Genomic DNA, 51,027 nt, shown 5'->3' with positions numbered 1-51,027 from the left:
AGAGATTTTCAGTGAAAACAAGGCGAACTTACGCGTCAATAGCTGGCCTATTGCAAGTAAATTCAACGTAGTTAGCGCTGAAAATAGCTGCTCGAGATAGATTTATTATCCAGAGTTCAGGTTACTTAATCAATTTGAGGGATTAAATCTGACGCTAATTGCGTTAAAATTTCTGATATAGAACAAAATAACGAAATTTTTGCCTTGTCATTGACACGATTTTCTTACCTTAAAAAAGATCACTTAATTAAGCGAATTGGTATCACTAGGTAGAGCAAATCTCAATTTTGAAAAGTCAGCCAGCACTACCAAATCTTTTTTAACTAACTGTACCATCCTCACAGTGTTCAACGCTCCCTCATCGCTAATATGAAAAAAACGCAACCAAAAATGTATAGAATTAGCCAAAGGTATTGCTAAAGTTTACGCTTTTCTAAAATCATTTGGCCCCGAATAGTAGAGAATAACCTGAGATTAAATTAGAATAGCTGTGCCCATTTGGGCTATCCGTTCAAAAATGTTTAACTTAGGTAAATAAAATGACCTCATCTCACGAGTTAGAATACACGAATAGTTGGCAAGAGCGCCAAGATTACGCAGAAAGCATGCAACCAATCATAGGTAAGCTTTATCGTAATCGTGGTATTGAAATTGCTGTATATGGCCGTCCTCTCGTAAATGCCAGTACTATCGATATTATCAAATCTCATAAAACTGTTGCTCAGTTTGAAGGCACTAAATTACGTTTACGCGAAAGCTTCCCGTTCTTAGAAGCTATCAGCAAAATGGACTTGAACTCTGCACGTATAGATATTGGTAAACTTGCTTATAGCTACTTGTACACTGAGTCTGCTAACGGCCGTTCAGTAGAGACGTTTGTAAAAGATGAGCTTGCAGAAATAGCTGACTCACCAGCTAGAGAGCCGCGTGATGTTGTACTTTATGGCTTTGGCCGTATTGGTCGTTTACTTGCGCGCTTGTTGATTGAAAAATCAGGTCCATATTCAGATTTACGTTTGCGCGCGATTGTTGTGCGAGGTGGTAAAGAGGGCGATCTTGAAAAACGTGCAAGCTTATTGCGCCGAGATTCAATCCATGGCCCATTCAACGGTTCAATCACGATTGACAAAGAACGTAACGCTATTAAAGCTAATGGCAGCTACATCCAAGTTATTTATGCTAACTCTCCTAGCGAAATTGATTACACTCAATACGGTATCGACAATGCATTGATTGTTGATAACACGGGTATTTGGAAAGATGAAGCAGGCCTTGGTCAGCATCTAGAGTGTAAAGGCGCCGCAAAAGTATTACTAACAGCGCCTGCAAAAGGTAATATCAAAAATATCGTATATGGTGTTAATAACAAAGATATTTTGCCTGAAGATAAAATTGTATGTGCAGCGAGCTGTACAACCAATGCAATTACACCAACGCTTAAAGCATTAAACGATAAGTTTGGTATTAATAATGGTCATGTTGAAACTGTTCACTCGTACACGAACGATCAAAACCTTATTGATAACTACCACAAAGCAGAACGCCGTGGCCGTGCCGCTGCACTTAATATGGTAATCACTGAAACAGGTGCTGCAAAAGCGGTTTCAAAAGCATTACCAGAGCTTGAAGGCAAGTTGACAGGTAACGCAATCCGCGTACCTACACCGAATGTATCGCTCGCTATTTTGAACCTTAACTTAGCAAAAAGCACAACGGTTGAAGAGTTAAACTCATTCTTACGTCATGCAGCACTTCATTCCGATTTGCGCGATCAAATTGATTACACAGCATCAACGGAAATTGTATCTACCGATTTAGTAGGTAGCCGTTACGCAGGTGTTGTTGATTCACAAGCAACGATCGTTGAAGATAACCGTATTGTATTATATGTATGGTATGACAATGAGTTTGGTTACAGCTGCCAAGTAGTTCGTTGTATGCGCGATATGGCCGAAGTGTCATTCCCAAGCTTACCTCGCTAATATATTGCAGTGATTTAAAAGCCAGCATTTTGCTGGCTTTTTTGGTCATGTGTTATTTTTAAAGCTTATTCCATGTGATAGGCTTTAATTATGTAAGTGTTGGTCGTACTTTGTTTTTCGAAGTTCCCAGTATTTTTCTACACGTATGTGTGTACCTGTAGTGTTAGCTCTGCAAATTAGTAAGCAGATAAATTTATTTAACTTAAAGGTTTTTTCATGAAAATCAGCAGCAATTTCGACAGTGGTAATATTAAAGTAATAGAAGCCACCGATCCTTTAAATATTCAATTAGAAATAAACAAAGATCATCAGTCTGAATTTTATCAGTGGTTCCACTTTCGCCTTGAAACAACGCCTTACCAATTGCATAAGTTAAATATTAATGAGCTTGAAAAATCAGCTTATCCAGATGGTTGGGAAGGTTACCAAGCAGTTGCGTCGTATGACCGTCAAACATGGTTTCGTGTACCATCAAGCTATGAAAATGGGACATTAAGTTTTGAAATCGAACCAGAGTGCGGCAGTGTGTATTTTGCCTACTTTGCACCATACAGCTATGAGCGCCATTTAGATTTACTGTCTTGGGCACAAAGCCAAGGCGCTTGCCAATTAGAAACGCTGGGTGAAACGCTCGATGGCCGCGACATGAGCGTACTTAAAATTGGTGAGCCAAGTGAAGACAAGAAAAACATCTGGATCACAGCACGTCAACACCCTGGTGAAACAATGGCCCAATGGTACGTAGAAGGTCTACTTCACAAATTACTTGATGATGAAGACCCACATGCAGCTGCGCTTCTATCAAAAGCAGTTTTTTACATTGTGCCAAATATGAACCCAGACGGCAGTGCGCGCGGGCATCTTCGTACTAACGCGAAAGGCGTTAACTTAAACCGTGAATGGCAAACACCAAGTATGGAAAATAGCCCTGAGGTTTACCTAGTCCTTAATAAAATGCGCGAAGCTGGGTTAGATATGCACCTTGACATACATGGCGATGAAGCTATCCCATATAACTTTGTGGCAGGCAGTGAAGGTATTCCAAGTTACGATGCACGTCTTAAAGGCTTAGAAGATAGCTTTAAAGCAGCACTTTTAACTATTACACCTGAATTCCAAGATGAGCATGGCTATCCAAAAGACGAGCCAGGCCAAGCTAACCTTACGGTAGGTTCATCAGCCACGGCTGAAGAATTTAAAGCATTAACTTACACCGTTGAGATGCCATTTAAAGATAATAACGATTTACCAGATCCAGATTATGGCTGGTCAGACCGTCGTTCGTATCAATTTGGCCAAGATACGTTAGCGGCTATTGTTAATGTTGTTGATAATTTAAGATAAAACGTTTATCAAAAGGGTATCAATAGTTTTGATACCCTTTTTGCTTTTAACAAAACCCTTTGTATAAAATAATAATAATCATCATATAGCAACTGCATTCTTAAAGCGTTTTCAACGCTTCTTCGCTGCGTATCATCGCCGTATCGGTACAAATCAATCTACTTTCATTTAAATACTTCAGGTGTAGTGCCTTACAACAAATGTGTAATCATATATTTTGAAAATTAAGTGTTAACAAAGTTGGTGTACTTAAGTTAATATTAATTAAATCATCAGTCGGGGCGGGAGAGGTACAACCTTATTTCGTAAAGCTTATGTTGCAAAGTAGCTAAAGCAGAGTCTCGTAATTAAAAATAATAAATATAACTATAGAGGATATCCATGGAAGCTATTGTAAGCGCTGTTAATGATGTTGTTTGGAGTAACGCACTCATCTATTTATGCCTAGGCGCAGGCTTGTTTTATTCAGTATTAACTCGATTTGCTCAAGTTAGACATTTTAAAGAAATGTGCAAGTTATTATTCAGTCCTAATACGTCTGATAAAGGTATCTCATCTTTTCAGGCTCTTGCAGTATCGTTGTCTGGACGAGTAGGCGTTGGTAATATCGCAGGCGTTGCAGCGGCTATTGGTTTTGGTGGACCAGGTGCTATTTTTTGGATGTGGGTTGTTGCTTTTCTAGGCGCAAGTACCGCATTTGCAGAGTCTACTCTAGGGCAAATTTATAAAACAGAAGAGGACGGGCAATATCGTGGTGGCCCAGCCTATTATTTTGACCGTTGTTTAGGGCAAAAATGGCTGGCTATTTTATTTGCTGTTTCGGCAATTATAGCGTGTGGTGTTTTCCTGCCAGGCGTACAAGCAAATGCGGTAGGTAATGCGTTTACCCAAGTATTTGGCGATGGCAATATTGTCTCTACTAGCTTTGGTGACGTAGGCAGCTTTAAGTTGGTCGCTTTGGCAATTATTCTTATTGTTTTGGCATTTATTATTTTTGGCGGTATAAAACGTATTGCGAACTTTACTCAAATTGTGGTGCCATTTATGGCACTTGGTTACATAGTATTGGCATTAATCGTGGTATTTTTAAACTTAGATAAAGTGGGCGATATATTTTATTTAATCATTAGTGATGCGTTTACAGCACAGGCTGGTTTTGGCGCAGCTATTGGTTGGGGCGTTAAACGTGGCATATATTCTAATGAAGCTGGCCAAGGTACTGGGCCTCATGCAGCAGCTGCCGCAGAAGTAGATCACCCTGCTCAACAAGGTTTAGTACAAGCTTTTTCTGTTTATGTTGATACTCTCTTTGTGTGTACTGCAACAGCATTAATGATTTTAATAACGCAGCAATACAATATTGTGGGTGAGTTACCAGCAGGGCAGTTTATTGTACAAAATGTTGATGCAGCTACTGAAGTTGGATCGGCAGCCTTTACGCAAATGGCTTTATTTAGTGTATTTGGTAGCTTTGGACAAGCATTTGTTGGTATCGCGTTGTTTTTCTTTGCCTTTACTACAATACTTGCTTATTACTTCATTGCGGAAACGAATATTGCTTACTTAAATCGTTACTTTAAAGGCAGTATTCCGCTTGTACTGGTGAAATTTGTGATTATGTTCATGGTTGCATACGGTATGGTGAACAATTCAGGTTATATCTGGACTATTGGTGATATTGGCGTTGGCTTAATGGCCTGGATCAACATATTGGGTATCTTAGCCATCTTCTTCGTTGCTAAGCCTGCTTTATTATGTTTGAGCGATTATGAAGAACAAAAGAAAAAAGGCGAAAAAATCATATTTGACCCAGTTAAATTAGGCATTAAAAATGCAACTTTTTGGGAAAAACGTTTAGAAAAGCAGTCAAAAGACGCTGAGTAACTAAACTCAGTGAGTAACGTGGAAAATTATCGTCCTTAAATGATTTATTGGTTTGAATTCAAAAAAGACAACGAGAAATAAAACACGTACAATAAAGGCGCCGAAAGGCGCTTTTTTTATGCGTAGTATGGAGAGAAGTATGGCGATTATTCGTTGCCCAAAATGTGCAAAATCAATTTCAGATAAACATAAGCAATGTCCGCATTGCGAAAGTAACATTGCAGAGCTAAACGACGAGCAAGTTCAACAACTTCAGCGCGAGCAGCGAATTAAAAAAAAGCAGATGTTTATAAATCACTCCTTTTTGGCGCTTATCTTGTTTTTAGGTGGTTTTTTCTGTTTATACTTTTTACAACCACAAGAAGAAACACTGCAGTGGTACGTTTACACCACTGCAATTGGCGTAGGATGTATTTGGTATCTTATAAACCGTATTGTTTTAGTGACACTAAAAAAGAAAAAATGACATGAATATCGATAATCTTGTACAAAATATTACTCCCGAATTATTTGAACGCTTACAATACGGTGCCTCTACTGGTAAATGGCCAGATGGTACCGTTTTATCCGATGAGCAAAAGCAACAAACAGTGCAGTTGGTTATGTTGTACCAAGCAAAAGTGGCTCAATCAAATGAGCAATTTACGATTGGTGCTAATGGTGAAATGATCCAAAAGACAAAAGCTCAACTACAAAAAGAATTTAAATCAGACAACGAAATAGCTAGGTTTAGTGAACATGATCTTTAAGCACCTTTTTACACCAAAATGGAAACACCCTAAGCAACAAGTACGTCTTGATGCTATCGAAAAACTCGACATTGAACGTGATGCAACCATATTAAACACGTTAGCACTTGAAGATAGCTCCGCTGAAATACGCCGTAAAGCGCTTCAAAAAGTAAATGACTTACCACTTTGGTGGAAAGCGTATAAACAAGATCAAGCATTAAAAGATATAGCAGAACTTCAAATATCTAATGCTGTTTTAAATAGTGAAAGTACACTAGCACCACAAATTAAAAACGAATATATAGAGCGTTTTGCGCCCGTTAAAACACTCGAAAAGTTAGCATTTGCAGAAAAAGAACTGTTAGTACGTGTTAAATTACTGAAGCGTTTAGCAAATCCAAAACTAGTCGAAAAAGCCTTCAAAGAAGGTAGCGAAGAGCTACAAACTCAATTAGTTGAGCTTGTTATTACACATCAATTAATTAAGCAATTAGTAAAGCATGCAAAGGGCGGTGCAAAAGCAGCACTTAACACGCATATTGAAAATGAGCGTTTAGCAATTGAAATGCCACTTCAGGTTGAAAGTGCTACCCGTGTTATTTTAGCTAAGCTAAATGCCTTGCGTGAAAAAACAGACTTTGCTCTTGTTAATCCACAAGCGAGCGATTTAATAGCTCAGTGGCAAGCACTTGAGCTTAAATGGTTAAGTGATGAACGTGTTAAGCTTCTAGATGAAAAATATACTTCCATCACCACTAAGTTAGATGCACACATTGAACAGCTCAAAGCGTTACACGACAAAGAGCAGCAGCAATTAGCACTGCAACAGCGACAGCTGCTTGCCCTTGCAACGCTCGAAGCTTTAAGCGACGAAATAGAAAACGCGTTACAGCTTGGGCTCGAAACACCAGAGCAAATTCAACAAGATTGGCTTGATGCAAAAGTAGCGCAAGCTAAGCAAGCTATTAGCGAAACAGAACTAGCTAACAATGCCCAATCAAAATTGGCTGTAAGCAAGTTAGAAAAACTATTTACTCAAGTAACTAAATTACCTGAACTAACAACGGCTATAAAAGAATACAAACTCGCTTTTGCAGCATTATGCGAAATAAAACCTGCTGAAGGTTTAGCGCAATATGATGAAACCTTAACTGCGTTTAATAGAGGCTTTAAAGCAGCGCGTAATCACTTGAATATTTTAGATGGTGCATTGCAAAGTACATTTAAAACTCAGTTAAGTGCGCATAAAAAGCAATTTTTAGCGCCAATGAATGAGTTAATCAAGCCACTTGAGAAAAACCAAAGCCAAGCAAAACGCAAAGCGCGTGATGTTAAACGACTAATTGAAGAAGGCCGATTTAATGTTGCTTTTGGTGTGTTTAAAGGGTTTGAAGAATTATTTAATACCCTAACCGAGCAATATCAACAGCCGCTTGTAAATATAAAAGCAGATCTTGAAGCACAACTTGCAAATGCAAAAGATTGGCAAAAATACGCAGCAGCACCAAAGCGTGAAGCGTTATTAGAAGAAGTAAGTGCCTTAGTGAGCGAAGAGTGCACCGATCCACAACAACGTGCAGAGCAAGTGAAAGTGCTACGTAAACGTTGGAATGAGTTAGGTCGTTTAGATACCGACGAAGAAAAGCAACAAGGCGTACAGTTTGATGAAAAAATTGAGCTGTTATTTGCACCTTGTCGTAGTTACTTTGCAGAGCAAGAAGTACAACGCGAAGCATCAAAAGCACAACGCGAAAATATTATTAGCGATATGCACGCACTGCATTTGCAGGCTACTTCAGAGGATAACTTTGATTGGAAGCAATATGAAAGCCAATACAATCGTTTAAATAAAGCGTGGCGCAGTATAGGTAAAGTTGATCCTAAAACATACCGCACATTAAATGACAGCTACAAAAACGAACAGCAACAAGTACTGGCTTTATTAAACGCATTTCATAAAAGTAATGCCGCATTTAAAAATGAATTAGTAGAAAAAGCGCAGCAATTGTCTCAAAGTGATGATTTGGCTGCGGCTTGTCAAGAGTTGAAGCAGATGCAGCAGCAATGGCAAACTATTGGTTTTGCAGGCTTGAAAGCTGAAAATGCGTTATGGCAAAAATTTCGTCAGTTTAATGACGAAACATTTACTAAGCGTAGTAGTGAGTTTGAGCAGCAAAAACTTGAGCAAAACGAGTCAGATAAACAAGCAGCAGCAGAACTTACTGAGCTTGAAGCAGCATTGAGTGATGTTAACCAAAGAGCGCAGTTGCACGACCTAGAAACGAAAGTAAAAGGGTACGCTCAATTTAGATCATTATCGCCTAAGGTAACTAAATTATTAGCAGCCATTGAAGATAAACTTGCCTTGCTTATCAGTAAATCAGAGCAAGCTAATTTAGATGCGTTAATTACAGCACTTGAAAACAATGAAGCGTTACCAAGTCAGTATCAAGCACCGCTCAAAACAGCATTAAATACAGAACAGCTTATTACGCGCATGGAAATACTAGCGAACGTCAGTTCAACTGATAAATCTCTTAGAATGGCAGAGCAAGTAGCCATGTTAGATGACAAACATCGTGGCGAACATGCTGATTTAAACTATTATTTAAAACAGTTATTAGCGCTCAGTGCCGGTTCAGTTGAACCTGACACACTAACGCGACTTAAAGCGACACTTGCAGCTTAATGCACTAGGGCATGTTGGCCTTTCGTGGTTGAATTTGCAGCAGATTGTTTGGTATTTAGGCAAGGCAGAGTCTATGTAGTGTGGTTATTCCCCATAAATAGGCGATAACGCAGCATAAATGCCAAACATGCGCTGCCCTTTGGGTTCTTTCTAGGGACGATTAACTCTTTGTTGCTCGGTTTTGACTTAGCCCGCTAGGTTACAAACCTCACGCCGCGATTAAATCGAGCCTAGATTGAACAAATTTCAATCCACAAAGGTCAACACGCCCTAGAACCAGCATAATATTTGCTGGTTGCTATTTTACTAAGCCGCTTTAATAGCGGCTTTTTTATGTATCACTAATTCATAAACAAAAGGGTTCTCATGAGAATTTTAGTTATTATTGCAGCGCTATTATTAACTGCCTGTAATACTACGCAAGGCATTTCAGTGTATTCATTTACCAACGCTGAGGTTGAGGCTGTACTGGGTAAGCAATTACCAAAGTTAAGTGAAAAAATAAGCTTGATGGGTTTACCGGTTAAGTTTGATGTAAACGACTTAAGTGTCAATATTGGCCCAGATAACCGCGATGTTGTTGTGATGGGTGCAGATTCAAGCGCTGAAATCAATGCTTTTGCACTTAAATATCCAGTGCGTTTAAAGCTGCAAATTGAAGGGAGCCCGTTTTACGACAGTGAAAAAAAAGCAGTCTTTTTACGTAATATTAAGTTGCTCGATTCGAGCGTTGATGCCGGTGGTTTTAAAGGCAACATAGGCGCACTAGATAGCCAAGCAATGGATGTTATAAATGCCTTTTTAGCGGTTAACCCTGTTTACACATTAAATATGGATGACCCTAAAATGATGCTACTCAGTAAGCTTCCACTCGATATGAAAATAGTTAAAGGTGCAATTAAATTGGTACCCCACCTTTAAGTAGATCTGGGTGGTTAAAATATACGTATCAATTAGCCTGACTCTCAGGCTAATTAGGTTTTAATATTATGGCAGCACCTCGTACAGTGCCCACCTCTCGACTCTCTCGCTTTGCAAAATTAGGCTCACTCGCAACAGGTGTTGCTACCAACATGTTAGTTGATGGCGCTAAGAGCGCATTAACCGGTAAAGGTTGGAATAATAAAAGCTTACTACTACAACCTAAAAACATTGAAAAACTAGCCATGCAGTTATCACATTTACGTGGTGCAGCAATGAAGCTTGGGCAATTGCTCTCAATGGATGCCGGTGATTTACTTAGTCCTGAATTGGCCCAGTTACTTGCTTTACTGCGCTCAGACGCGAATCCAATGCCGCATAAACAACTTGTAGAAGTGCTAAAAACGCAATGGGGGGATGAGTGGCTAGCGCGTTTTTCTCATATTGAGCTAAGGCCTTTTGCAGCGGCTTCTATAGGGCAAGTTCATTTAGCTTATAAAGAAAATGGCGATCAGCTTGCTGTTAAAATCCAATACCCAGGTATTGCAAAAAGTGTAGTGAGCGATGTTGATAACGTAATTTCGTTATTAACACTTTCTCGATTACTTCCTAAGGATCTTAATATTAAGCCGCTTATTAGTGAAGCCAAAGCACAGTTATTAGCAGAGGCCGATTACACGCGAGAAGCGCAATATTTAATACGTTATAAAAGTGCGCTAGCAGAGAACGAACACTTTAAAGTGCCTAACGCATATATTGAGCACAGCACACAACAAGTGCTTACTATGGAATATATAAAGGCAGAGCCTATTGAGAGCATTACAGAGCTACCTGATAGTCAAAAAAGCTTTGTTGCAGAGCAACTGATTGATTTGTTTTTCAAAGAAATGTTTGAATTTAAATTGATTCAAACCGACCCTAACTTTGCCAACTTTCATTACCAGCTTGATACACAAAAAATTGTTTTATTTGATTTTGGCGCAACGCGAGAAATATCACCCAAGCTTAGCGAAGGTTACTTAGCATTGTTTAAAGCCGGTAGCGAAAACAACCGAGAAGGTGTGCTTAAAGCGGCTTCACACATTGGTTACTTTCAAAATGACTTAGTTGATGAGTATAAAAACAACGTCATTGATTTATTTTTAATGGCGTGCGAGCCATTAAGAACAGAAGGGGAGTTTGATTTTAAAAATAGCGAACTCGCGCTCAATATTAAAAATGCAGGGCTCGCCCTCAGTGCGCAATCTCAGCAATGGCATACACCGCCCGTTGATGCGCTATTTATTCACCGAAAACTTGCAGGACTTTATTTAATAGCCGCAAGGCTAGGTGCAAAAATAGACATTAAAACGTTATTTAAGCACTATTTATAGCGTTTTAATGAGCGCTTGAGTGCATTTAAAGTAATGAGTGCACTTAGCGTATGAAATTGTCATAATACTCGCGATATTTCGCGAGGTGTATTTATGATAAAACAATTTTTAAACGACCCTAAATTATTGCTAAACGCAGTAGGTGAGGGCATATATGGTTTTGACCTATCGGGTAATGCGGTATTTGTAAATCCTGCAGCTGAACGTATGACAGGTTGGTGTGCTGATGAACTTTTAGGTAAAAAAATACATCAATATCATCATCATACTCATGCTGATGGGACACCTTATCCCGCTGACGAATGCCAAATATATTGCACCATGTTTGATGGTAAACGCCGTGAAGTAAAAAATGAAGTTTTTTGGCGCAAAGACGGTAGCTCATTTGCAGTTGAATACACCTCAACACCTGTGTATCAAAATAACCAACTGATTGGTGCTGTAGCGGTATTTCGCGACATATCACTGCAACAGCAAACACAAAATGCACTGCAAGAGGCACTTACTCAAGTAAAGCATTTAAGTGAGCAGCTAAAAGATGAAAACAACTACTTAATTGCAGAACTTAACGAAGATTGGCAAGACTCAGGGCTAGTTGGACAAAGTCATATATTTCAAACCATGTTAGATCAAATAAAACTGGTAAGTGAAACCGACAGCACGGTACTAATACTTGGCGAAAATGGCACGGGTAAAGAGTTAGTCGCTCGTAATTTGTATAGGCTAAGCAAACGTAGCGAACAGGCTTTTATAAAAGTAAATTGCGCTGCATTTACACCGAGCTTACTAGAGTCGGAACTGTTTGGTCATGAAAAGGGCGCGTTTACAGGTGCCAATGAGCGTCGTAAAGGGCGTTTTGAACTTGCTGATAAAGGCACCTTATTTTTAGATGAAATAGCAGAGCTTCCGCTTGAGGCGCAAAGTAAATTACTGAGAGTCCTGCAAGAACAAGAGTTTGAACGTGTAGGCGGGAGCAATACGCTAAAAGTAAGTATTAGAGTAATTGCAGCGACTAACCGCAACCTGTGGGAAATGGTACAAAAAGGCACGTTTAGAATTGATTTGTATTATCGGCTTAATGTATTTCCTATAAAAGTCCCGTCCCTTAAAGATCGAAAAGAAGACATTCCTTATTTGTGCGCTAATTTAATTGCGCAGTTAAATAAACGGCTCGGGAAACATTTAAAGGGGTTAAGTAAAAAAGCAATTATGCAGCTGCAAGCCTACGATTGGCCAGGAAATATTAGAGAGTTGCAAAATGTACTTGAGCGCGAAGCTATTTTATCTAATCAGGCTGTCCTACAGCTAAGCCAGCCTTTGCAAGCGGGTGGTGAAGTAGTTATTAATCCATTACTTACGTTAGATGAAGCCCAAAAGCAGCATATAACCTCTGTACTAGCGCTCTCGCACTGGCAAATATCAGGTGATAAAGGGGCGGCTGTTAAATTAGGCTTACCTGAGAGTACACTACGCTCAAAAATGCGAAAGTTAGGGATTATTAAGAATTCGTGATATATCACGTTATTCGTTATATATCGCGAATTTAACTTTTTCTTTGTTTAAGTAATCTCTTTAATATCAATGTATTAATTGAAGTTTCAGCTTGGTCTGAAAGTTGCAAATACTTGCTTAATACCCGTCATAATGAAGCAAGTACTATGAAATTTGATATTAAAGAAGAAGACATGATCATTAAGCCCTATAACACCGAAGGGCCAATTTATATCCGCGAGCAAAAAGGGTTTTTTCAGCGTATACGCCGTAATTTAGGTTGGCTGTTAATGCTGACTTTTATTGCAATACCGTGGATCCAATATAACGGACAACAAGCTGTGCTGCTAGATGTGGCAACGCAAACCTTTACTATTTTTGGTTTAACACTGCTTCCTCAAGATTTTATGATTTTAGCCTTACTGTTTATGGTGGGCGCTTTTGCGTTATTTTTTGTAACTAATTGGCTTGGTCGAGTCTGGTGTGGTTACACCTGCCCACAAACAATATGGATGCTCATGTTTTCGTGGGTGGAGCAGCGCATTGAAGGCACTCGCAATCAACGTATTAAATTAGATAAATCGCAGTGGACGCTGAGCACTTGGCGCAAAAAAATAACTAAGCACAGTGCGTGGATTGTTATTTCCGTTTTAACCGCCACCTCGTTTATGGCGTATTTTATTCCGGCAAAAAGTTTGTACATGGAAATGTTAACCTTCGAATGGTCAGGTATTACGGGGTTCTGGGTGTTTTTATTCGCTTTTTGTACTTATGGTAATGCTGGGTTTCTACGCGAAAAAATGTGCACAATTGCTTGCCCGTATTCACGTTTTCAGGCAGTGATGTTTGATAAAGATACGTTGCTTGTTACCTATGATAGTAAACGAGGTGAAAACCGAGGACCACGTAAACGTAAAGCCGATCCAAAAGAGCTTAACTTAGGTGACTGTGTAGACTGTAACTTGTGTGTAGAGGTATGCCCTGCAGGAATAGACATTCGAAATGGCTTGCAATATGAATGTATAAACTGTGGCTTATGTATTGATGCTTGCGACGACACCATGAATAAGTTTGGTTACGAAAAAGGCTTAATAAAATACGCCAGTGAAAAACAAATGGAGGGTAAAAAAACCAATCCATTTAGATTAAAGCTAGTAGGATATGGCGCATTAACGGCTTTATTAATAATTTCTATGTTTGCATGGATGCTGCAACGTACACCAATAGAAGCCTCCGTATTACGTGATAGAAACGCGCTTTATAGAGTGAACTACGAGGGCCTAGTAGAAAATCCTTACACGCTCACTATTATTAATAAAACGCAGCAAGCACTGCATTACACTATTGCCATAGAGGGTTTACTAGGAGCAACGCTCTCAAGTCCAAGTTCTACACTTATACAGCCAGGAGTGATGAAAAGAGTTCCCGTTACTGTAACAGCCGATGGTTACGATATTGAGCAAAAAGTGAGTAAGTTACAGTTTGTTGTAACGGCGCAAGAAGATGCTAGCATTACTATAACTAAAGATAGTCAGTTTTATAAAAACTGAAAAGATTAATTATTTACACAGGCTCAACCAAACCAACCACAATGCCCAAGCAGGATATCTACTTGGGCATTGTTTTTATTTTGATTGCTTGTTAATGATAAATTTAAGTGCACTATCAATTACAGCTACTTGGGCTAATATACATTCTTCATCTGTGGCTGTTGGGCTATCTGGGTACACTTCGGTCGTGGTTACATAAGGTGCATCAGTAAAGCCCATACACAAACCTAAATCGCGAGCTGCATAGTTAATTACACCAAATTGCTCTTGAGCTACGCCTATTAGCTGGTTGTTTTCATCGCTCGGTGCAATGTGAGTAACCTTTGCAACGCTTTTTATTATAGCTTTTTGAAATTCAGGCTCAGGTTTTTTGCTATCGGCAACTAAATAAAATCCATCAGGTATGTTCCAGTTAGTATTTGTAGTGCCTTCACGGGCTGCAAGTGCGGGCCTAAATTCACTGTTATCACTGTCAGTTGTTTCGTGTAAATCGATATGAGCCATTAAATCTATATCGAGTGATTTCACAAACGCCATAATTGCAGCCGATTCATGAGCAGGACTATTTTCGTAAAAAGAGCGGTTAGGATCAATCGCGTCTGGGTTCCAACGATTTATTGTTTCATACCCCCAAGGGCTAATGCAGGGCGCAACAATAATATTAAACTGCTCTGAGTGTTGTATTGCCGATGTTTTGGCAAATCTAAGTGCGCCATGTACGCCACTGGTTTCGTAGCCATGTACACCACCGGTGATTAAAACTGTTGGTTTGTCAGCATTAAAGTGAGGTGTTTTTAACACATACAGTGGATAAACACCTGCGGCGTAATTAAGCTCACCGTATTGCTCTACATTTAATATGCTTTTTAGGTCGTCAACTAGCGTTACCACTTCATCTTGGTAACTGCGTTTTATGTTTTGACGTGCTAACCACTGAGCTTTATCGCTGTTATTCCATTTCGTCCCAGGTGTGCCTATAGGGTATGTACTGTTAGTCATAATAAGCCTTTATATCAATTGAATTTTGTCTTTACAAAAGTGAAGGTATTAAATGCAATTGCTAAAATTATGTAATAAGGATATAGCTTAACGTTCAGTAAAACAGCGTGCAAATTAAAACGTTAAGTCGTACTTTTGTTGTGTACTTTTTCATTGATATAACTAAGGGGCGGTAGTTGCTGTTATGCATCAATTTATTATAAAAGAGTATGTTAAAATCAGCTTATAGTCTGTTTTTGTATTGAGTATTATGGCGCAGTATATTGCCACACCAAGTTGGTTAGGTCGTTTTTTTACCCGTATTAAGCGAGTAAGTATTGAGCAGAGCATGCTTGTTATCGACTTTAGGGATAACACTAAGCTGCAATTTAGGTTAAGCGAATTTAGTAATTTTTCTGTGCTAAGAAACCGTCTGTTTAGTGCTGAAATTAATTTAAGTGATCGTAATAACACATGCATTAGCTTTTTAAATAAAGGCCAAGCAGACGTGCTTAGCAAAACATTAAATCACTACTTTGCAAACAGCTTGGAGCAAAAAATAAACAAGGCTAAAACGCAGTTAAAGCAATATGCTTTAGATGAGTTTTTACGAGACAGCTCAATTGAAATATTGAATAAAACCGTTTTTTCTTTAAGTAAAAATTACGCGCATAATCAAATTTTATGGCAACAGCATTTATCGCCGGTTAGCATAAAGTTTTTAAGTATTTTAAGTCGCACACCTAAAGTAATCGACGCTGTAGCGCAGTTACGCCATAAGTATGAACAAAAACAGCTTACTCTAAGAGATAATTTTTATAACAATGTGGAGTCTAATCCACTGACAATAGAGCAGCGTTTAGCGGTTATTCGCGATAACGATAAAAACCTAGTATTAGCAGCAGCGGGTACGGGTAAAACATCAGTTATGGTTGCCAAGTCGCTTGATTTAATTGATCGGGACATAGCAACGCCAGATCAGATATTAGTACTCGCTTATAATAAAGCAGCCGCAGAAGAGCTAAAAGAGCGATTTATTAAACGCGCAGGACAGGCAAATTTAAGCATGACACCGCCTGTTATTTTAACGTTTCATGCATTAGGCCTAACACTATTGCGAAATGCTAAAAAGTCGACTGAGCTTTCTGTATTGGCTAGTGATGCATTACAGTTAAAAAGTTGGTTTACGGCGTGGCTAAGTGAGCAAATGCAGGCTAACTCTGCTTTTTTAAAAAGCTTTGTTGATTTACTGTATGAGCCCGTTGATATTTTTAGTTTTAAAAATAGTGCTGAAGATGAACATTACGTGCGGATTAATGAATATAAAAGCTTTGCTGGTTACAAAGTTAAAAGCTATCAAGAGCTACTTATTTCTAATTGGTTGCACTTGAATTCGGTCGAGCACGAATACAAACCAGCTTATAAAATAAAGCAACGCGTGGGACCGGGCGATAAAAGGCTAAACAAGCAATACTCCAGCTTCTACTTACCAAAATACAATATTTACTTAGATCATTATGATATTGATAGGCAAAGTAATACTCCCTCAGGCATAAACAAAGAGCACTATAACGAACACATAGCGCTTAAGCGCGAACTGTATAAAAAAGATAACACTATTTTTCTCGAAACCTTTTATTTCAATTGGCTTGAGGGAAAATTAGAGCAGCGCTTAGGTAAACTTTTAAAGCAGTATAGCGTTGCGCTAACGCCTTTAGCTGATGACAAAATATTTGCTCTTTTAACTAACTCAGGGCAGTTACAACAAGAAGCTGAGAAATACCTAAAGTGCTTACAAGCCATAAGGGTTGAGCAGTTAACCAATACCCAAATAAAACAGCGTATAAAGCAAAGTGGATTTAAAAACCATCAGCGCTATGCGGCCATGCTTATCACTATTCATGATGCTTACACCCACGAGTTAAGCAGACAAAACGCCATCGATTTTGATGATATGATAATTCACGCCACACAAGTTGTGAAAAAAGGTGAATTTAGTGTCCCTTGGAGCCATATTTTAGTTGATGAATTTCAAGATATATCGGGTGCACGTATGGCTTTTTTAAATACGCTTATTAACAAAGGCACAGGGATCCGCTTTACAGCTGTAGGCGATGATTGGCAGGCTATTTATCGCTTTTCGGGTGGCAACCTTGCACTGACGACACGATTTGAAGAGCTTGTGGGGAGTCACTCATTAACGGTGTTACAAAAAACATTTAGATATAACAATAGTATAAGCGATGTAGCTGGGCGTTTTGTAATGCAAAATCCAGAGCAGTACAAAAAGCACATTACAACGCATGTGCAAGTTAGTACGCCGCAAGTTATTTTATTAGACGACCAATATAAAGGTGCTAAGTCACTTGAAGTAAAAGTTCAGCAAATTATTAGCACTATTCAAAAAAACGACGCTACAGCCAGTATTGCGGTACTTAGCCGATACCGCTTTATGCTTAATAAGGTAGAGCAGCATTTAAAAAATAAAAAACAAACTAATACGTTGCACTTTTGGACCTTACACGGTGCCAAAGGACTTGAAGCTGATTACGGTATTATTATTGGTTTTGAGCAAGGTAAATTGGGTTTTCCTAGCAATAACCAAAATAACGTGTTGTTAGAGTCGTTATTACCTGTGCAAGACAGCTTTACCCACTCAGAGGAAAGGCGTTTATTGTATGTGGGTATTACGCGGGCTAAGCATAAAACCTATTTAATTGCTGATCCCCATGCGTGCTCAGTATTTATAAAAGAATTAGTAAATGATGATTACCCTATTGAAGTTGCCTCAACATTATTTAACCTGAGCTCAGGTTAAGAGATTTATTATCCAGAGTTCGGGTTATTTAATAAACTGCAACCGAAGCACAATGTTACTCGCAACGAAAAATTGCGTGTTGGGTAGTTGTTATTACTGGGAAATGGTGCTCCATAGAATGTACAAGTGCTTGTAAGGTTAGTATGTTTAGGCTTAAAAAAGTTTAGTCGCAGCGGCATTACTGATAAAATTATAAAACTTAGCATGGTTTGTTATCAGCTAAATCACTCCTTATATAGCTATTAGAGTCTTATTATGAAAAATCTGCTTTTGTTTGATATAAAATCACAATTATCTCGTTGTACGGTTGTACTATTAGGCATTGCTTGCTCATTAGCCTTTAACGTGCAAGCACAAAACCAAACATTAGTTTTAGCAGGAGGAGTGCTCTCAACCTGTTCAAGCTCTACACCTAAAAATTGCCAAAATAGCGCGCAAATTAAAGGAAAAGCCCACAATCTTTTTAAAGTTACGGATGCTAAAATTAGTAAAATAGCTCAGTATTGGCCCAGTGGTAATGATGATAAAAAATTAGCGACAATAAATGCACTCAATACAATAAAAATACAAAAAACAGTGCCGATGACAAGAAAAAGTTTACTTTGGTTATGGCGGGATATAAATAATACATCACTGAGTAGCTTATCCGTTGATGAATATAACTTTGTATTTGATATGTTAGAAATATTCCAGCCAAACATATCGCAATTAAATAGCGCTGAGCGCCTAAAAGAGCAAGTAAATACTGATCTGAATAACCAAAGCGCAACGAATAATATATTGCAATTTGTATCGGGTAGCTTAAAAGTTAATAACGCAGAGCCTACAATGCTTGTTGTTACAGCATCTAGTCGAGACCCATATGAAGCCGCTGATCTCGCACATGCTTTCTTTCAATCGCATATAAATACGCAATGGTTAGCGCTTACTCCCGCGCTTGTACACGCAATAACAAACAACTCATGCGATAAATTAGCTATCCTCAGAAATACACAAATGAAAATATATAATCGTGAGGCAATATACCCAGACCGTATTCAAGCAGAGCTTAGTTTATGTGAAAAAGGTATTGATGCTCTCGTTTCACTGATTAAACACAGTACAGGTGTAATGTTTAATGATGGTGATGCAGCGTTAGCAAGCCGAGTTTTATTTGATCAAAACGATAGACCATACCCATGGACTGAAGCATTGCAATCACGCCCTGTAATCGTGGGGGCTGGAGCGGGTACTGTGGTTCAAAATAAAATAGTAAGTGAATTTACTACAACAAGCCTTTCTGCACTTCGTGAGAGTACAAATAATAGTTATGCTGGTGGACTAGGTAGTTTTAATTTGGGCGTACTCGATACCCAATTTGGTGAACAAAACCGTACATTCAGACTTGCGATGGCTATTGATAAAAGCCAAGCTAAAAATATTAAAGCAGAAGTGCAACACGGTTTTGGTATTGATGAAAACACCGCTTTGGTTGTTATTAAATCGCCAGAGGGTAATCTAATGACAGTAATAGGAAAAAGCGGTGTAGTGCACTTGGCGAATCAAATTAACAATCAACCAAAAGGCAAACATTATAGCTACTCGTACTGGCCTACAGGCAGCGTGATTGATATTACCAACAATGCCTTTACTCTAAGCGAACGCACTATAAGCCAAGCATTGCCTGCTATAAAGATCCCATCACTGCCAGTACAGCGCTTTGGCGCAATTTTAACAAATTCAAAGCTCCGTTCACTTACTCAAGCTATGTGCTTAAGCCAAGAGCAAAGTGCGGTAGCGCAACAAGACGAGTTTATAATTAGTTTTACGGCGACAAAAAGTACCAGCTACTATCGTATAAGTGCAAAGGAGCTTGGTTGCGCGGTGATCAATTTAGATTTAGCCGTAAGTACTTTTTAGGGTTTAAGTTTTCAGCGGTACTCTATAAAATAGTGCACAGCTTATTAGGAGCTTCGTCAAAACGAAGCGCGATTAAAGAGTATTAAAATGAATAATGAACAAGATATAATTGATAACCTTAGTGATCTTGAAAGCTTTTTATTAAAAGTTGAAAGTGGTGGTTTAGGTTTAAAAGGTGTTGCGGGTGTCGGTATGGCAACAAACAACAATGATGGTAGCCGCTTTGTTGCGGTATTCGATGACCAACAAAAACTACTTTTGGCACGCACCATTACAGAAGATGTGTTTCAAGCGGGTCATGACTTGGTAAGAAATGGTGTGGCACGTAAACATTAATAAGAGTTAAACTCTATAAGAAGTTAAGAGAACGTTCAAAATTCCCCTCTAAATTATCGCCCCATGAAAAAGTATTTAGCTTTTGAAATATAAGGTTTTTAGTTTTTTCTAGCATGTCTTTAAGTGCTTTTTTAATAACAGATCCAAAAGCGTATACATAAGAGCCTGCGGATGTTGATTTAAGCGACAATGTTTAAAAGTAGTGTAAAGCGAATCAAGTAGTGTCTTTTTTATTTTAGGTGTGGTTTATCCTGAGTAAGTTCTCAAGTTTTGAACTTGATTTATGTGTTTTCTCAGCTAATCTTTTTCTAAATACTGTTAACTTTAAGGTGTTTAACTGTAAAAAACTCTACGTATCGGCAGTAGCTCAGATAACTTTACCGTTATTTGATCGATTATGTACTTTATATGAATAAATCTTATGAAAACTTAAATAAGACCAAATAAAGCTAAAATAAGTTCAATTTTTATTACAAATAAAATAAAAATGGATTATAATTTAGTTGAACAATCAAACAAAAGGGTTGGTTTGGTGCTGGAGTAATTGCCCAAACATAGCTCGATTAAACCAAGGGTCAATATGAAATATATTTATATCTGTTTAACTTTAATATTATTACCTAGTGTTGCTCAAGCATCAGACGATTTTAAAATCTCTGGTTTTGCAACGTTAAGTGCGGTAAAAACGAATAAGCAAGACATCGAGTTTATTCAAAATAACACACTACCAAGTGGTTCTGATGATCATTGGAGATTTGACAACGACACAGTACTAGGCATACAAGGTCAATACAAGATATCAGATAAGTTATCAGGCGTAGTGCAATTGCTTTCACGTCGTAACTACAAAAATAACTATCAGCCATCATTAGACTGGGCTTACATCAGTTATAAATATAATTCAAACCTTCGTTTAAGAGCTGGACGCTTCGTATCACCTGTATTTTTGGGTTCAGACACGCGTAACGTTAACTACTCTAACGTTTGGGTTAGACCTGTTATTGATTTATATAGCCAAGCTACGATTAATAATATCGATGGTGTAGATGCTATATACAGTAACTTTATTGGTGATGGTGATATCTCGTACCAAATACAAGCTTATGCAGGTAAGTTTGATAAATTATACTTCCCAGGTAAAAGTTACATTAAGTTCCACCACATGGCTGGTCTAGTTGGAACAGTACAGTACGACTCTTGGACTTTTAGAGCGGGATACATGAATGCTCAACATTCAACTCTTAGTGCCGAAGGCGATTACGTACCAGGTGACATGAGAATGTTGGTAAGTACAGATTATCAATTAGGGCTAACTATAGATCCTCAAAATGATAACTGTGTATTTGGTACTTGTACAGAAATTGTGCCAAATGCAGGTGATGTATTTAGTATCATTCAGCGTAAACGTAGACCATTCAACCTTACAAGCCTTGCTGTAGTTTATGACAACGGCAGCTACTTTGGTCAATTTGAGTGGGCTCACAGAGAAGCAAGATCTTCTTTATCTAACGGTATAGCAGCTTACGGTATGGTTGGATACAGATTAGATTCATTTACTCCTTATGTTGGTTACTCATACGCTAAATCTTTAACTGAAAACTTTGCACTTGATGTTGATGCAGATATAAAGGCGAGTCTTGATTCTCAAGTTGTGGGTTTAGGTAGTGAGCCGCTTGATCAATATGTTGTTAGAAACTCAAGTTCACGTTCAAATACAATTACAGCGGGTCTTCGTTGGGATTTTTATAAGAAAATGGCATTGAAAATGCAGTTTGATAGCTTCCGTCCTTTAAATCATGACGGTCTTGCGACTGGTGGTTCAGGTTTTCTAAACCGTACTAACGAAACACTTTCAGCTACTGGCAAAAGTATTATTGTATCAACTGTATCGTTAGATATTATTTTCTAAAGGAAGAATCCATGAAAATCTTTAAAGCAATTTTCTTCTTAACAATTTTATCGGCTATTGTAACGACTTCAAGCAGTGCAGCATTATCTGTTGTTGTAAATAAAAGTAACACATCTGAGCTTTCTGAAGCGCAAGTGAAAAATATTTTTATGGGTAAGTTGGGACAATTTACTGACGGAACTGAAGCTGTACCTGTGTTATTTGAAGCAGGAAAAGGTGCTAGAACAGCATTTGACGACACTGTTTTACAAAGAAACACGTCCCAAGTAGATGCGGTATGGTCAAAGCTTATTTTTACAGGACGTAGAAGCCCTCCTTTACAAGCTAAAGATGCTAGTGAAGTTTTAAAAGAGATTAGTTCTAACCCTAAAGCTATTGGTTACCTAGAAAGCGGTGACGTTACAGATAGCGTAAGAGTACTAGCTACTTTCTAATTTATTAAGTGCATAGACATATATAAAAGCTCTCGTGATACCAATCACGAGAGCTTTTTTATTTTAAAAGTGTTAGGGCGCGTTGACCTTTGTGGATTGAAATTTGTTCAATCTAGGGGCGATTTAATCGCGGCGCGAGGTTTGTAATCGAGTGGGCTCGATAACTGCTCCTGCGTTACTCTAATGGCTTACATCCCTGTAAGAATAAGTAAAAACCGAGCAACAAAGAGTTAATCGCCCCTAGAAAGAACCCAAAGGACAGCGCATGTTTGGCATTTATGCTGCGTTATCGCCTATTTATGGGGAACAACCACACCACATAGGCGCTGCCTTGCCTAAAAACCAAACATACAGCTGCAAAATCAATCACAAAAGGTCAGCACGCCCTAGTCAGGTATTTCTAAACCGATGCTCAAACAATACATACAGCGAAGATCACAGTATCGAGTGTTTAAATTCTATTAGACCCAAATTTAAGTGATTATAATAGTTTGCTTAACCATGAGAGCTATTTATATAGGTTAGATACTTATACCAATTTTATTAAAAACATGATCACTTTATTGCATTAAATAACTCACTAACTGCGCTAAAAACTGTTCATATAGAACAAGCATATATCATAATTTCACCGTGTTATTTAATGCAATTAGTGTTATTAATTTTTTGGGGGGATTACCAGAGCAGCGTAATTTATAGGGGGAAAATTATGTGTAAATTAATAAAACAGAGTTGTCTCTATTATGAAAGGAATTATAGAAGATTTACAAATAAGCTAAACTGTAGCAATTCTTTAGATAGTTATTGATTTGAAAGTAATTAATTGGTCGGTATGGAGAGATTCGAACTCTCGACCCCTGCCACCCCATAAAAATTACCTGTGTTCTTTAGTGTACAAAAGTGGCTTAACGTGTCCTATCGTGAAGTATTCAAAGTTATTGTAACTCATTGCTATTGAAAGGATTGTGCTTTTAAATTATACCTAGTGAATCAACGTGAAGTTTAGTGAACTAAAATCAGCTCGTGCGATAAATGTGCGACAAAAATTTAGGGTTAACTCTAGGTGTGCGAAAAATGGCGTCAATTAAAGTAAAATTAACTGAATCTATACTCAAAAATATTCCTTTGGAAATTACCAAAATTAATGACACTGAGATCTCCGGTTTTTATCTCAATGTTGGAAGACCAAATAAGGAGGGTAAACGCTCACAAGTATATTATCTGTATTACCGTCTTGGAGGCCGAGGTTCAAGAGAAAGAAGACTAGCCTTAGGCAGCTCATCGGTAATAACAGTGAGTGAGGCCAGGCAGCTTGCTAAGCAATATATTGGTGATGTGTCGCGTGGTATTGATGTTTTTTTACAAAATAAGAAAGCAGCGCAGATTGAAAAGCAAGAAAGCGCCTCACCGACAATTGCTGTGCTTGCAAATGAGTTTATTGAAAGAGATATTAAAGCTAACCGTAAAGATGTAGATCCAGTTATTAGAATGTTTGAAAAAGACATTTTGCCCTTTATTGGTAATTACAAACTTAAAGAAATAACCCGCCGTGAAATTTTTGAAAAGGTGCTTGATCCAATAACTGATAGAGGTGCTAAAACGCAGGCGAATAAAACACTATCCATTCTAAAGCAAATGTTTAATTTTGGTGTTGAGCGCGATTTAATACAAGGTAACCCGATAAGCACAGTTAAAAAGAAGAGCGTGGGAGGCCTAGAAAAGTCGCGAACCAGAGCGCTCGAATTTGAAGAAGTGATTCAAGTATTTGACCGCCTTCCAAAGCTAGGTATAAGCCAGCAAGTTATTTACGCACTAAAGTGCATAACGTTAACCGGTTGTCGGCCAATAGAGGTTACAGGCGCACAGTGGCAAGAGTTTGATTTTGATAAAATGATATGGACAGTCCCTGCCGAGCGCGTCAAGCAAAATAAAAATGGCGAAAGAACTCATAAAGTACCGATTACTCAAAATATGATTATCTTGCTTGATGAGTTACGGGCAGCATTTGGCTACCTCAACTCTAAATATGTATTCCCGAGTACAACAACCAATAAATCAGGCCCAGGTGAACAGCCTATTGATAGGCATTCACTATCACGATCTATAAGTCGGAAGCTTGAGCAACTTGGAGTGCCAAAGTTTGTACCTCACGATTTAAGAAGAACAGTCGCTACTCGTTTAGGTGATACTGATATTGGAACAGATCCAATAGTGATTGAAAAAATACTGAATCACCAATTACAAGGAGTGCAGGGCGTTTATAATATGCAGGAATATATGGAAAAGCGTTGCAAAGCATTGGAAGATTGGGGAAATAAGTTATGGTAAGCCCATTAGAATATGCAAAGTAAGTAACATATTTCTGTTTATTGAAATCTTCAAGCTGTGTACAATACGAGAGTTGTGTAACAACATAATTTAATTATATATCTCGGTGGTCAGATAAGGATGTCATGTTAAAAAAATCAAAGATTGAAAAAAAAAGATTTAATACCGCCTTAGGCTTTAGGAGATACCGTAAAAGTATTAAGCGAAAGCCTTATAAATACGACAGATACAAAAATCTCGTTAAAATTAATGGTAGTTCATATCATGATTTGAAAGCTCCAAGAGTATTAACTATTTACTCGATTAGCGAAGATTTTCTTCCTGATGAAGCTAGCGAGTATAAGATGACGCTTGATTTCATAAATAACCTTAGTTCTAGCTTAGTTAAGGGGAGGGTTATTGTTAATTTTGAAGATACAGAATCAATTAATGCAGCAGCTCTTTTACTCCTGTACGCAACTATTCACAGTATACAACAAAGCTCCAAATTTGATTCTAGAGTGAGATTGTCCAAATCTCCAATTGTGAATAAATTGATAAAGGCTTCCAATCTAAAGAGGCTTATAGAAAGGCGAGAATTGATTACCCCTTGTAGCCAAATAAAAAGGCTGCCAGTAGTTACGAGTAATGATGCTAAATATATAGATGATATTATAGATTACATCAAAGTGAGGATCTATGATAATGGTCTAGATGCGAATGATGAGTCTGTCTTATCAGATGCTATACAAGAGTCTATCGAAAATGTTTTGCTCCATGCTTACCCTGAGGGGGAGAGTAAACTACATAAACAGTGGTGGCTTTTATGTGATGTAATAGGTGACCAATTATTTTTGGCAATCCATGATCGCGGGGTAAGTATACCCAATACCGTAAAACATAGAGAATGGTTTGAGAGAGCGTTTCAAGAAGAATACCCAGAATTATATGATGAAATTAAAGATTCATTGACTCCCTCACAAAGGTTCCTTGAATATTTAAATATTAAGCCCAATATCACAGATAAGCATCTTATAAATGTATCAATGACAGGCGATTACTCTAGTATTCAGACGGAAGGACGGGGGCAGGGTAGTAAAAGTATCAAGTACCTAGTAAATGAGAATGAGTCTGGTAAGTTATGGATCTTTAGCCGTTTAGGTTTATTCGTATATAATTCGGAAGAGGACAGTCGTTTAGTTGACTTACCAATCGAGATACCTGGAACATTAATTCAGTGGAATATTAAAATTAAATGACTAAAAAGATAATAAAAGTAGTAGGTTGGCACGCTACGCCAAAATTTAGGTTTAAGTCTGAATATGAATTCTCGGGAGAAGTATTTCGTGATGATGTTCTTGTGCCTGCATTAAGAGAAAATGAGCATGTCCATGTAGATTTAACTGGCTATAACCGCTATGGACCAAGCTTTATAGATGAGGCTTTCGCAAACATTATTAGAAAAGGTATTTTTAGTCCTGAATATTTAGAAGAGCATCTGTCGTATTCACATGAACACCTCCCCAGAGTTGTTGAGCAAATTGACCAGAAGATAGATAAAGCTCGTAAAGAGAAATCTAAGGGTTGACCGAATGGATTTGGGTATTTCTCGCGATATTAGTGTTTCAGTTGTAAGTTATGTTGGTTGGGGGATGTCCGTCCTAGGCTGGGTGATAATTTATATTCTTAACATTAGAACTTTAAATAGAGGAGAAATCTCTCGACATCGTGATGGGGTTTTGAATCAAATAACTGAACTAGTTAGTTGGTTCAATGATGTAGGATATGGCACAGCAAAATATAAAAATAATGAATTTGAAGAACTACTTTCTGCAAAAGTTAGTCAAGTTGAGTTCAAAATAAATAATTTAAACTCATTTATTGGACTGAAGCTTATTGATCCATCCAACTTAGCCAAACTAGAGTTTGATAGTAGTGCTGCTGAAAAAAGCTGTGAGGCTTCAAAAAAGCTTATTTTTGAAGCTTATAATCTTCTAGAAGAAATTGAGATAAATTTAAATAATTATTTAGAAAATAAAACTTCATTTATTCGCTTCTATATTCGTTATAAAGTCGAAGTCCAGTCTGTAAGCTTTTCAATAACTTTACTCGCCTTATGGTACTTCCTTTTTTTCACTTGTTAAATTCTATAACTCTACGGCTAACCACTTACTTAGTGAGTCATAGCATTTCATACTTTACAAGTTAAAGAACGATTTTTTATACTTATAGCTTTAATTATAAATCAACAAGCCTATTCGGGTTTCATGGTGCAGGTGGTGAAATTAGATAAATGATTAGTCAATGTTAACGACAGCCCCACTGGTCTGCGTGAAAACTAATATTTATTAGGTATAGAAAATAAATCTTTGATAAAAGCTATACTGAAATGTGAGGGATTTCCTCTCAATTACAAGGATAAATATTATGGCTTTAAAACCTGGTCCAAAACCAATAGCTGATTCAACAGGCAAACCTGATAAACGTAGACGTGATAACAAGAATACTCCAGGGAACACCCCAGGGTTAAAACCTAGTAAATCTTCAAAGAAATAGGTAATGATTGAGATTAAAGCTATCTTCACGGTAGCTTTTACATTTAACGCAAATAAACTTCAGTAATTTCCGGCCTAAAATGCCCCATCTCTTGTGAAACGGTCTCTAAGGCTATTTTATATTTAAAACCTAGTGCATGAAGCTCAGCCATTCTTTCTTGAGCATAGCTGTGCCTCAGGCCGTGTGCGCCAGTTGAAAAGAGTAGGGTGCGATTAGAGGCTTTAGAAAAAGAATCAGACCATTTTTTGCCACCACCAATATCATAACGCTGCAAATAGTTAATTTCTCTATCGGTGACTGTGATAGGTTGCTTGAGCTTTTTAGCTTCTAATTCATAAACAAGATGGTTTGGTATTAATACATGGCGTATCAAGCCGCCTTTACCTGTTACAGTGTATAGCTCACCACTTCGGCCCAGCCATTTCGAATCTAAAGCAGGGCGCTTATTTGGCGGTCTTTCACTTGCTTTAGAAAGGGTTAATAGTTCATGGGCTCTTAAGCCTGCGGCGTAAGCAAGTTGTGTTGCTAGTTCGTGTTTAACAGTTTGTCGTTGAGAGATGGCGTGAGCTTGTTCAGGTGTATATGCACGCGAGCGTTTTATTTCGTCTAATAATGACTTCACGCGGTAAAGAGTCTGTTTTGGTTGTAATTTGCCATTGAACTGCATCATCGCTTGTATTGCTTGGCGTTCCATATCTAAGGCTTTTTGGCCAACAATCTCAGCCCTGTAATCGAGATACATGCGTGCTTGCTCTATACTCATAGCCTGAATGCCATTAATGCCGATGTCTTTGGACCAGCTGGCAACCGTCTTAAGTGACTGCATATAGTTTCTGGCAGTACCTAGAGACTTTATACGCTTTGTTTTAGTTAGCCCTTTAATAACGTTTTTTGCTTGCGTTTCAGCTTTGGCAAATTTAGGCATTCTTATCAATCCACCGTTTTACAGTTGTCCAATGCACTTTCACCCCTCGTTTAGCAAGCCAAAGTTGAAGGTCAGATTTTGTAGTACCATTTTCATAAAACTTCCTAAGCTGGTGCTGGTATTTGTCAAGCTTTGAAGGTTTATGCCGTTTTTTAGTACGTAGCTTTTTTAGCTCATTTAATTGTTCGATTTCTTTATTCAGATCAAAAGTCATGTCTATCTCCAAGGTTGTAAGATTAACTGGCAACTTAGTTACTCAGCGACACTGAAGCCTATTCGCCCCTGTTTTTCGCACATGCGAAAGGCTCGGACCGATCTCGCCTTAATGTATTTCCTCTTTACGTGAAAAACGGCAGCAGAAAGCGCCGACATAACGCCTTAAATGTGGCGTGAGACATGACTATTAAATTGATATGAGTGAGGGCCCTCACTACGTGTTGTCGGCAGCAGAACAGCGCCGTTTTTTGTAAATGCCTAATAGGCTATTTCAGTATTAGGTTAGCGTTAAAATCGATTCTGTGCAATCTGCAAATAAAAACCTGCGTATAAGACATGCAAAACCAAGCCCCCCGCTATGAAGCGAGCGATTTATCGCTTCGGCATAGCGGGGGGCGTAGCCCCTTTTAAAAGAGGAGGCATTTGCTCATGATGCCTCAGTTAAAAAGGGCTTGGTTTTATGTTATTTGCAGAACTATTCACTTTAAAATATGCTGTAGTTAAATATAAGAAAATAATTATGGCTTATAGTTATAGTTAGTGGTTTTAAGATGCCGGAAAGATTTATGTGGCAAGCTAAATAAACTAGGCGATAAAAACATGATTTTTGAAATTAATTATTTTTTATATTGCTTGGGTGTTTGAAGACTTTTAAAGGATTGAAGGAATAGATAATGAAAAGGAATGTAATAGCTTTTCTAAGTAAAGAGAATTTATCAATAGAAGAATTACTTGATAATACAAAGCAATTTAACAAATACACATTAACCCCTGATAATTTGCATGATAACGTTTTGTGCTTAGCATTTCATAAAAATGAAGCAGATTGGTCTTCACTTTTTTCTGCTTTTAATCTTAATAAAAATGAATTTGAACAACGTTCTGTTAAAGGCGTTTATTTTTTAAAAGTAGAAAATAGGTATATGATTTTTACTTTTGGCTATGGAAGAGCTTTAATTAATAAGTCTTCAATTGAGCGAGGCTTCGGTTTAAAAGTATCAATGAATTTAGGTGATCCAAAACAACTAAAGTCAGTTGATAAATCTGTATTAGAAAGAGTTGCAAGAAATACACGATCACAAGTTTTAACAAACTCTGGTATACAAGATTTTGATTTTGAGTTTGATCATGAAATTCTGAAATCGATAACTGCTATAGTTAGCGGTGATGATGATTTACTTGAGATGGTTTCGGGTAATGACTCAGTTTCTCTTTATACTGATGTTGAATTTGAAAAGTTTCCTTCGATAGCTCAAAGGTTGATTGATGCTTATTTGAGTGATGAGTATAAAAAATTATATCCATGGGCTGATTTCATTGGACTAGAGACTGATCCTGCTGTGCTGGAGTCTTTGGAAAATATTTTAGTGCAGAAATTTATAGATAACGATATTGAAGGGTTTTGGCTTGCTCCACCACAAGTTATCGATTATGAAGATTTTTCTGGTTTTGCCTATCCTGCTTGTTTCAAACGTAATGGTCATACCGCGCTGCATCCTGAAATGGACTTGAAAGTATTTTTACAGGAGGCGAAATTTAAAAATATAGAGCAGTTAAGTATATCAACACTAAAATCTAAGTATATTTTTTTAATAAATGGGGCTGGAAATACACTCGATAAATTTAGAATGTACGATGCGTTGAATGGCGAATTTAGCTTAGAGGAGCAAAAGTACATTTTAAATGATGGTCGTTGGTATCACATCAAGAAAAGTTTTGCTGAGGAGGTGACAAATTACTTTGATAGTTTGCCCCGATGGGATGGTCTTGAAAATAAACATTACAAAGATCTAAGGGAGTGTTGTTATCTCACTCGTATTGCTGATGAAGAAGAGATAGCTGTTTTGGATCAACATTGGGTGAGAAACAAAGAAATTAAACAGAACTATGAATTCTGTGACTTAATGACGCAATGTAATAGGTTAATTCATGTAAAGCATTACGGTGGTAGCAATGTTTTTAGTCATTTATTTGCCCAAGCTACGAATGGGGTTGAAATGCTATTAAATAGCCCTGAAGTGATACCTCAAATACAAGAGCACTTGGAAAATACCTATATTAGTTTTGATTTTGATATAACCGAGCCCAGAAAGCATATTATTGTATTAGCAGTGATTCAACAGAAAGGTGGTGATTTACACCTACCATTTTTTTCCAAAGTTAATCTTAGGCATCATGCTAGAAATATTCAAAACAAGGGGTTTACCGTTGAATTAGCAAAAATTCCAGTGGACCCCATAGGTGTTTTAGATATAAAAAACTCAGGCTCGAAGTGTGAATGTAAACCTAAATCAGCAAAGTGTACAAAGGAATTGACTGATTAATTACTTTTTCAACTTTAATATTGTGCATGCAATGTAATCCTCTTCACAAAACAAAAAGGCGGTAGGTACTTCGAGTACTTTAGCTAATGCTCTTACCATCTGAAAGTCAGGTGTATGTACGCCTTTTTCATATTGATTCATTCTCGGTGAAGCCGACGAGGAGTCAACACCTGCAAGTATACCAAGCTGTTTTTGAGAAAATCCTTTTCGCATTCTTGCTTCCTTTAGCCTCTTCGGAAAAGGCGAACCATTATTTGTTTTCATTATTTTTATAATCTTCACTTGAAAACTAAGAGTTTCTTAGCTTTAATTAATTGTGGATACTAAGGATTTCTTAGTTTTAAATTTTGGAGATAAGCTAATGCTACTTAAAGCACTTAAAGTAACCGCGCTTGTTGCGCTTGACGTGTTATTCGAGGACACAGAAAACAAAAAGACTGAACAAGATAAGTTCATTGATGAACATAATGACGGCACAGGTAACGTTAACTTCTTTGGTGATGAGTACACCGAGCAAGAAGCCAAGGATGCGTATGAACGTGGTGAGTTCTATTATTGAGCTTTGACATCTTACTTCATTAATAGCAATCTGGAGTTGGGTTTTTACATTGAGCATTGGGATGCGCAGCTATATGCTGCGTAGCATTTTATGAATTCTGAAATAAAATCATTTTTGCCAGCCCTTTCTATTTTAGAGAATAGATTGGAAGGTGAGCATAAAAGCCATGAACAGCTTTTAAGTTTATTGGATGAGTTATCAATATTAAATGAAGCACAAATTATTAGTGAGCTTCTATCTTTAGACTACGTTTATCATCAATACAAAAATGATCAGAGTGAGACTTGGAATATAACCTTAGAGAGTTTTACTGCATTTAAAAAGCGCTCAGTATCTATAACACATAGTCAAGTAGGGGTTAACTCGGTAAAAATTTGCTCTATTTTTGAGTGGGTTATGTTGCTGTGTAATTGGGAAACCAACGTGATTCATCAAACGACTGCAATTAACTGAAGGGATTATAAACTTTTTGAATTTAAAGTATTTACTTGTATCTTTTCTTAAAATAATACCTACTAAAAACGGCTTTATTAAGCCTAAACATTAAGAACTATTTCCACACTTCCCCATATTATTTTGAATAAGATGGCTAATTACTTTTAAATTATATAAATAATAATTACACTGGCTGAATTAATAAGGAAATAAAATTAGTCTATGGAAAATAAAAAGTTAGCCGTGTTAATTGATTCAGATAATACACAACACTCAAAGTTACATTTAATCATCGAGGAGCTTTCAGGCTTTGGACAAATTGTTGTAAAGCGAGCTTATGGTGATTTTTCTAGTGAACATCTTAAGAATTGGAAAACGCCTCTTAATGAAATGGCTATTCAGCCAAGGCAACAGCTTGCTTATACAACAGGTAAAAATTCGACTGATTCAACAATGATTATCGATGCAATGGATTTATTATACGCAGGCAGATTCGATGCTTTTGCATTAGTGTCAAGTGATAGTGACTTTACGAGTTTAGCAACACGCCTTAGAGAGTCAGAAATACAAGTTATAGGTGTGGGTAAAACAACGACACCAGTATCCTTTAAAAATGCTTGTGACGACTTTATAGCAATTGAAAATTTAGAGCCATCAAATGAAGATGATGAACAAACTCTAACTTTTTCACAGGAACTTGAACGTGAACTATGGCGTTTAATGCATCAAGCGTGGCAAAACTATCGAGATGATTCTGGTTGGGCTAAGTTAGGTGAAGTAGGAAAATATCTAAAGCGAATTAAGTCTGACTTTGATACTCGTAACTATGGCTTGAAAAAACTTTCTGACTTCTTTGAAGTTCATTCCAGTCGGTACGAAACAAGAACGACTAAAAATAGTGGTTTAGAAGTACGTCTTATTACTAAATCAAGTGCTGTAAAGAAGTGAGTAAATTGATAAAAATTTTAAAGGACTAATGATGTCAGAAAGCAAAGATACGAAAGAGATTACTCTATTTCCTACAATTACTTCATTTTTAAAGCCTACTACTGATTATTTAGCTGAAGAACTAAAAGAAGCAGTTAAAGCTAAGGTTGAGAGCAAAAAAAGGCAAAAAGAAGATGATAACTTATTAAGGCATATTAACTCTGTAAACGAGAAAATTAACTCATCAGGCAATGAACAAATTTCTTATGAACAACTAGGTTTATTTTCAGATTGGGCTGATAGTGTTTCTAAAGTCGATCCGGATAATAAAGAGCTAAGTCAGTTATGGCAAAATTTATTAGTTAACGCTTCAACTGATAATTCATCTGAAATATTAATATCTAAAATAAAGTCTATGTCCCCAGGACAGGCAAAAGCTTTGATAGCTTTTGCTGATAGTTCAATAAAAACTTTAACTGAAGAAGAGCGCTATCATTTAAAAGCTCTGGAGAATAATGAATTAATTCAGCCTAATAATAGCTTTTTATCGCTTGTTAAATTTGCTCTAGGCGGATGTATGTTACTTGTTACTTACCTTATGTTGAAGCTAGTTATTTTAGAAGGATACATAGGTTCTGTAATTACCATGAAGCAAGCTGATTATATGAGAATTGTAATCTCTTTATTGCCTATAGGGTTCGTCTTTGGGATATTTATCTTTTATATAAAATCACTACAAAAAAGTGGTAAGTGGGCAAAGAAAATAAACAAATTGACGTGGATAGGAAAAAAATTAGCAGTATTGAGTAGAGCGAATTAATAATGGATAAAGAAAATTTGCTATCAGAAGAGTTCAGAACACCAGAAAACATTTTACAGCCAGATGTACGTACAGAAATGATGGGCGTTCAATCTATAGAACAGTTCTATGAAAATATTAAAAGCTATCAGTTAGGCGAACATGTAGATGAACAAATAAGAGTTCAATTTGATACAATAAAAAATTTATACCTTCATGCGTATTTCGTATATAGATTCTTTCCAATAGTTAGTCATCAGCTCTATGTCACTTTAGAACATGCACTGAGAGAGTGCATCGGTGAAAAAAAACTTGATGATTTCCGTAAATTGAAGAACAAGCAGCTGCCAAAAAAAGGACCTAAATTCTCAAGAGGATTAAAGCTCTGTATGACTTATATTGTTGAAAATGAGCTAATTAAAAATGAGGACTTCAGTGCATGGCAGCGTGGTAAAAAGCAACGAGCAGAAGAGGTTTATAGCAGAAAAATTTCTGAAGTTATAGATTCAAAAAATCTAGATTCTTATGAATGGAACGAGGATGAAATTGATTATGAAAATGTTGTATATGAATATGATTACCTTGAAATAGTACTGGAATCTACTGCTGGAATCAGAAACTCTTTAGCTCATGGCTCATCGATGTTATCACCAACACCAATAATTGAATTTGACATAACATCTACGATTATAAATAAAGTTTACGAAAGGTTTAAGGGTTAGAATTTATGAACACTAGGTAGCCATAGCATATATTGCCCTAGGAATAGGTTTCTTTTAGCAAATAAAAATAAACTTTAAAATAAACCACTAAAATTTAGGTTTTAGTCCTTAATCAAGTTCATTGATAAGAACATCCATAGAATCATTAAAACGCTCTCAAACTATTGACGAATTCACTCTGAATCATCTATATTCACGCTAACACATGTAAAATGTGTTACCCGCGAAGGGAGTCACTTAGGTGACATTAAAAACAGGCGCCTTCAGGCTGCCTTCAATACGTAACGAGGAAACTTATGAAACCACTTTAATGTGGTGATGTCTTGCGCATCCATAACGCCCTTCGCTTTCATTTACGTATTGGAGAGCGAACATGCCATCATCAGAAATCTTATCAATTAAAGAGCTATCAGAGCTTTTACACCTATCTACAGGCACAATTAATAATCGTCTTAGCGCCCAGCGTAAGGCTATTGAGTCTGGAAAAGATGCCAACCTATATCAAGTACAGCGTTTAGCACCACCTTCAATTAAATTGGGACGAGTTCGCTTATTTAAACGCGAAACAGTTGAGCAATGGCTTGCTCGATTTGAAGGAGTGAAGATGTAATAAAGGCGAAAGGGGCAGCTTGACCGGCCACACCCCAACCGCACTTTGCATCTTCTAATTATATGCTTGCCTTAAAAGGAAGGCCATCTTATGCGTGGCCAAAATATAGTATAACTGAACCTGTTCATTATTATGATCTGATTGAATTAAAAAATCCTACTTATGTTCGGAGTCTTTTAACTCCTAATCATGTGTCAAATTATAAAATACATTTACTCGGTAATACTAAATCTAAATTTAAAACCACAATTAAACAGTATAAGCGTGACACATATGTCTATGTAGAAGCATTGGGTGTAAAGCGTGAAGCTGTAAATAATTATCATACTCCAAATGAGTTCTTTAGCTGGCCTAGAACACGTAATTTAGCACTTTTAAGAGCTAATTGGCTTGAGATAGATGTAAAGGAGGAGATAGAAAAATTTGATATCCGAGATAGAGTAAAAAACTTAGAAAAGAGAGTGGTTGATGATGTTTTTCAACAGCTAGAGGCAAATCAGTTTCCTCCTCCTACAGGTTACGTTTGTTCTGGGTCGGGTGGTGTTCACTTTTATTGGATATATGAACCTATTGCAGCCAAGCCAATGAATGTTGAGCTGTGGCGTTCAATAGCACATAAACTAAAAGAAAAGCTTCGATCAAATAATATCTGGCACGTTGATGAAGGCGCTACAGGTAAAATTGCTGGACATATGCGAATTCCAGGTTCAATGAATCATAAGACAGGCTTGTATGCTAGATTCTTTGACGGGGGGGCTAAATATATGTTCAATGAGCTTGTTGAAGATTTTGGTCTTGCTGCAAAGCTAAATAAGTTGCAAAAAAGATATGCAAGAATCTCATCTCCTATTGAACCCAGCCAGCAAAAGACTTCATGCCCAAATGACAAACCTAAGCCATATCGAAAATACGGACATAACATTAAAGAGTGGTGGCTAAAGTGTGTAAACATCATTAAATCTCACTTTAATAATTTAGGATATGTCCCTTTGGGGAAGAGAGATAAAACTGCATTTATTCTCTTTGTTGCATTCCAGCACATTGATAAAAATTCAGCTTTTGAACGTCTTTTAAAGGTCAATCAGGACTTTATTAATCTACCTACTGAAGAACTAACTAATCTTGTTCAAACAGCCAAAGTTGTTAATTATAACTATAAGAAAGAAACTCTAGCAGAGTATATTGATTCGATTTTGGGCTACGTGCCTGATTATTTAAAACCTAATGAAAAGATAAGACTTTCAGTAGATGAGGTGCAAAGGAGGCAAAAACTGTCAGCTAACAGTACGGCTGAAAAAAAGAGAGTGAGAACAAATGAGCTAATTTTATCGACTATATCTGAGCTGACTATACTAAACGAGGTTAAGCCAACTCAAAAGCAGGTTGCAGAAAAAACGGGGCTAGGGCTCAGCACCGTGAAGCGCTATTGGGAGTAACTATCTAGGCGGTTAATTATTGTTCGGTGTCGAAGGTTAAATAAAGCCAATAAAGTTTAGTGGAAGGTGTCATTAGGTGTCTTCCTATATATCTCCCCCCATAAATACCAATATTATGCATAGAATAGTAAAAAAATAATTAGGGAAATTGGTGCGATAAATGTGCGATAAATATTTAGAAAGGCTAATTTAATAGTGCGATAAAGAGGGTGCTTTAATTTGTAACTGATTGAAATAAAAAGAGGTTAAATGGTCGGTATGGAGAGATTCGAACTCTCGACCCCTGCCACCCCATGACAGTGCGCTACCAAGCTGCGCCACATACCGATTTGTATTCAATAGTACGTGTATTTTTTTAAAAATCAATAAGCGATTGTTTGTTTGGGTGTTTATTGCGCAAGAACGCTAAAAATAGCACTCTTTCGATGTATTAATTCATTAATCCTTATTTAACCACTTTTTGATCGAGTCATACATCTCATCGCGTATTAATAACTGAGCTTTTTTGTTAGGGTGTAAATTATCGTTTTGCATAAGCTCAGGTTGGCCTGCAATGTTTAGCATAAAAAAGTTCATTAAATGTGCATTTGTTTCTTCGCTAACGCGCGAGAAAGTGTCAGTAAACATTTTGCTATAACGCGGGCCGTAATTAGGGGGAATGTAAATCTCCATTAAGGCGGTCATCGCATTAGCATCTTGGCTTTTTTGAATAAGAGCCGTTAAGTTGGTTTGCATTTTTTTAACTGGAAAACCACGTAAACCGTCATTGGCACCTAGCTCAATAAGTACATGAGTAGGTTCGTATTGCTCAAGCAATGCATCTAAACGACGTAGGGCTCCACCGGATGTTTCGCCACTAATACTGGCGTTGATAAGTTCAATGTCGGCTTGTTCGTCATCGTATTTATCTTGTAACAATTTTACCCAGCCTTGCTCTTGTTGAAGTCCGTAGGCTGCGCTTAAACTGTCACCGAGTATTAAAATCGTGTTGTCGGCTGCTGCGCTCAGCGGTTTGATAACTAAAAATAAAATGAATACTAAACGTAGGATTGAATGAGTCATATGTCAGCGCTTTCTCAATTAAATATAATTCAGGTTAATGGTTTATCTAAAATAGTCTCTACCTTTGAAGGTGAGCTGCCCATCCTCAGCGACATCAGCTTTAATGTCAAGCATGGTGAGTCTGTTGCTATTGTTGGTACGTCGGGCTCTGGTAAATCTACGTTACTCAGTTTATTAGCAGGGCTGGATACTGCCAGCAGCGGAGAGGTGTTTTTAGACGGCGAGCCATTGCACAATTTAGATGAAGAAGAACGTGCTGCACTGCGCGCGGCTAAAATTGGATTTGTGTTTCAATCGTTTATGTTAGTACAAAGTTTAACTGCACTTGAAAACGTGATGCTGCCAGCAGAGCTTGCCGGTGAAAGTGATGCAAAAGAGCAAGCAATTGCATTACTTGAAAAAGTAGGCTTGAGCCATCGTATTGATCATTACCCGTCGCAACTCTCTGGCGGTGAACAGCAACGTGTTGCTATTGCGCGAGCATTTATTGGTACACCTAAAATACTATTTGCTGATGAGCCTTCGGCTAACTTAGACAGCAAAAACGGTAAGATGATTGAATCCTTATTATTTGATTTAAACACGCAACACGGCACTACGCTTATTTTGGTTACTCACGATGAAGGGCTTGCACAAAAATGTGAGCACATTATTCAAATCGAAGCGGGTTTACTAGTAAAAAGCCAAGTAGAGGACGTTGCTAATGTGGGTTAAGTTAGCGCTTAAATTATTTTCGCGAGAATTTCGCCGTGGTGAGCTCACGGTTATAAGCGCAGCTATCGCTCTTGCTGTGTTAACCGTGCTTACACTGTCGATGGTTACTGAGCGAATAGGGCAAAGTATTGCGCAAAAAAGCAGTGCTTTTATTGCAGCAGACCGTGTACTTGCAAGCGACCATGTTCTGGACACCGCTTTTATTACTCAAGCACAGAGCCAAAATTTAAAAACGGCGCAAATGGTGTATTTCGATACTATGTTGTTTGCCGATGATGAAATGCAGTTTAGCTCAGTAAAAGCGGCATCTAATGCGTACCCGCTAAAAGGGCAGTTAAAAGTTAAAGACACCCTAACTGGTGAAACTAAAGTTGCTAATAGCGGGCCAACGCCGGGTAATGTGTGGCTAAGTGAATCGGTATTTTACAGTTTAAATATTGATATAGGCGCGCAAGTAGAGCTTGGCGCTGCATTATTTAATGTTTCAAAAGTTATTGTAGAAGAGCCCGATGCGCCATTTAATGTATTTTCGAGTAGCCGTCGTGTGCTTATTAATATTGACGATGTGGCAAAAACTGAAGTTGTGCAGCCGGGTAGTCGTGTTTATTACCGCCAACTTTATGCAGGTAGTGAGGCCGACATAAATAGCTTTTACGAGTGGCTTAAACCACAAATGAAAGAAAACCAACAATGGTATGGCGTTAAAGACCGCCAATCACCTATTTCAAACAGTTTAAACCGTGCAGAGAGTTTTTTATTATTAGCCGGCCTATTAGGTATTATTTTGGCTGCAGTGGCTATAGCTGTTTCAGCAAAACGTTATTGTGAACGCCAATACGACCCAGTAGCGATGATGAAAACGCTCGGCGGTAGCCGCTCAATGATCCGCAAAATATACATGCTTCATTTATTGCTTGTATGTGCAATGGCGGTAAGTATAGGGCTGTTAATTGGCTATGGCTTGCAAGAAATAGCAACAAGTTACTTATCAAAAAGTATGGGCACAGAGTTACCTTTAGGTGGCTTTAAACCTTGGCTGGTGGCTATAAGCACCGGCGTAATTTGTGCTGTTATGTTTTCTATTAAACCATTATTTGATTTATTTGATATTCCGCCGCTTAGAGTACTGCGCCGTAACTTAGGTGACAAGTTGGCAGTAAGTCGTGTGCATTTAGGTATGAGCGCGCTAACCGTATTTTTATTAATGTGGTTATTTAGCAACAACATAAAAATAACGCTTATTTTGTTTATATCAACACTTGCGCTAATTGGTGTGCTGTTTTTAGTATCTAAATTAATATTTGGTGGTGGTCGAAGGCTTGGCTTAAAGCCAGGTAACAGTTGGTCGCTTGCAATTGCGTCTATTCAAAAGCGTGCCAATGTGAACGCGGTACAGTTAATTAGTTTTTCGTTAGCGATTAAATTACTGCTGTTTTTAGTGGTACTTAAAAACGACATGATAGCTGATTGGCAGTCGCAACTACCAAACGACGCGCCTAATGCGTTTTTAGTTAATATTACGCAAAATGAGCTTGAGCCAATTAATGAGTATTTGGCACAAAAAGATATTCAGGTCTCAGAGTTTTATCCCACTATTCGTGGACGTGTAAATGCGGTAAACGGCGAGTTGGTAGCACGTTCTGTATCGCTGCAAGACAACGAGAAAAAAGACGAAGAAGCACGTGCAGGTATTGGCCGTGAGCTAAATCTTACATGGCTTAAAGATGTGCCTGATCAAAATGAAGTAACACAAGGCACGTGGTTTGGTGAAAATGCGATGGCTGAAGCCTCAGTAGAGGAGTCGATGCTTGAGCGTTTAGATGTTGAGATAGGCGATACACTTACATTTTTAATTGGTGCGCAGTCGTTCGATGCTAAAATCACCAGTGTGCGCAAAGTAAATTGGGCCACGCTTAAACCTAACTTTTTTATTATTTTAAGCCCAGACGTACTTGCAGATTTTCCGGCGACGTATATTTCTTCGGTACGTATAAACCCAGATCAAAAGCGTGACTTTAGCCGGTTATTGCGTACTTACCCTACTATTACAGCCATTGATATTGATAACTTTGTTAAGCAAATACAAACAACTATTTCGCAAGTATCACTCGCCATTGGCTTTGTACTTGCTATTGTTGTGCTGTGTGGTGCGCTTGTCCTTATATCGCAAGTGCAAGCAAGTTTAGGTGAGCGTATGCAAGAAATTGTAATACTTCGAACACTGGGTGCTAAAAGCCGGTTAATTAAAAACGCGACCTTGTATGAGTTTTTATTACTAGGTGGTTTAGCCGGTTTAGTTGCGGCATTTTTTAGCGACATAGCGCTTTTAATTGTACAGCAACAAATGTTCGATTTAGCAGGTAAGTTACATCCGCATATATGGATTATTGGGCCGGTAGCTGGCGGCGTATTTGTAGCGGGTTTAGGCTATTTAATGATTGCCCGAACACTCAAACAAAACACCCAAGGACTAGTGCGCGCCCTAGGGTAAACTTAAACTAACATGCTCTTTCAAATGCCCACCTAACACGTGGGCATTTTTGTTTTCTTTATACTGGTAATTTATACAGTGCTCTGGCATTATTAGCGTAATTTAAAAATAATAACAATGGAGCGCTGTTTGGCCATTATTTTAGGGATCGATCCTGGTTCACGTTTGACTGGGTATGGCGTTGTTGCCCACCAAGGCTCTAAATTTACATACTTAGGCAGTGGCTGTATTAAGTTAGCCGATCATCCTTTTCCGGTTAGGCTTAAAATGATCTATCAAGGCATAACACAGCTTATTGAACAGTTTTCGCCAGAAACCTTTGCCATTGAAAAAGTATTTATGGCGCACAACCCCGATTCAGCTTTAAAACTAGGCCAAGCTAGAGGCGCCGCGATTGTTGGCGCTGCAATGGCGGATTTACCTGTATTTGAATACTCAGCTAGGCAAATTAAGCAAGCGGTAGTCGGTAACGGTGGCGCTGATAAAACACAAGTGCAACACATGGTAAAAAACATTTTAAAACTACCCGGTACGCCACAGGCCGATGCAGCTGATGCACTCGCTATTGCGATTTGCCACGCCCACTCAGAACAAAATTTAATTAAACTAGCGGGTAGCGCAAGCAAAACCGTTAGAGGACGTTTAAGGAAATAACTATGATAGGCCGCTTAAATGGTATTTTAGTCGAAAAACAGCCACCAGAAATATTACTTGAAGTAAGTGGTGTCGGTTACGAAGTACAAATGCCAATGACCTGTTTTTACGATTTACCAAAAATTGGTGAAAATGCGATTGTTTACACTCACTTTGTAGTACGTGAAGATGCTCAACTATTATTTGGTTTTAATAATAAAGTTGAACGTGCTTTGTTTAGAGAGCTATTAAAAGCAAATGGCGTAGGGCCAAAACTTGGCTTAGCTATTTTATCGGGCATGTCAGCAAAACAATTTGTAAGTTGTGTAAATAACGAAGACTCAACATCGCTTGTTAAATTACCCGGTGTAGGTAAAAAAACGGCCGAGCGTTTAGTACTCGAAATGAAAGACAGGCTAAAAGATTGGGGTAATGATTTATTTACGCCATTTAGCGACAGCGCAGTAATAGAGCCAATAAGCGATTCGACAATTGCTAATAATGCCGCCGATGATGCCGTATCGGCACTGCTTGCATTAGGTTATAAATTGCCACAAGCTCAAAAAGCCGTAAAATCGATAAGTAAACCCGATATGTCTACTGAGGTTCTTATTAGAGAATCTTTAAAATCTATGTTGTGAGTAACCCATGATTGAAGCGGATCGCTTAATTGACGCGACTGAAAAAACAAATGAAGATTCTATAGATCGTGCAATAAGGCCAAAACTTTTAGCCGACTACAGAGGTCAGCCTCATGTTAAGCAGCAAATGGAAATTTTTATTGAAGCTGCTCGCACCCGTGGTGAAGCGCTCGATCATTTATTGATATTTGGCCCACCGGGCTTGGGTAAAACCACGCTCGCAAACATTGTCGCCAACGAATTACACGTAAGTATTAAAACAACATCCGGCCCAGTACTTGAAAAAGCAGGCGATTTAGCTGCGTTGCTCACTAATTTAGAAGAAGGCGATGTACTGTTTATTGATGAAATACACAGGCTCAGCCCGCAAGTTGAAGAAATACTTTATCCCGCAATGGAAGACTACCAGCTTGATATAATGATTGGTGAAGGCCCTGCTGCGCGCTCCATTAAATTAGACTTACCTGCATTTACACTTATTGGTGCTACTACGCGAGCAGGCTCGCTCACATCGCCACTGCGTGACCGTTTTGGTATTGTACAGCGATTAGAGTTTTACTCAGTAGAAGATTTATCGCACATAGTAGGGCGCTCAGCACATTATCTTGATTTAGAAATGTGTGATGATGGCGCAACTGAAATTGCTCAGCGATCGCGTGGTACACCACGTATTGCAAACCGCTTACTACGTCGCGTACGCGATTACACACAAGTAAAATCTGATGGCACAGTAAACGCCGAAGTAGCAAAGCAAGCGCTTGATATGATTGATGTAGATAAAAGTGGCTTTGATTATATGGACCGTAAATATTTACTCGCCATAATCGAAAAATTTATGGGCGGCCCTGTAGGGCTTGACAATGTAGCGGCTGCTATTGGTGAAGAGCGCGAAACAATAGAAGATGTAATAGAGCCATTTTTAATCCAACAAGGGTTTATTCAGCGTACTCCGCGTGGGCGCATAGTGTCTGACAGTGCATACCATCACTTTGGTTTACTTCCTAAAAAAGACTAACTCTATATAGCTTGCTGTGCTTTATTGTGCAGCAAGTCATTGCTTTATTATCTCTCTCTTTCAAAATACCGATGCGTTAATAGTCAACTGATAATTCACAGGACGTTAAGACTTGCGAAGGTATGCTGCGTGGCGTTTAGATAACTCACTAAGTACGTTAAAAATTATCTAGATAGAACAACTATGTATCATAATTTTAGCCTTGTTATTGAGCTATTTTTTATCGCTATAATAGATCACTAATTTAATGCAATTGGTATTAGTTTACGAATGTATCAGGTAACGCGGTAAATGATAGGCAAAAAAAAGCCCGCAAAAAATGCGGGCAAACAACAAGTTGAAGGAAGTAATCTTTGGGAACTACGTTTTACAAATTAAGGTTTTATCCAAAAAAGTAAAACAATGTAATACGATAAAATCATATTACTAAGAACTTTGCGTAATGAAACAATATCACTTAGTGCACTAGCTCGGTATGCAGTAATAATACGCAATATCGACTATAAGTTCAAACTAGAAAATTTACATTTTCAGATTAGAAAAAATAATCCGAGTGTATTTTTTACTGCTTAGTCATTGTTCGTTAATTGGTCATTGAATTTGTAAGTTTATGAAAAATAAGCTTTGTAGATGCTTTTATTGTTTTTTGTAGTATTAGTTTTACTATTACGTAAAGGTAACTTAAAGATGCTTTTGAGTGTTTATGCACGTATTTTGAATAAATGCTCTAATTTATGAAGTTTATTGATATATTTAATCATCTTTAATGCAATATATTAAATTGTAAATGGTGTGTTTATTGACTTGGGTTGGATAAATCATATACGAAGGTTATTTTTAACGTTTTTTGTTGGTTATTCATAGCAATATGATTGTCAGTATGAAATGGACTATATACACTAGTTGCAACTTTTGACTGCACAGGCAGTCATATTTATAGAATTTTCTTATTTTGATACTATTTAGGAGTTTAACGTGGGATCAGGGCTTAATTTTTTAGATCTAATTTTAGAAGCCAGTTTGCTTGTTCAACTAGTCATGTTAGGGCTAGTTGCTATGTCTGTTATGTCTTGGGCAATTATTTTTCAACGTAAAAAAGCGATATCGGATGCTTTGGCAAATACTAAAAAGTTTGAGCAAAAATTTTGGTCAGGTATTGATTTAAGTAAGTTATACAACGAAATATCGTCACGCAGTGGTCAATCTCAAGGTATTGAAGCGTTGTTTACCGCCGGTTTTAAAGAGTTTGCGCGTCATAAAAAGAATACTTTTCAAAGTGCGGGCATTGTTATGGAAGGTACGCACCGCTCGATGCGTGTTGCGCTTTCTCGTGAAATAGAAAAAACCGAATCAAGTCTTTCATTTTTAGCAACAGTTGGTTCAATTAGCCCGTATATAGGCTTATTTGGTACCGTGTGGGGTATTATGAATGCCTTTATTGCGCTAGGTGAAGTTAAACAAGCAACCTTACAAATGGTCGCGCCAGGTATTGCAGAAGCACTTATTGCAACAGCGATGGGCTTATTTGCCGCGATCCCAGCTGTTATCGCCTATAACCGTTTTTCTAATAAAATCGAAAAACTGGAATCTCATTATATTAACTTTATGGAAGAATTTGCGAATATCTTGCATCGTCAAGCAGCTACTCAAATAGAGGCCCAAGCGAATGTATCAGCGTAAAAAGCGCCGTCCGGTCGCAGAAATTAATGTAGTACCTTACATTGATGTAATGTTGGTACTACTTATTATATTTATGGCTACAGCACCGCTTATTACACATGGTGTAAAAGTCGATTTACCAAAAATGGAAGAGTCCGATTTAGTTGATACTAAAGATACCCCACCCATTATTGCCTCTATTGATGCGCAAGGTAAATACTATGTAAGTGTAGGTACAGATCCAGAAGAGCCTATGGAAGCGCTCGATGTAGCCGCAGTTATAAAGTTACAACTAATGAAAAACCCTGACGTACCAGTAATGATAAAAGGTTCGGGCAAGGTGTCGTATCAAGAAGTGTTGTTACTAATGGATTTTTTGAAAAATGCAGGCGTACCATCAGTAGGGTTAATGACCGAATCCTTCGAGGGGACAAAGTAGCCGTATGAATAGTTCATTAATAAAGTCGGTAGTACTTCATTTAGGTATTGGTGGTTTTTTGTATGCATCTGCAAACATTCATCCATCAGCACCTAAAGTTATGGAGGTAACGCTTAATTCGGCTATTCCAACTGCAGATAAAGCGGTATCGGCTGTGACCGTCGATCAAAAAATGGTTGAGCAAAAGATAGCTGAGCTGCAGAAAAAAGAAAAAGATAAAAAACAGGCGGAAGATAAACGTATTCGCGATTTAGAACGCAGAGCAGCAAACGCGCGTAAGCAGCGCGAATCTGAAGCCCGTAGCATTAAAAAGCTAGAGCAAGAGCGCAAAGCAAAAGAGAAAGAAACCGCAGAAGCGCAAGCCCAAGCAAAAAAAGCACGTGCAATTGAGCAAAAGGAACGCGCTAAAGCAAAGCAAGCCGAAAAACAAAAGGAAGAAGCTGAAAACGCTGCAAAAGCGGCAGCCCAAAGACGTAAAACCGAAGAAGATGCACTAAAAAAAGCAGAAGCAGAGCGTGAAAAACGCGAGCTAGAAGCTAAAGAGCGTGCAGCCGAGGCCGAACGTAAACGTCAGCAAGCGTTGCAAGAGCAGATATTACAAGAGCAACTTGCTAAAGAGCAGGCAGCGCGTAATAAAATACGCCAGCAACAAGTCGTCGGTGAAGTAGATAAATACCGTGCTTTAATTATGGCGCGTATCCAACAAAACTTACTGATTGACGAAAAAATGAAAAATCAACAGTGTAGAGTTAACATTCGCTTAGGCTTTAATGGTTTAGTTACACAAGTTAAATCGTTAGGCGGCGATAAATTAGTGTGCGAAGCGACGTTGAGAGCAGTGCGAATGGCAGACACGCTACCTGTTTCTAAAGATAAAGATGTATTCGATAAACTCAAGAATATTAATTTAACAATCAAGCCAGAGTTTTAAAGGGATGATATGTTCAACAAAGTAAAAATAGCCTGTTTAGTTTTATTATTGGGATTTCAGAGTATTGCACATGCAGCGCTTGAAATTGTAATTACAGAAGGGGTTGATGGTGCAAGGCCTATTGCAATAGTACCGTTTAAATACAGAGGAATTGGCCCTATACCCCAAGAGTTAAATAGTGTTATTGCTGCCGATTTAATGCGCAGCGGTAAATTTAAGCCTGTTAACGTTGCGCAAATGCCGCAGCAACCGAGCAAAGACAGTGAAATTGATTACGCATCATGGGTTAATAAAGGCGTTGAGGCAGTGCTTGTTGGTGAAGTTGAACAACAAACTGATGGGCGATACCTAGTTCGTTATGAGTTAGTTGATGTAATACGTGGTCAAATAACCGGTGGCAACACGCAAATGATGAGCAATGGTAAGTTAGTTAAAAGCCAAAGCCATATTTTAGAAGCGCGTGAAAGTGTAATAGGGGAGAGTGGCTTTCGTCGTTACTCGCACCGCATTAGTGATGTTATTTACGAAAAGCTAACCGGTGAAAAAGGCGCTTTTTTAACGAAGATAGCATATGTTATTGTGCGCGATACAGATGCTAAGCCTTATCAGCTAGTTGTTGCCGACTATGACGGCTTTAATGAACAAGTATTACTTCGCTCAAAAGAGCCACTGATGTCGCCAGCTTGGTCGCCAGATGGCACTAAATTAGCTTATGTGACGTTTGAAAATCGCCAAAGCCAAATCTATATTCAAGATTTGTACACGGGTAAACGAGAAGTTATTGCTAGTTACCGTGGGATTAATGGCGCACCACAGTTTTCACCTGACGGTAAAAAGTTGTTATTGGTATTATCAAAAGACAACGGTGGAGCCACTGAGATTTATTTGTTGGACCTAGCAACACGTAAAGAAACACGACTTACGCGTCATCGCAGTATCGATACTGAGCCATCTTGGCACCCAAATAGCCAAGATATAGTATTTACCTCTGAAAGAGGTGGTAATGCTCAGATTTATAAGTTAAATTTACAAACAGGTAGGTCGCGAAGGTTGACCTTTGACGGCGATATGAACCTAGCGGGTTCTATAACACCTGACGGAAAAGAATTAGTGATGGTAAACCGTACTAACGGGCAGTATCATCTTGCTAAGAAAGAGCTGGCTACAGGCGCGTTTCAAGTGTTAACGCGGACACGCCTTGATGAATCTCCGAGCATAGCGCCAAATGGCTCGATGATTATTTATAGCACGCTCCATAATAATAAACAGGTACTCGCGCTGGTATCGATGGACGGCCGCTTTAAAGCACTGTTACCTGTGCTAGACGGACAAGTAAAGGCGCCAGCTTGGTCGCCATATTTACAGTAATATTACTGGTTTACTCAAAATAGGAATCAACTCAATGCAACTTAATAAAATACTTAAAGGCCTGCTAATTGCTGTGCCAGTAATGACATTAGCAGCTTGTAGCTCATCATCAGACATTGATGACGGTGCTGCAAATCAAACAAATCAAGCTGTTGTTGAGCAGCCAACGAATAATGATACAGTTGAAGTAGCGACTATTTCACCTGAGCAACAAGCAGAAGAACAACTTCGCCAAAAATACGAAGCACTTCGTCAAGAGCAAGTAATTTACTTTGACTTTGATAAAGCGACAGTTGAAGGCAAGTACGCTGATTTACTTCGTGCACATGCTGAGTTCTTAGTTCAAAATTCATCAGTTAAAGTACTCATTGAAGGCCATGCAGATGAGCGCGGTACGCCAGAGTATAATATTGCACTTGGTGAACACCGTGGTAAAGCTGTTGAAAAATACCTACAAAGTTTAGGTGTTTCAGCGAGCCAAATGTCAGTGGTAAGCTACGGTGAAGAGAAGCCAATGGTTAAATCTCGCACTGAATCAGCTTTCGCTAAAAACCGCCGTGCGGTATTAGTTTACTAAGATAAGAGATATTATGAAGCCGAAAATTATTTTGGCAGCCATGATATTGAGCGGGAGCACCCAGTTAATGGCTGCTCCCGCTCCTGTTTCAGAAGCTGCAAGTTCACAAACGAGTGTTGAGAAGCGTTTAGCGTCACTTGAAAAGTTGATGCAGACACGTAATTTTTTACAAGTTGAGTTACAGCAACAACTTAATTTATTACAAGATGAAGTCAGTCAAATACGAGGCGTAACTGAAGAGCAGAGTTATAAGCTTGAAAAAGTACTGCAGCGCCAACGTGAACTTTATCAAGAAATTGAAAATAGAGTAAGCCAAGCTTACACACAGCCGGCTGTAGTCCCTGCGACGGACTACACGCAAGCTAATGATGCGCAGACCTACAGCACTGATTTATCTGAAAACGAAGCGTACGAGCGTGCTGTTGCGTTAATAATGAAAGATAAGCGCTATGATCAGGCAATTCCCGAGTTTCAAACTTTTTTAACAACGTATCCAAATTCCGTTTATGTGTCTAATGCACATTATTGGCTTGGGCAATTGTTAACGATTAAAAATACGCCAGTTAAAGCAATTGAGCATTTTAAAGTGGTTGTAAACGAATTTCCTAATTCAAATAAACGCCCTGATGCAATGCTAAAGTTAGGAACGCTTTTACAAGAGCAAGGTTTTGCCGAAAATGCGCAAAAAATACTGAGCGATCTTATTAATCAGTATCCAAGCACAACTGCTGCAAAATTAGCCACCAATCGCTTATCAAAATAATTGAATCGGCTTGATTAGACTGCTTTTTGTCATAAGCGGTCTAAAATTGGTCAACTAGGCAGAAAAACTTAAAAAAAGAGACAATTTCGGTTGCACTCATTTTATAAATAAGTATTATAAGCGCCCGCAGCAAACGAATGGTTACCCCACTCGAAATGCGGCAAAAAGAGCGGGTTATTAGCTCAGTTGGTAGAGCAGTTGACTTTTAATCAATTGGTCGATGGTTCAAATCCATCATAACCCACCATTTTTTAAATGGTCTTTTATCGGCGGATTTACGTAGTAGTTAGAGTTGTATAAATTAGAGCGGGTCATTAGCTCAGTTGGTAGAGCAGTTGACTTTTAATCAATTGGTCGATGGTTCAAATCCATCATGACCCACCATTTTTATTTATTAAATATAAATGGTTTAATTTAAACTTTGCTGCAAATAGTGTATATCAGAGCGGGTCATTAGCTCAGTTGGTAGAGCAGTTGACTTTTAATCAATTGGTCGATGGTTCAAATCCATCATGACCCACCATTCTTTATTCCTTGTGAATAGCGAATGGTTTCAATCGGCGGATTTACGTAAGCTTATTTATTATTAAATAAGTGCATGAGCGGGTCATTAGCTCAGTTGGTAGAGCAGTTGACTTTTAATCAATTGGTCGATGGTTCAAATCCATCATGACCCACCATTCTTTATTCTTTGTGAATAGCGAATGGCTTCAATCGGCGGGTTTACGTAAGCTTCATTCTTAACTGAATAAGTGCATAGAGCGGGTTATTAGCTCAGTTGGTAGAGCAGTTGACTTTTAATCAATTGGTCGATGGTTCAAATCCATCATAACCCACCATTCTATGACAGTTTTAATCGGCGGATTTACGTAGCGCTTAAAAAGCGAATTAATATCAGAGCGGGTCATTAGCTCAGTTGGTAGAGCAGTTGACTTTTAATCAATTGGTCGATGGTTCAAATCCATCATGACCCACCATTCTTTATTCCTTGTGAATACGGTTTGGCATCAATCGGCGGATTTACGTAAGCTTCATTCATAATTGAATAAGTGTATAGAGCGGGTTATTAGCTCAGTTGGTAGAGCAGTTGACTTTTAATCAATTGGTCGATGGTTCAAATCCATCATAACCCACCATTCTATGATAGTTTTAATCGGCGGATTTACGTAGCTTTTTTACAAAGCAGATTATATTAGAGCGGGTCATTAGCTCAGTTGGTAGAGCAGTTGACTTTTAATCAATTGGTCGATGGTTCAAATCCATCATGACCCACCACTCTCTAATACTTTCCTTTATATTCTTTTTTAAATTCCCATTTTATTTTTTATAAACAGCCTCACTAGTTTGCTGTTATTTGTGTTCATATTCTCGTATAATTCGCCGTAATTAATGCACTGTAGATAAGTGGTCGAGAACATGAGTCTAGCTCAAACTATTATGCCTGAAGGCTATATTTTCCCTCCTAAGCCAGCTCCATTAACACACGATGAGCAAGGCGAATATAAAGCACGTATAAAACAATTACTGGTCGATAAAAATGCAGTACTTGTTGCACATTACTATACCGATCCTGAAATTCAAGCACTTGCTGAAGAAACTGGCGGCTGCGTTGCAGACTCGTTAGAAATGGCACGTTTTGGCGCACGTCACGATGCAGATATGATCATCGTCGCGGGCGTAAAGTTTATGGGCGAAACAGCTAAAATTTTAACCCCCAATAAAACGGTTGTTATGCCAACGCTTGAAGCGACATGTTCGCTGGATATTGGTTGTCCTATCGATGAATTTTCAGCATTTTGTGATGAGCACCCTGATCGTAAAGTGGTTGTGTATGCAAATACCTCAACGGCTGTTAAGGCACGTGCCGATTGGATTGTAACGTCATCCTGCGCGCTTGAAATTGTTGAGCACTTAGACGAACAAGGCGAAAAAATCATTTGGGGACCAGATAAACATTTAGGCAGCTATATTCAAAAGAATACCGGTGCAGATATGATTATGTGGAACGGCGCATGTATCGTTCATGACGAATTTAAAACCAAAGCCTTAAAAGACTTTAAAGTATTACATCCAGATGCAGGTGTATTAGTTCATCCAGAGTCGCCAGCCGAAATTGTCGCACTTGCCGATGCAGTGGGCTCAACGAGCCAACTAATAAAAGCAGCGCAAACAATGCCAAACAAAAAGTTTATTGTAGCGACTGATCGCGGCATTTTTTATAAAATGCAGCAACTGTGCCCAGATAAAGAGTTTTTTGCGGCTCCAACAGCCGGTGAGGGCGCGTCCTGTAAAAGTTGCGCTCACTGTCCTTGGATGGCAATGAATGGCTTAAAAGCGATTGAGGAAGCGCTCCTTGACCCTAAAGGTAAAGAAGTATTTGTTGATATGGATTTACGTGAAGGCGCGCTTAAATCGCTTAACCGCATGCTTGAATTTACTGCAAGTATGATTAAGTAACCTGAACTCTGGATAATAAATCTATCTCGAGCAGCTATTTTCAGCGCTAACTGCGTTGAATTTACTTGCAATAGGCCAGCTATTGACGCGTAAATTCGCCTTGTTTTCACTGAAAATCTCTG

44 protein-coding genes and 9 tRNA genes are annotated in these 51,027 nt (G+C 38.2%); 47 read left to right on the top strand and 6 right to left on the bottom strand.

Annotated elements, in window-relative coordinates:
- Positions 1-539: 539 nt before the first annotated feature.
- From H5119_RS12745 to ccoG, 10 genes are all read left to right on the top strand, one after another.
- Positions 540-1,982 (top strand): glyceraldehyde-3-phosphate dehydrogenase, encoded by a 1,443-nt coding sequence (locus tag H5119_RS12745; protein WP_182702494.1) that lies wholly within the window; start codon positions 540-542, stop codon positions 1,980-1,982.
- Between the two features lie 216 nt (positions 1,983-2,198).
- On the top strand, positions 2,199-3,326 hold the full coding sequence (locus H5119_RS12740; protein ID WP_182702493.1) for a carboxypeptidase family protein: 1,128 nt from the start codon (positions 2,199-2,201) through the stop codon (positions 3,324-3,326).
- 381 nt (positions 3,327-3,707) lie between these two features.
- A complete protein-coding gene (locus H5119_RS12735; RefSeq protein WP_077537575.1) occupies positions 3,708-5,210 on the top strand; it encodes a sodium:alanine symporter family protein in 1,503 nt (500 codons plus the stop codon).
- A 139-nt stretch (positions 5,211-5,349) separates the two neighbouring features.
- Positions 5,350-5,676, top strand: a complete 327-nt coding sequence (locus H5119_RS12730) for a hypothetical protein (protein WP_182702492.1) — start codon at positions 5,350-5,352, stop codon at positions 5,674-5,676.
- A 1-nt stretch (position 5,677) separates the two neighbouring features.
- Positions 5,678-5,959 carry a YeaC family protein gene (locus H5119_RS12725; RefSeq protein ID WP_007378333.1) on the top strand — a complete coding sequence of 94 codons (282 nt, stop codon included), beginning with the start codon at positions 5,678-5,680 and terminating at the stop codon, positions 5,957-5,959.
- Positions 5,949-8,630, top strand: a complete 2,682-nt coding sequence (locus H5119_RS12720; protein ID WP_182702491.1) for a DUF349 domain-containing protein — start codon at positions 5,949-5,951, stop codon at positions 8,628-8,630. The genes H5119_RS12725 and H5119_RS12720 overlap by 11 nt, the downstream gene beginning before the upstream one ends.
- 366 nt (positions 8,631-8,996) lie before the next feature.
- Complete coding sequence (locus tag H5119_RS12715; protein ID WP_182702490.1) at positions 8,997-9,551, top strand: DUF1439 domain-containing protein; 555 nt, start codon at positions 8,997-8,999, stop codon at positions 9,549-9,551.
- 68 nt (positions 9,552-9,619) lie between these two features.
- Positions 9,620-10,924, top strand: coding sequence for an AarF/ABC1/UbiB kinase family protein (locus H5119_RS12710; RefSeq protein ID WP_182702489.1), 1,305 nt, complete (start codon positions 9,620-9,622; stop codon positions 10,922-10,924).
- Between the two features lie 93 nt (positions 10,925-11,017).
- Complete coding sequence (locus tag H5119_RS12705; RefSeq protein WP_182702488.1) at positions 11,018-12,436, top strand: sigma-54-dependent Fis family transcriptional regulator; 1,419 nt, start codon at positions 11,018-11,020, stop codon at positions 12,434-12,436.
- A gap of 146 nt (positions 12,437-12,582) precedes the next feature.
- Positions 12,583-13,965: a cytochrome c oxidase accessory protein CcoG gene (gene ccoG / locus H5119_RS12700; RefSeq protein ID WP_182702487.1), complete on the top strand. Its 1,383-nt coding sequence runs from the start codon at positions 12,583-12,585 to the stop codon at positions 13,963-13,965.
- Positions 13,966-14,040: 75 nt separating this feature from the next.
- On the opposite strand, the gene H5119_RS12695 is transcribed toward ccoG, so the two are convergent.
- A complete protein-coding gene (locus H5119_RS12695) occupies positions 14,041-14,964 on the bottom strand; it encodes a M14 family metallocarboxypeptidase (protein WP_182702486.1) in 924 nt (307 codons plus the stop codon).
- Positions 14,965-15,214: 250 nt separating this feature from the next.
- Between H5119_RS12695 and H5119_RS12690 the strand changes: the two genes are divergently transcribed.
- The 9 genes from H5119_RS12690 to H5119_RS12650 all read left to right on the top strand — a co-directional run bounded on the left by H5119_RS12690 (position 15,215) and on the right by H5119_RS12650 (position 26,790).
- Complete coding sequence (locus H5119_RS12690; protein ID WP_220492852.1) at positions 15,215-17,761, top strand: UvrD-helicase domain-containing protein; 2,547 nt, start codon at positions 15,215-15,217, stop codon at positions 17,759-17,761.
- Positions 17,762-18,016: 255 nt separating this feature from the next.
- On the top strand, positions 18,017-19,660 hold the full coding sequence (locus H5119_RS12685) for a cyanophycinase (protein ID WP_182702485.1): 1,644 nt from the start codon (positions 18,017-18,019) through the stop codon (positions 19,658-19,660).
- 87 nt (positions 19,661-19,747) lie between these two features.
- Entirely contained in the window at positions 19,748-19,996 is a 249-nt protein-coding gene (locus H5119_RS12680; RefSeq protein WP_138583872.1) for a hypothetical protein, read from the top strand.
- Positions 19,997-20,576: 580 nt separating this feature from the next.
- Positions 20,577-21,905 (top strand): hypothetical protein, encoded by a 1,329-nt coding sequence (locus tag H5119_RS12675; protein WP_182702484.1) that lies wholly within the window; start codon positions 20,577-20,579, stop codon positions 21,903-21,905.
- 11 nt (positions 21,906-21,916) lie between these two features.
- Positions 21,917-22,339 (top strand): phosphate ABC transporter substrate-binding protein, encoded by a 423-nt coding sequence (locus tag H5119_RS12670; RefSeq protein ID WP_138583874.1) that lies wholly within the window; start codon positions 21,917-21,919, stop codon positions 22,337-22,339.
- Positions 22,340-23,413: 1,074 nt separating this feature from the next.
- The gene (locus tag H5119_RS12665) at positions 23,414-24,667 is read left to right on the top strand and encodes a site-specific integrase (protein WP_182702483.1); all 1,254 of its coding nucleotides are present in this window, start codon (positions 23,414-23,416) and stop codon (positions 24,665-24,667) included.
- A gap of 125 nt (positions 24,668-24,792) precedes the next feature.
- Entirely contained in the window at positions 24,793-25,905 is a 1,113-nt protein-coding gene (locus H5119_RS12660; RefSeq protein ID WP_182702482.1) for a hypothetical protein, read from the top strand.
- Complete coding sequence (locus tag H5119_RS12655; protein ID WP_182702481.1) at positions 25,902-26,234, top strand: STAS-like domain-containing protein; 333 nt, start codon at positions 25,902-25,904, stop codon at positions 26,232-26,234. Before H5119_RS12660 ends, H5119_RS12655 begins: the two co-directional genes overlap by 4 nt.
- A gap of 4 nt (positions 26,235-26,238) precedes the next feature.
- On the top strand, positions 26,239-26,790 hold the full coding sequence (locus tag H5119_RS12650) for a hypothetical protein (RefSeq protein WP_182702480.1): 552 nt from the start codon (positions 26,239-26,241) through the stop codon (positions 26,788-26,790).
- Positions 26,791-27,245: 455 nt separating this feature from the next.
- On the opposite strand, the gene H5119_RS12645 is transcribed toward H5119_RS12650, so the two are convergent.
- Together H5119_RS12645 and H5119_RS12640 are read right to left on the bottom strand one after the other, a co-directional pair.
- Positions 27,246-28,127 carry a site-specific integrase gene (locus tag H5119_RS12645; RefSeq protein ID WP_182702479.1) on the bottom strand — a complete coding sequence of 294 codons (882 nt, stop codon included), beginning with the start codon at positions 28,125-28,127 and terminating at the stop codon, positions 27,246-27,248.
- Positions 28,120-28,341 carry a hypothetical protein gene (locus H5119_RS12640; RefSeq protein WP_182702478.1) on the bottom strand — a complete coding sequence of 74 codons (222 nt, stop codon included), beginning with the start codon at positions 28,339-28,341 and terminating at the stop codon, positions 28,120-28,122. The genes H5119_RS12645 and H5119_RS12640 overlap by 8 nt, the downstream gene beginning before the upstream one ends.
- Before the next feature lie 676 nt (positions 28,342-29,017).
- Between H5119_RS12640 and H5119_RS12635 the strand changes: the two genes are divergently transcribed.
- Positions 29,018-30,667, top strand: a complete 1,650-nt coding sequence (locus tag H5119_RS12635) for a TIGR04141 family sporadically distributed protein (protein WP_182702477.1) — start codon at positions 29,018-29,020, stop codon at positions 30,665-30,667.
- Here H5119_RS12635 and H5119_RS12630 read toward each other — a convergent pair whose 3' ends face one another.
- Positions 30,668-30,931: a helix-turn-helix domain-containing protein gene (locus tag H5119_RS12630; protein ID WP_182702476.1), complete on the bottom strand. Its 264-nt coding sequence runs from the start codon at positions 30,929-30,931 to the stop codon at positions 30,668-30,670. It abuts the gene before it with no gap.
- A 97-nt stretch (positions 30,932-31,028) separates the two neighbouring features.
- Between H5119_RS12630 and H5119_RS12625 the strand changes: the two genes are divergently transcribed.
- The 7 genes from H5119_RS12625 (at position 31,029) to H5119_RS12595 (ending at position 36,155) form a co-directional block, all read left to right on the top strand.
- Positions 31,029-31,226, top strand: coding sequence for a hypothetical protein (locus tag H5119_RS12625; protein WP_182702475.1), 198 nt, complete (start codon positions 31,029-31,031; stop codon positions 31,224-31,226).
- A gap of 90 nt (positions 31,227-31,316) precedes the next feature.
- Entirely contained in the window at positions 31,317-31,679 is a 363-nt protein-coding gene (locus H5119_RS12620; protein WP_182702474.1) for a hypothetical protein, read from the top strand.
- Between the two features lie 204 nt (positions 31,680-31,883).
- A complete protein-coding gene (locus H5119_RS12615; protein WP_182702473.1) occupies positions 31,884-32,609 on the top strand; it encodes an NYN domain-containing protein in 726 nt (241 codons plus the stop codon).
- A gap of 28 nt (positions 32,610-32,637) precedes the next feature.
- Positions 32,638-33,408 carry a hypothetical protein gene (locus H5119_RS12610; RefSeq protein WP_182712968.1) on the top strand — a complete coding sequence of 257 codons (771 nt, stop codon included), beginning with the start codon at positions 32,638-32,640 and terminating at the stop codon, positions 33,406-33,408.
- A gap of 2 nt (positions 33,409-33,410) precedes the next feature.
- On the top strand, positions 33,411-34,109 hold the full coding sequence (locus H5119_RS12605; RefSeq protein ID WP_182702471.1) for a hypothetical protein: 699 nt from the start codon (positions 33,411-33,413) through the stop codon (positions 34,107-34,109).
- A gap of 373 nt (positions 34,110-34,482) precedes the next feature.
- A complete protein-coding gene (locus H5119_RS12600) occupies positions 34,483-34,719 on the top strand; it encodes a helix-turn-helix domain-containing protein (protein ID WP_004587264.1) in 237 nt (78 codons plus the stop codon).
- Between the two features lie 62 nt (positions 34,720-34,781).
- A complete protein-coding gene (locus H5119_RS12595; RefSeq protein WP_182702470.1) occupies positions 34,782-36,155 on the top strand; it encodes a hypothetical protein in 1,374 nt (457 codons plus the stop codon).
- Between the two features lie 250 nt (positions 36,156-36,405).
- On the opposite strand, the gene H5119_RS12590 is transcribed toward H5119_RS12595, so the two are convergent.
- Both H5119_RS12590 and H5119_RS12585 read right to left on the bottom strand, forming a co-directional pair.
- Positions 36,406-36,482 (bottom strand) — tRNA-Pro (locus H5119_RS12590).
- Between the two features lie 111 nt (positions 36,483-36,593).
- A complete protein-coding gene (locus H5119_RS12585; RefSeq protein WP_182702469.1) occupies positions 36,594-37,217 on the bottom strand; it encodes an arylesterase in 624 nt (207 codons plus the stop codon).
- Between H5119_RS12585 and H5119_RS12580 the strand changes: the two genes are divergently transcribed.
- The 20 genes from H5119_RS12580 to nadA all read left to right on the top strand — a co-directional run bounded on the left by H5119_RS12580 (position 37,218) and on the right by nadA (position 50,905).
- Positions 37,218-37,931, top strand: coding sequence for an ABC transporter ATP-binding protein (locus H5119_RS12580; protein ID WP_182702468.1), 714 nt, complete (start codon positions 37,218-37,220; stop codon positions 37,929-37,931).
- On the top strand, positions 37,921-40,422 hold the full coding sequence (locus H5119_RS12575; RefSeq protein WP_182702467.1) for an ABC transporter permease: 2,502 nt from the start codon (positions 37,921-37,923) through the stop codon (positions 40,420-40,422). The genes H5119_RS12580 and H5119_RS12575 overlap by 11 nt, the downstream gene beginning before the upstream one ends.
- Before the next feature lie 129 nt (positions 40,423-40,551).
- Positions 40,552-41,076, top strand: a complete 525-nt coding sequence (gene ruvC, locus H5119_RS12570) for a crossover junction endodeoxyribonuclease RuvC (protein ID WP_002960649.1) — start codon at positions 40,552-40,554, stop codon at positions 41,074-41,076.
- A gap of 2 nt (positions 41,077-41,078) precedes the next feature.
- Positions 41,079-41,696 carry a Holliday junction branch migration protein RuvA gene (gene ruvA, locus H5119_RS12565; protein WP_182702466.1) on the top strand — a complete coding sequence of 206 codons (618 nt, stop codon included), beginning with the start codon at positions 41,079-41,081 and terminating at the stop codon, positions 41,694-41,696.
- A gap of 7 nt (positions 41,697-41,703) precedes the next feature.
- Positions 41,704-42,711 carry a Holliday junction branch migration DNA helicase RuvB gene (gene ruvB / locus H5119_RS12560; protein ID WP_138585712.1) on the top strand — a complete coding sequence of 336 codons (1,008 nt, stop codon included), beginning with the start codon at positions 41,704-41,706 and terminating at the stop codon, positions 42,709-42,711.
- Between the two features lie 975 nt (positions 42,712-43,686).
- Positions 43,687-44,391: a protein TolQ gene (gene tolQ, locus H5119_RS12555; protein WP_077537589.1), complete on the top strand. Its 705-nt coding sequence runs from the start codon at positions 43,687-43,689 to the stop codon at positions 44,389-44,391.
- Complete coding sequence (gene tolR / locus H5119_RS12550) at positions 44,378-44,809, top strand: protein TolR (RefSeq protein ID WP_077537590.1); 432 nt, start codon at positions 44,378-44,380, stop codon at positions 44,807-44,809. The genes tolQ and tolR overlap by 14 nt, the downstream gene beginning before the upstream one ends.
- Positions 44,810-44,813: 4 nt before the next feature.
- Positions 44,814-45,740, top strand: a complete 927-nt coding sequence (gene tolA / locus H5119_RS12545; protein ID WP_138584481.1) for a cell envelope integrity protein TolA — start codon at positions 44,814-44,816, stop codon at positions 45,738-45,740.
- Positions 45,741-45,749: 9 nt separating this feature from the next.
- Positions 45,750-47,108, top strand: coding sequence for a Tol-Pal system beta propeller repeat protein TolB (gene tolB / locus H5119_RS12540; protein ID WP_138584482.1), 1,359 nt, complete (start codon positions 45,750-45,752; stop codon positions 47,106-47,108).
- Between the two features lie 34 nt (positions 47,109-47,142).
- A complete protein-coding gene (pal, locus tag H5119_RS12535; protein WP_077537593.1) occupies positions 47,143-47,685 on the top strand; it encodes a peptidoglycan-associated lipoprotein Pal in 543 nt (180 codons plus the stop codon).
- A 13-nt stretch (positions 47,686-47,698) separates the two neighbouring features.
- On the top strand, positions 47,699-48,448 hold the full coding sequence (gene ybgF, locus H5119_RS12530; protein ID WP_138584483.1) for a tol-pal system protein YbgF: 750 nt from the start codon (positions 47,699-47,701) through the stop codon (positions 48,446-48,448).
- 171 nt (positions 48,449-48,619) lie between these two features.
- Positions 48,620-48,695: transfer RNA gene (locus H5119_RS12525), tRNA-Lys, on the top strand.
- Between the two features lie 61 nt (positions 48,696-48,756).
- Positions 48,757-48,832, top strand: a tRNA-Lys gene (locus tag H5119_RS12520).
- 63 nt (positions 48,833-48,895) lie between these two features.
- Positions 48,896-48,971, top strand: a tRNA-Lys gene (locus H5119_RS12515).
- Between the two features lie 81 nt (positions 48,972-49,052).
- Positions 49,053-49,128: transfer RNA gene (locus H5119_RS12510), tRNA-Lys, on the top strand.
- Between the two features lie 83 nt (positions 49,129-49,211).
- Positions 49,212-49,287, top strand: a tRNA-Lys gene (locus tag H5119_RS12505).
- Between the two features lie 62 nt (positions 49,288-49,349).
- Positions 49,350-49,425, top strand: a tRNA-Lys gene (locus H5119_RS12500).
- An 83-nt stretch (positions 49,426-49,508) separates the two neighbouring features.
- Positions 49,509-49,584, top strand: a tRNA-Lys gene (locus H5119_RS12495).
- Positions 49,585-49,647: 63 nt separating this feature from the next.
- Positions 49,648-49,723: transfer RNA gene (locus H5119_RS12490), tRNA-Lys, on the top strand.
- Between the two features lie 141 nt (positions 49,724-49,864).
- Positions 49,865-50,905: a quinolinate synthase NadA gene (gene nadA, locus H5119_RS12485; RefSeq protein ID WP_182702465.1), complete on the top strand. Its 1,041-nt coding sequence runs from the start codon at positions 49,865-49,867 to the stop codon at positions 50,903-50,905.
- The last annotated feature ends 122 nt before the right edge of the window (positions 50,906-51,027 follow it).

The sequence above is a fragment of the Pseudoalteromonas sp. SG45-5 genome (assembly GCF_014164085.1).
Classification (GTDB): Bacteria; Pseudomonadota; Gammaproteobacteria; order Enterobacterales; family Alteromonadaceae; genus Pseudoalteromonas; species Pseudoalteromonas aliena.
This window is presented reverse-complemented; position numbering and strand designations above follow the sequence as displayed.

Excerpts from the sequence above, each read along its gene's own strand:
- H5119_RS12620 (WP_182702474.1), top strand. The coding sequence starts at position 31,317 with ATGAATTCTGAAATAAAATCATTTTTGCCAGCCCTTTCTATTTTAGAG.
- H5119_RS12605 (WP_182702471.1), top strand. The coding sequence starts at position 33,411 with ATGGATAAAGAAAATTTGCTATCAGAAGAGTTCAGAACACCAGAAAAC.
- H5119_RS12580 (WP_182702468.1), top strand. The coding sequence starts at position 37,218 with ATGTCAGCGCTTTCTCAATTAAATATAATTCAGGTTAATGGTTTATCT.
- H5119_RS12585 (WP_182702469.1), bottom strand. The coding sequence starts at position 37,217 with ATGACTCATTCAATCCTACGTTTAGTATTCATTTTATTTTTAGTTATC.
- H5119_RS12740 (WP_182702493.1), top strand. The coding sequence starts at position 2,199 with ATGAAAATCAGCAGCAATTTCGACAGTGGTAATATTAAAGTAATAGAA.
- tolB (WP_138584482.1), top strand. The coding sequence starts at position 45,750 with ATGTTCAACAAAGTAAAAATAGCCTGTTTAGTTTTATTATTGGGATTT.
- H5119_RS12680 (WP_138583872.1), top strand. The coding sequence starts at position 19,748 with ATGAATAATGAACAAGATATAATTGATAACCTTAGTGATCTTGAAAGC.
- H5119_RS12720 (WP_182702491.1), top strand. The coding sequence starts at position 5,949 with ATGATCTTTAAGCACCTTTTTACACCAAAATGGAAACACCCTAAGCAA.
- H5119_RS12655 (WP_182702481.1), top strand. The coding sequence starts at position 25,902 with ATGACTAAAAAGATAATAAAAGTAGTAGGTTGGCACGCTACGCCAAAA.
- H5119_RS12575 (WP_182702467.1), top strand. The coding sequence starts at position 37,921 with ATGTGGGTTAAGTTAGCGCTTAAATTATTTTCGCGAGAATTTCGCCGT.
- H5119_RS12725 (WP_007378333.1), top strand. The coding sequence starts at position 5,678 with ATGAATATCGATAATCTTGTACAAAATATTACTCCCGAATTATTTGAA.
- H5119_RS12650 (WP_182702480.1), top strand. The coding sequence starts at position 26,239 with ATGGATTTGGGTATTTCTCGCGATATTAGTGTTTCAGTTGTAAGTTAT.
- ybgF (WP_138584483.1), top strand. The coding sequence starts at position 47,699 with ATGAAGCCGAAAATTATTTTGGCAGCCATGATATTGAGCGGGAGCACC.
- H5119_RS12600 (WP_004587264.1), top strand. The coding sequence starts at position 34,483 with ATGCCATCATCAGAAATCTTATCAATTAAAGAGCTATCAGAGCTTTTA.
- H5119_RS12595 (WP_182702470.1), top strand. The coding sequence starts at position 34,782 with ATGCTTGCCTTAAAAGGAAGGCCATCTTATGCGTGGCCAAAATATAGT.
- H5119_RS12640 (WP_182702478.1), bottom strand. The coding sequence starts at position 28,341 with ATGACTTTTGATCTGAATAAAGAAATCGAACAATTAAATGAGCTAAAA.
- nadA (WP_182702465.1), top strand. The coding sequence starts at position 49,865 with ATGAGTCTAGCTCAAACTATTATGCCTGAAGGCTATATTTTCCCTCCT.
- ruvB (WP_138585712.1), top strand. The coding sequence starts at position 41,704 with ATGATTGAAGCGGATCGCTTAATTGACGCGACTGAAAAAACAAATGAA.
- H5119_RS12695 (WP_182702486.1), bottom strand. The coding sequence starts at position 14,964 with ATGACTAACAGTACATACCCTATAGGCACACCTGGGACGAAATGGAAT.
- ruvA (WP_182702466.1), top strand. The coding sequence starts at position 41,079 with ATGATAGGCCGCTTAAATGGTATTTTAGTCGAAAAACAGCCACCAGAA.
- H5119_RS12660 (WP_182702482.1), top strand. The coding sequence starts at position 24,793 with ATGTTAAAAAAATCAAAGATTGAAAAAAAAAGATTTAATACCGCCTTA.
- H5119_RS12675 (WP_182702484.1), top strand. The coding sequence starts at position 20,577 with ATGAAATATATTTATATCTGTTTAACTTTAATATTATTACCTAGTGTT.
- H5119_RS12645 (WP_182702479.1), bottom strand. The coding sequence starts at position 28,127 with ATGCCTAAATTTGCCAAAGCTGAAACGCAAGCAAAAAACGTTATTAAA.
- ccoG (WP_182702487.1), top strand. The coding sequence starts at position 12,583 with ATGAAATTTGATATTAAAGAAGAAGACATGATCATTAAGCCCTATAAC.
- H5119_RS12705 (WP_182702488.1), top strand. The coding sequence starts at position 11,018 with ATGATAAAACAATTTTTAAACGACCCTAAATTATTGCTAAACGCAGTA.
- H5119_RS12630 (WP_182702476.1), bottom strand. The coding sequence starts at position 30,931 with ATGAAAACAAATAATGGTTCGCCTTTTCCGAAGAGGCTAAAGGAAGCA.
- H5119_RS12735 (WP_077537575.1), top strand. The coding sequence starts at position 3,708 with ATGGAAGCTATTGTAAGCGCTGTTAATGATGTTGTTTGGAGTAACGCA.
- H5119_RS12730 (WP_182702492.1), top strand. The coding sequence starts at position 5,350 with ATGGCGATTATTCGTTGCCCAAAATGTGCAAAATCAATTTCAGATAAA.
- pal (WP_077537593.1), top strand. The coding sequence starts at position 47,143 with ATGCAACTTAATAAAATACTTAAAGGCCTGCTAATTGCTGTGCCAGTA.
- H5119_RS12610 (WP_182712968.1), top strand. The coding sequence starts at position 32,638 with ATGATGTCAGAAAGCAAAGATACGAAAGAGATTACTCTATTTCCTACA.
- tolR (WP_077537590.1), top strand. The coding sequence starts at position 44,378 with ATGTATCAGCGTAAAAAGCGCCGTCCGGTCGCAGAAATTAATGTAGTA.
- H5119_RS12635 (WP_182702477.1), top strand. The coding sequence starts at position 29,018 with ATGAAAAGGAATGTAATAGCTTTTCTAAGTAAAGAGAATTTATCAATA.
- H5119_RS12715 (WP_182702490.1), top strand. The coding sequence starts at position 8,997 with ATGAGAATTTTAGTTATTATTGCAGCGCTATTATTAACTGCCTGTAAT.
- H5119_RS12665 (WP_182702483.1), top strand. The coding sequence starts at position 23,414 with ATGGCGTCAATTAAAGTAAAATTAACTGAATCTATACTCAAAAATATT.
- H5119_RS12670 (WP_138583874.1), top strand. The coding sequence starts at position 21,917 with ATGAAAATCTTTAAAGCAATTTTCTTCTTAACAATTTTATCGGCTATT.
- H5119_RS12615 (WP_182702473.1), top strand. The coding sequence starts at position 31,884 with ATGGAAAATAAAAAGTTAGCCGTGTTAATTGATTCAGATAATACACAA.
- H5119_RS12685 (WP_182702485.1), top strand. The coding sequence starts at position 18,017 with ATGAAAAATCTGCTTTTGTTTGATATAAAATCACAATTATCTCGTTGT.
- tolA (WP_138584481.1), top strand. The coding sequence starts at position 44,814 with ATGAATAGTTCATTAATAAAGTCGGTAGTACTTCATTTAGGTATTGGT.
- H5119_RS12690 (WP_220492852.1), top strand. The coding sequence starts at position 15,215 with ATGGCGCAGTATATTGCCACACCAAGTTGGTTAGGTCGTTTTTTTACC.
- H5119_RS12625 (WP_182702475.1), top strand. The coding sequence starts at position 31,029 with ATGCTACTTAAAGCACTTAAAGTAACCGCGCTTGTTGCGCTTGACGTG.
- H5119_RS12710 (WP_182702489.1), top strand. The coding sequence starts at position 9,620 with ATGGCAGCACCTCGTACAGTGCCCACCTCTCGACTCTCTCGCTTTGCA.
- H5119_RS12745 (WP_182702494.1), top strand. The coding sequence starts at position 540 with ATGACCTCATCTCACGAGTTAGAATACACGAATAGTTGGCAAGAGCGC.